The 57671-nt window shown below is 41.5% G+C and carries 59 protein-coding genes (1 of these 59 running past the window's edge); 47 read left to right on the top strand and 12 right to left on the bottom strand.

Annotation, left to right across the window (positions count from 1 at the left end; translation table 11 throughout):
• From J2T13_RS21765 to J2T13_RS21705, 13 genes are all read left to right on the top strand, one after another.
• Window positions 1-156, top strand: the 3' portion of a protein-coding gene (locus tag J2T13_RS21765) for a hypothetical protein (RefSeq protein ID WP_429374463.1). The gene continues 507 nt to the left of window position 1, outside the view; 156 of the gene's 663 nt are visible here — the last part of the coding sequence; its start codon lies beyond the left edge, outside the window; it ends in the stop codon at window positions 154-156.
• A 591-nt stretch (window positions 157-747) separates the two neighbouring features.
• Window positions 748-1341 carry an RNA polymerase sigma factor gene (locus J2T13_RS21760; protein WP_429374462.1) on the top strand — a complete coding sequence of 198 codons (594 nt, stop codon included), beginning with the start codon at window positions 748-750 and terminating at the stop codon, window positions 1339-1341.
• Window positions 1338-1937, top strand: coding sequence for an anti-sigma factor family protein (locus J2T13_RS21755; RefSeq protein WP_429374461.1), 600 nt, complete (start codon window positions 1338-1340; stop codon window positions 1935-1937). The genes J2T13_RS21760 and J2T13_RS21755 overlap by 4 nt, the downstream gene beginning before the upstream one ends.
• Window positions 1938-1972: 35 nt before the next feature.
• The gene (locus J2T13_RS21750; protein ID WP_429374460.1) at window positions 1973-2560 is read left to right on the top strand and encodes a histidine phosphatase family protein; all 588 of its coding nucleotides are present in this window, start codon (window positions 1973-1975) and stop codon (window positions 2558-2560) included.
• 90 nt (window positions 2561-2650) lie between these two features.
• Entirely contained in the window at window positions 2651-3778 is a 1128-nt protein-coding gene (locus tag J2T13_RS21745; RefSeq protein ID WP_429374459.1) for a hypothetical protein, read from the top strand.
• Window positions 3779-3847: 69 nt separating this feature from the next.
• A complete protein-coding gene (locus J2T13_RS21740) occupies window positions 3848-4354 on the top strand; it encodes a gamma carbonic anhydrase family protein (protein ID WP_429374458.1) in 507 nt (168 codons plus the stop codon).
• A gap of 24 nt (window positions 4355-4378) precedes the next feature.
• Window positions 4379-4558, top strand: a complete 180-nt coding sequence (locus tag J2T13_RS21735; RefSeq protein WP_429374457.1) for an IDEAL domain-containing protein — start codon at window positions 4379-4381, stop codon at window positions 4556-4558.
• A gap of 75 nt (window positions 4559-4633) precedes the next feature.
• On the top strand, window positions 4634-5080 hold the full coding sequence (locus tag J2T13_RS21730; protein ID WP_429374456.1) for a DUF2487 family protein: 447 nt from the start codon (window positions 4634-4636) through the stop codon (window positions 5078-5080).
• A gap of 169 nt (window positions 5081-5249) precedes the next feature.
• Window positions 5250-5792, top strand: coding sequence for a ubiquinol-cytochrome c reductase iron-sulfur subunit (locus J2T13_RS21725; RefSeq protein WP_429374455.1), 543 nt, complete (start codon window positions 5250-5252; stop codon window positions 5790-5792).
• A 13-nt stretch (window positions 5793-5805) separates the two neighbouring features.
• Complete coding sequence (qcrB, locus tag J2T13_RS21720) at window positions 5806-6477, top strand: menaquinol-cytochrome c reductase cytochrome b subunit (protein WP_429374454.1); 672 nt, start codon at window positions 5806-5808, stop codon at window positions 6475-6477.
• Window positions 6478-6493: 16 nt separating this feature from the next.
• Window positions 6494-7369 carry a c-type cytochrome gene (locus J2T13_RS21715; protein WP_429374453.1) on the top strand — a complete coding sequence of 292 codons (876 nt, stop codon included), beginning with the start codon at window positions 6494-6496 and terminating at the stop codon, window positions 7367-7369.
• Between the two features lie 199 nt (window positions 7370-7568).
• Complete coding sequence (locus J2T13_RS21710) at window positions 7569-8225, top strand: DUF1405 domain-containing protein (protein WP_429374452.1); 657 nt, start codon at window positions 7569-7571, stop codon at window positions 8223-8225.
• 113 nt (window positions 8226-8338) lie between these two features.
• Complete coding sequence (locus J2T13_RS21705) at window positions 8339-9208, top strand: sporulation protein YpjB (RefSeq protein ID WP_429374451.1); 870 nt, start codon at window positions 8339-8341, stop codon at window positions 9206-9208.
• A 71-nt stretch (window positions 9209-9279) separates the two neighbouring features.
• On the opposite strand, the gene J2T13_RS21700 is transcribed toward J2T13_RS21705, so the two are convergent.
• Window positions 9280-10152 carry a YitT family protein gene (locus J2T13_RS21700; RefSeq protein WP_429374450.1) on the bottom strand — a complete coding sequence of 291 codons (873 nt, stop codon included), beginning with the start codon at window positions 10150-10152 and terminating at the stop codon, window positions 9280-9282.
• A 195-nt stretch (window positions 10153-10347) separates the two neighbouring features.
• Here J2T13_RS21700 and J2T13_RS21695 point away from each other — a divergent pair, with 195 nt between their 5' ends.
• The 26 genes from J2T13_RS21695 to J2T13_RS21570 all read left to right on the top strand — a co-directional run bounded on the left by J2T13_RS21695 (window position 10348) and on the right by J2T13_RS21570 (window position 36337).
• The gene (locus J2T13_RS21695; protein ID WP_429374449.1) at window positions 10348-10683 is read left to right on the top strand and encodes a nucleotide pyrophosphohydrolase; all 336 of its coding nucleotides are present in this window, start codon (window positions 10348-10350) and stop codon (window positions 10681-10683) included.
• A gap of 146 nt (window positions 10684-10829) precedes the next feature.
• The gene (gene dapB, locus J2T13_RS21690; protein ID WP_429374448.1) at window positions 10830-11633 is read left to right on the top strand and encodes a 4-hydroxy-tetrahydrodipicolinate reductase; all 804 of its coding nucleotides are present in this window, start codon (window positions 10830-10832) and stop codon (window positions 11631-11633) included.
• Window positions 11634-11649: 16 nt separating this feature from the next.
• Entirely contained in the window at window positions 11650-12075 is a 426-nt protein-coding gene (locus J2T13_RS21685; RefSeq protein ID WP_429374447.1) for a methylglyoxal synthase, read from the top strand.
• Window positions 12072-12770, top strand: coding sequence for a bacillithiol biosynthesis deacetylase BshB1 (bshB1, locus tag J2T13_RS21680; RefSeq protein WP_429374446.1), 699 nt, complete (start codon window positions 12072-12074; stop codon window positions 12768-12770). Before J2T13_RS21685 ends, bshB1 begins: the two co-directional genes overlap by 4 nt.
• A gap of 161 nt (window positions 12771-12931) precedes the next feature.
• Window positions 12932-14095 (top strand): N-acetyl-alpha-D-glucosaminyl L-malate synthase BshA, encoded by a 1164-nt coding sequence (bshA, locus tag J2T13_RS21675; protein WP_429374445.1) that lies wholly within the window; start codon window positions 12932-12934, stop codon window positions 14093-14095.
• 6 nt (window positions 14096-14101) lie between these two features.
• Complete coding sequence (locus J2T13_RS21670) at window positions 14102-15400, top strand: CCA tRNA nucleotidyltransferase (protein ID WP_429374444.1); 1299 nt, start codon at window positions 14102-14104, stop codon at window positions 15398-15400.
• Window positions 15393-16370: a biotin--[acetyl-CoA-carboxylase] ligase gene (locus J2T13_RS21665; protein ID WP_429374443.1), complete on the top strand. Its 978-nt coding sequence runs from the start codon at window positions 15393-15395 to the stop codon at window positions 16368-16370. Before J2T13_RS21670 ends, J2T13_RS21665 begins: the two co-directional genes overlap by 8 nt.
• A 265-nt stretch (window positions 16371-16635) precedes the next feature.
• The gene (gene panB, locus J2T13_RS21660; RefSeq protein WP_429374442.1) at window positions 16636-17511 is read left to right on the top strand and encodes a 3-methyl-2-oxobutanoate hydroxymethyltransferase; all 876 of its coding nucleotides are present in this window, start codon (window positions 16636-16638) and stop codon (window positions 17509-17511) included.
• Window positions 17508-18404 carry a pantoate--beta-alanine ligase gene (gene panC, locus J2T13_RS21655; protein ID WP_429374441.1) on the top strand — a complete coding sequence of 299 codons (897 nt, stop codon included), beginning with the start codon at window positions 17508-17510 and terminating at the stop codon, window positions 18402-18404. The genes panB and panC overlap by 4 nt, the downstream gene beginning before the upstream one ends.
• On the top strand, window positions 18397-18780 hold the full coding sequence (gene panD, locus J2T13_RS21650) for an aspartate 1-decarboxylase (protein ID WP_429374440.1): 384 nt from the start codon (window positions 18397-18399) through the stop codon (window positions 18778-18780). Before panC ends, panD begins: the two co-directional genes overlap by 8 nt.
• A gap of 137 nt (window positions 18781-18917) precedes the next feature.
• Window positions 18918-19547 (top strand): tetratricopeptide repeat protein, encoded by a 630-nt coding sequence (locus J2T13_RS21645; RefSeq protein ID WP_429374439.1) that lies wholly within the window; start codon window positions 18918-18920, stop codon window positions 19545-19547.
• 337 nt (window positions 19548-19884) lie between these two features.
• A complete protein-coding gene (gene dinG / locus J2T13_RS21640) occupies window positions 19885-22746 on the top strand; it encodes an ATP-dependent DNA helicase DinG (RefSeq protein ID WP_429374438.1) in 2862 nt (953 codons plus the stop codon).
• A gap of 39 nt (window positions 22747-22785) precedes the next feature.
• On the top strand, window positions 22786-23457 hold the full coding sequence (locus J2T13_RS21635) for a redox-sensing transcriptional repressor Rex (RefSeq protein ID WP_429374437.1): 672 nt from the start codon (window positions 22786-22788) through the stop codon (window positions 23455-23457).
• Window positions 23426-24733 (top strand): amidohydrolase, encoded by a 1308-nt coding sequence (locus J2T13_RS21630; RefSeq protein WP_429374436.1) that lies wholly within the window; start codon window positions 23426-23428, stop codon window positions 24731-24733. The genes J2T13_RS21635 and J2T13_RS21630 overlap by 32 nt, the downstream gene beginning before the upstream one ends.
• A 36-nt stretch (window positions 24734-24769) precedes the next feature.
• Window positions 24770-25282: a DUF5590 domain-containing protein gene (locus tag J2T13_RS21625; RefSeq protein WP_429374435.1), complete on the top strand. Its 513-nt coding sequence runs from the start codon at window positions 24770-24772 to the stop codon at window positions 25280-25282.
• Between the two features lie 272 nt (window positions 25283-25554).
• On the top strand, window positions 25555-26097 hold the full coding sequence (locus J2T13_RS21620) for a hypothetical protein (protein ID WP_429374434.1): 543 nt from the start codon (window positions 25555-25557) through the stop codon (window positions 26095-26097).
• Window positions 26090-27589, top strand: a complete 1500-nt coding sequence (locus tag J2T13_RS21615; protein ID WP_429374433.1) for an AAA family ATPase — start codon at window positions 26090-26092, stop codon at window positions 27587-27589. Before J2T13_RS21620 ends, J2T13_RS21615 begins: the two co-directional genes overlap by 8 nt.
• 136 nt (window positions 27590-27725) lie before the next feature.
• On the top strand, window positions 27726-28598 hold the full coding sequence (locus J2T13_RS21610) for a 3-hydroxyacyl-CoA dehydrogenase family protein (protein ID WP_429374432.1): 873 nt from the start codon (window positions 27726-27728) through the stop codon (window positions 28596-28598).
• Window positions 28595-29800 (top strand): acetate/propionate family kinase, encoded by a 1206-nt coding sequence (locus J2T13_RS21605; RefSeq protein WP_429374431.1) that lies wholly within the window; start codon window positions 28595-28597, stop codon window positions 29798-29800. The genes J2T13_RS21610 and J2T13_RS21605 overlap by 4 nt, the downstream gene beginning before the upstream one ends.
• Window positions 29801-29860: 60 nt before the next feature.
• A complete protein-coding gene (gene asnS / locus J2T13_RS21600) occupies window positions 29861-31156 on the top strand; it encodes an asparagine--tRNA ligase (RefSeq protein WP_429374430.1) in 1296 nt (431 codons plus the stop codon).
• Between the two features lie 17 nt (window positions 31157-31173).
• Entirely contained in the window at window positions 31174-31866 is a 693-nt protein-coding gene (locus J2T13_RS21595; RefSeq protein ID WP_429374429.1) for a DnaD domain-containing protein, read from the top strand.
• 276 nt (window positions 31867-32142) lie between these two features.
• The gene (locus J2T13_RS21590) at window positions 32143-33075 is read left to right on the top strand and encodes an EamA family transporter (RefSeq protein ID WP_429374468.1); all 933 of its coding nucleotides are present in this window, start codon (window positions 32143-32145) and stop codon (window positions 33073-33075) included.
• Window positions 33076-33237: 162 nt separating this feature from the next.
• Window positions 33238-33831 (top strand): RNA polymerase sigma factor, encoded by a 594-nt coding sequence (locus J2T13_RS21585; protein ID WP_429374428.1) that lies wholly within the window; start codon window positions 33238-33240, stop codon window positions 33829-33831.
• Window positions 33828-34274, top strand: a complete 447-nt coding sequence (locus tag J2T13_RS21580) for a hypothetical protein (protein WP_429374427.1) — start codon at window positions 33828-33830, stop codon at window positions 34272-34274. Before J2T13_RS21585 ends, J2T13_RS21580 begins: the two co-directional genes overlap by 4 nt.
• A 33-nt stretch (window positions 34275-34307) precedes the next feature.
• Window positions 34308-35423 (top strand): hypothetical protein, encoded by a 1116-nt coding sequence (locus J2T13_RS21575; protein ID WP_429374426.1) that lies wholly within the window; start codon window positions 34308-34310, stop codon window positions 35421-35423.
• 38 nt (window positions 35424-35461) lie between these two features.
• The gene (locus tag J2T13_RS21570; protein ID WP_429374425.1) at window positions 35462-36337 is read left to right on the top strand and encodes an NAD-dependent epimerase/dehydratase family protein; all 876 of its coding nucleotides are present in this window, start codon (window positions 35462-35464) and stop codon (window positions 36335-36337) included.
• A gap of 97 nt (window positions 36338-36434) precedes the next feature.
• Here the strand turns inward: J2T13_RS21570 and mtnB are convergent, their stop codons facing one another.
• The 9 genes from mtnB to J2T13_RS21525 all read right to left on the bottom strand — a co-directional run bounded on the left by mtnB (window position 36435) and on the right by J2T13_RS21525 (window position 44719).
• Window positions 36435-37091: a methylthioribulose 1-phosphate dehydratase gene (gene mtnB / locus J2T13_RS21565; protein WP_429374424.1), complete on the bottom strand. Its 657-nt coding sequence runs from the start codon at window positions 37089-37091 to the stop codon at window positions 36435-36437.
• Window positions 37092-37769, bottom strand: a complete 678-nt coding sequence (locus tag J2T13_RS21560) for a 2-hydroxy-3-keto-5-methylthiopentenyl-1-phosphate phosphatase (RefSeq protein WP_429374423.1) — start codon at window positions 37767-37769, stop codon at window positions 37092-37094.
• Entirely contained in the window at window positions 37766-38986 is a 1221-nt protein-coding gene (locus J2T13_RS21555; RefSeq protein WP_429374422.1) for a 2,3-diketo-5-methylthiopentyl-1-phosphate enolase, read from the bottom strand. The genes J2T13_RS21560 and J2T13_RS21555 overlap by 4 nt, the downstream gene beginning before the upstream one ends.
• Window positions 38983-39843, bottom strand: coding sequence for a pyrroline-5-carboxylate reductase (gene proC / locus J2T13_RS21550; RefSeq protein WP_429374421.1), 861 nt, complete (start codon window positions 39841-39843; stop codon window positions 38983-38985). The genes J2T13_RS21555 and proC overlap by 4 nt, the downstream gene beginning before the upstream one ends.
• A 25-nt stretch (window positions 39844-39868) precedes the next feature.
• Window positions 39869-41143, bottom strand: coding sequence for a glutamate-5-semialdehyde dehydrogenase (locus J2T13_RS21545; protein ID WP_429374467.1), 1275 nt, complete (start codon window positions 41141-41143; stop codon window positions 39869-39871).
• Between the two features lie 27 nt (window positions 41144-41170).
• Window positions 41171-42274: a glutamate 5-kinase gene (proB, locus tag J2T13_RS21540; protein ID WP_429374420.1), complete on the bottom strand. Its 1104-nt coding sequence runs from the start codon at window positions 42272-42274 to the stop codon at window positions 41171-41173.
• A 100-nt stretch (window positions 42275-42374) separates the two neighbouring features.
• Window positions 42375-42599 carry a hypothetical protein gene (locus tag J2T13_RS21535; protein WP_429374419.1) on the bottom strand — a complete coding sequence of 75 codons (225 nt, stop codon included), beginning with the start codon at window positions 42597-42599 and terminating at the stop codon, window positions 42375-42377.
• Window positions 42600-42682: 83 nt separating this feature from the next.
• On the bottom strand, window positions 42683-43891 hold the full coding sequence (locus J2T13_RS21530) for a pyridoxal phosphate-dependent aminotransferase (protein WP_429374418.1): 1209 nt from the start codon (window positions 43889-43891) through the stop codon (window positions 42683-42685).
• A gap of 192 nt (window positions 43892-44083) precedes the next feature.
• Window positions 44084-44719 carry a LysE family transporter gene (locus J2T13_RS21525; RefSeq protein ID WP_429374466.1) on the bottom strand — a complete coding sequence of 212 codons (636 nt, stop codon included), beginning with the start codon at window positions 44717-44719 and terminating at the stop codon, window positions 44084-44086.
• Between the two features lie 196 nt (window positions 44720-44915).
• Between J2T13_RS21525 and J2T13_RS21520 the strand changes: the two genes are divergently transcribed.
• Window positions 44916-45731, top strand: coding sequence for a carbon-nitrogen family hydrolase (locus J2T13_RS21520; RefSeq protein ID WP_429374417.1), 816 nt, complete (start codon window positions 44916-44918; stop codon window positions 45729-45731).
• On the opposite strand, the gene J2T13_RS21515 is transcribed toward J2T13_RS21520, so the two are convergent.
• On the bottom strand, window positions 45720-46634 hold the full coding sequence (locus J2T13_RS21515) for a LysR family transcriptional regulator (protein WP_429374416.1): 915 nt from the start codon (window positions 46632-46634) through the stop codon (window positions 45720-45722). The two genes, J2T13_RS21520 and J2T13_RS21515, sit on opposite strands and share 12 nt — an antisense overlap.
• Before the next feature lie 318 nt (window positions 46635-46952).
• On the opposite strand from J2T13_RS21515, the gene J2T13_RS21510 reads away from it, so the two are divergent.
• Window positions 46953-47672: an AAA family ATPase gene (locus J2T13_RS21510; RefSeq protein WP_429374415.1), complete on the top strand. Its 720-nt coding sequence runs from the start codon at window positions 46953-46955 to the stop codon at window positions 47670-47672.
• 221 nt (window positions 47673-47893) lie between these two features.
• Here the strand turns inward: J2T13_RS21510 and thiD are convergent, their stop codons facing one another.
• Complete coding sequence (gene thiD, locus J2T13_RS21505; protein ID WP_429374414.1) at window positions 47894-48706, bottom strand: bifunctional hydroxymethylpyrimidine kinase/phosphomethylpyrimidine kinase; 813 nt, start codon at window positions 48704-48706, stop codon at window positions 47894-47896.
• A gap of 414 nt (window positions 48707-49120) precedes the next feature.
• On the opposite strand from thiD, the gene J2T13_RS21500 reads away from it, so the two are divergent.
• From J2T13_RS21500 to J2T13_RS21475, 6 genes are all read left to right on the top strand, one after another.
• Complete coding sequence (locus J2T13_RS21500) at window positions 49121-50920, top strand: sensor histidine kinase (RefSeq protein ID WP_429374413.1); 1800 nt, start codon at window positions 49121-49123, stop codon at window positions 50918-50920.
• Entirely contained in the window at window positions 50913-52502 is a 1590-nt protein-coding gene (locus J2T13_RS21495; RefSeq protein ID WP_429374412.1) for a response regulator, read from the top strand. Before J2T13_RS21500 ends, J2T13_RS21495 begins: the two co-directional genes overlap by 8 nt.
• 101 nt (window positions 52503-52603) lie before the next feature.
• Window positions 52604-53920: an ABC transporter substrate-binding protein gene (locus tag J2T13_RS21490; RefSeq protein WP_429374411.1), complete on the top strand. Its 1317-nt coding sequence runs from the start codon at window positions 52604-52606 to the stop codon at window positions 53918-53920.
• Window positions 53921-53983: 63 nt separating this feature from the next.
• Window positions 53984-54865 (top strand): carbohydrate ABC transporter permease, encoded by an 882-nt coding sequence (locus J2T13_RS21485; RefSeq protein WP_429374410.1) that lies wholly within the window; start codon window positions 53984-53986, stop codon window positions 54863-54865.
• A 13-nt stretch (window positions 54866-54878) separates the two neighbouring features.
• Window positions 54879-55712 (top strand): carbohydrate ABC transporter permease, encoded by an 834-nt coding sequence (locus J2T13_RS21480; RefSeq protein WP_429374409.1) that lies wholly within the window; start codon window positions 54879-54881, stop codon window positions 55710-55712.
• A 31-nt stretch (window positions 55713-55743) separates the two neighbouring features.
• Window positions 55744-57510, top strand: coding sequence for a glycoside hydrolase family 36 protein (locus J2T13_RS21475; RefSeq protein ID WP_429374408.1), 1767 nt, complete (start codon window positions 55744-55746; stop codon window positions 57508-57510).
• Window positions 57511-57671 lie beyond the last annotated feature (161 nt).

The following is a 57671-nucleotide window of genomic DNA, read 5'->3' as shown; positions in this document are numbered from 1 at the left end:
CTAATATCACAAAATCCTCGAATAGCGTTAACGGATATTTGTGAAATAGCAGGATCAAGCTCTAAGTTTATTCAGAACAAAATTAAGTCATTAATCGATATTAACTTAGTGAAAACAGAGCTAGTAAATGGTATTTTATTATACAGTACCTCTTAATGAGGATGTTGAAAAGTCAACTAATGATCTATTGATCACGTAATCACTCCTAAGCTTCATCAGTACGAAGTAATGAAACCATTCGCAAGAGTGGTTTTTTTACGTGATGGCGCATATATATAGAATTATCTAAAGTTGAAAGTATCTTTAGATAAATCTATGAATATAGAATTATCTAAAGCGAGTGTTGTCTTTATATAAATCTATATTATGTAAAATTGAGAGTGTCCTAGATAATTCTATTTATTATTATAGAAAGTTAGGTATTGTTTTTAGAAATATCTCTACCTACAAGTTCTAGCTAAAGTTGCATTTGTCTATGGTTTCATTCTATTATTAATGTTACGACTTAAATCTCTTACCCTATCATCCACTCTATCAGTTGAAATGAATATTTTTCTAGTTTATGATACACTAGTAAGGTATTTTTGTTGGTTGATTGGGAATTTTGTTAATACATAGAGTTACATTGTTGTTTTTTTAACATTTATAGCGGTTATACCGCAAATTTTGCAAACCTGTTTCAGTCTATTTACGATGTGTGAATGGAAACGGTATAAGCAAATGGATGGGCGAGGAGGGCGCACTCAAATGACGGATTCTGAACTGATCCGAGAAATTAAAGAGGGCAACGTCGAACTATTTTCAGAACTAATGAGTCGTTACCAACGAAAAATATTGGCTTTTGCATATCATATGTTGAAGAGTTCCAATATGGAGCTTATGGCAGAGGATTTGTGCTCGGAAACTTTCTATAAGGCATTCCGGAGCTTAAATACGTTCAGAGAAGTGGATGCTTCCTTCTCAACATGGTTATACACGATTGCTCGGAATACAGTACTTAGTGAACTTCGGAAACAGCGTAGCAGCAATATTTCATTGGATGAAAGTGGCTATGTTCCAGTTGCATCAAGTGAGGTTGCCCCAGAGCAGTCAATTCTGCGTAATGAAAAAGTGAATCTAGTGAGAAGTGCTATTAATAGTTTGCCGGAAAAACAACGTTCGGCATTGATTTTACGTGAATATGATCAATTAGACTATCAAGAGATAGCCAATATATTGGAGCAAAGTGTGAGTTCTGTTAAATCCTTGCTGTTTAGGGCAAGATCAAGTATAAAGATTCAAATGGAGCCGTATTTTTATGATCATATTTATGAAGAATATGAAGGGATGACAAGCAGATGAAATGCTGGGAGGCTCAGGAGTTATTCGGGTTAATGTGGGATCTGCCAGTAGACGACCCGAGACGACTGATGTTAGAGCAACATTTGTCGACCTGCAGCGATTGTAAGGCTGAATTTCAGTTATGGGAAGAAAGCTATCATCTGATCCAAATTCTGAATGATGAAGAAGTCACAGATACACAACTGGATGTTATGAACCGTAATGTTATGGAGCGAATATACAGTGAGTCACCTTGGCTTATTCAAGACCACAGCAAACCGTTTGCAGTATCTGGTATGACTCGAAGACATCTGTCATTGTGGATTGCAGGATGTTTAATGTTGTTCCTCATTAGCTTTTTGTTTTTTATGACGATGGGGAATTCTTCTAGTGAAGAAAAACCTGCTGCGAATGGTATTCTACCGACTGGAATAGCTGGAAGTTCAACGATGCAACTGCCCAATAAACTTAATATTCCGGATCTGAATAGCGGGATTATTGAACCTCTTGTCGTAACTATGGGACCATCACACCCACAATACTGGATGGTGTTGTCCATTCTAAGTATAGCGCTGGCACTGTTCTCTTTAAGAAGATTAAGTCGAATTCGAAGGTAAGTAGATATCTTTATTTATGTTAAGGAGTGACAACCATGAGAATTGGCCTGATCCGGCACGGTCTAACGGACTGGAATGTATCCGGTAAAATCCAAGGGCAAAGTGATATCCCTTTAAATGAAGAGGGTAAGAGACAGGCTGTAGCGCTAGGAGAGCGTCTTTTGCATGAATCGTACCATTGGGACTATGTCATCAGTAGTGGTCTGTCAAGAGCAGTTGAGACGGCCGCTATCATAGCTACCAAGCTATCTCTGCCTGTATTAGAGTCTGATATACGTCTGTTAGAACGATCTTTCGGACAAGTGGAAGGACTTACAGCAAAGCAACGGGAGAGCAAATGGGGTAAGGAGTGGGATCTTCAAGAACTGGGACAAGAGAAGAATGAAGCCATTCAAACACGAGGGTTGTCGTTTATGGAAGATATGTGGATACGTTATCCAGATAAGAACATACTTGTGATTAGCCATGGGGGTTTCTTAGCACAGCTCTATAACGCACTCTATAAGGATCAGTACGTGGAGAGAATTGGTAATTTATCGCTTACGATTTTGGAAAAGGATGATCTAGAATGGATACCTCTTCTATATAATTGTACTCGACATTTGCTGGAGAGTCGTCAATAACCCAAAGGTTTGGGTTATTTTTTTTGTGCAAATGGAATAAAAATTGTAATAAATCCCATAATGGTAGTAAAACGGCGAGGACGATCAACCATGAACCTAGCGGATATGCTCACGTTTGCTGATATTGGTCAGTTGACCACAATTGCAAGCCACTACCATTGCGAGTGCAGGCACAATTCGAAGCATGAATTGATTCAGAGCATCTTAGTAACTTTGAATCGGAATGACTTCATAGGGCAGCAGATTAAAAGCCTTCCAGTAGATGACTTGCGATTTCTTAACGCTATTTTATTTGAGAGTCGTAGTTATTTTAATGTGGAGGAATTAATAGCTATTATCAGGCAGACTTCTTTTACCGTTGTAGAAGGTAACAACATGAAGGAACGTCTGAAGGATCCGAGTCCACGTGAGGTCATTGCCCGTTTCAAGAAAAGTGGTTGGATATTTAATGGTATGACTCCCAGCACTAAATATTTGTTTCAAGTCCCTAAGGATCTGAAGGAGCGCTTTCGTAAAGAATTGGCAAGCTACTTGAGAGGTACGATTATAGTCGTGGGAGAGCCCGCTTTCTATCGAGAAGAACAGGGACTTCTGGCAGAAGATTTACTGCTTCTACAACGCTATGTCCATGAACAGTCGATTGAGTTGAATTCAGAGAGCGTGATGTATCGCAAATATCAACAGCAACTTATGGAATCTTTTCATATTGCTGAACCTCTGCTTAGTAAAGGGGGATGGCGATTTGGGTATGGAAGAACTTCACATATGTATCCAAGTAGATTAGCATTGATGTACGATTATTCACTTACTATGGGATACATGGAGGAGCAGGGAAGTAAGCTGCTGTTGACACCGAAGGGCATTGAAAGGTTAGCGCAAGGGAAATGCGAGGCTCTGGTGCATATATTTCGGTATTGGTTACGGCTTTATAAAGCTTCCATTCCGAATATTACGTCACTTGTGTATTGGATTGGACAATGTGCTGAGAGCTGGGTTACTTTGGGTTCACTCCATAATGCGTTAGGATGGTTAATTAAGCCCTATTATTACGATACTCCTGATTCTATACTGGAGCATCGTATTCTTCAGATGATGATGCATCTAGGGCTTATCAGAAGAGGTGAAAGTGAAGTGGATGGTACGGTATTTCGTATGACCGCTTGGGGGAAAAAGGTTGCTGACAATGGTCCATTTCTGGTAAATGACAATACGGTGTAGCCCATGAATTGACAATTGATCTTCCTGTTGTTACAATCACTTCCAAGTTGAGGAGTGGAGTGATTATTCATGTTAATTCCATACGGTAATAAGGTACCCCAGATTCATACTTCTGTGTACGTTGCTGAAGGTGTAAAGATTATAGGAGACGTCGAAATTGGTGAAGAATCAAGTGTCTGGTTTAATAGTGTGCTACGAGGAGATATGGCACCGATTATCATTGGTAAACGCTGTAATATTCAAGATGGTACTGTAGGGCATGTCAATACGGATCAACCCCTTATTCTCGCTGATGAAGTTTCTGTGGGACATTCCGCCATTATTCATGGATGTACAATTGGAAAAGGTACATTAATTGGAATGGGAGCAATTATTTTGAACGGAGTTGGAATTGGTGAATATGCTTTAATAGGTGCCGGTTCAGTCGTAACAGAGAATACAATAATTCCACCCTATACTCTTTCCTTTGGTACACCTGCAAAAGTAGTTCGGGAGTTGACAGAGAAAGATTTGAAAAGAATGTCAGTAACCATGCAGAACTATGTGGGAAAAGGAAAAGAATACAGGCTCTCTTAAACATTCGTTGGGAGGTGCATCCTATTGGATAACTTGAAAGTTACTTACGAGGTTATGTTAGGACTAGCGGCTGAAATGGTCTGGGACGATGCAGTGCGCAAATATCGAAGTGAAGAGCTGTATCGAGAGATTGATCAGGCACTTGCTTCAGGTGATGAGAGTGCTTTTCGTCACTTAACAGATGAACTTAAATCTTTGGGCTGAAGAAATGCGTGGTTGCATTTCTTCTTTTTTGCGTTAAAATGGAAAATTAGAATAATGATCGAAAGGATGACCCCAGTGAAATTTAGCGAGATAGATGAGAACTCATGGCCTGAACTGCAGCCATACTTTGATACATGCCTCATACCCTTTACAGGTCTAAGTGGGCTAGAATCTCCTATTGAAGCTACGGCTGCATTAGAAAGATTACGTGATTTTTTGGATTTAGTAGAGCAACGATACAAAGGTAGGATGGTTACATACCCTGCATTTCATTACGCTGATCAAGGAACTTATAAATGTTTAAATGAGCTTTGTCACTCTCTTATAAGAAATGGGTTCAAATATGTCATCATCATGACAGTAGATGTGGCTATGAAACAGATTAATTTAAATGAAAACGCTCTAGTCTTATCACGAATTGATATAGAGAACTTCGAATCTCATACAGATAAATCGGTCTCTGATAGGGTTCAAACTGAGATCGAGAATTTGTGGAAAAATAAAGGCGAAAAGCAAATGTGACAGAATATTGAATTCTAACATGAGGTAAAAGCTATGTATCTATAAATAAATGGGTAGATATTCTTGACGGTATTTGGACGCTCATATATTATTAATGTGATGTGGCGGTTCTGTGACAATAATCATTGAAATGTTAAAAGAGTTGGCTGACAAAGGGGGTTGAAGACATATGAACAACCAAAATGATCATCATGAGGCAGCGCATAAGCCAATTAGTCGAAAAGAAATGTCCCGTCGACAATTTCTTACTTATACACTAGGTGGTGCGACTGCGTACATGGCTGCTGGTGCAGTTCTACCCATGGTACGTTTTGCTGTAGATCCTATTCTACACAAGAAAACTGAAGGCAATTACGTAAAGGTCGTTGAAGTCGCTAAAATTACAGATGAACCACAAGAATTTTCCTATGAGTTGAAACAGCAAGATGGGTGGTATGCGGACACCGCAACAATGGTAGCTTGGATACGTAAGGACGAAGCGGGTAATATCTATGCGTTGTCCCCTATATGCAAACATTTAGGATGTACTGTAGGTTGGAACAATGATAAGAGTCATCCGGATGAATATCATTGTCCTTGTCATGGAGCTCGTTATACCAAGGTCGGTAAAAACTTATCTGTTGCGCCAAAACCATTGGACACGTACAAAATTAAAATTGATAAAGATTGGGTTTACCTGGGTGAAGTCGAACCAAATACAGAAGTGAAATAGGAGGCGTATTCCGATGTTTAAGAATATTTATAATTGGATTGACGAGCGTCTCGATATCACTCCGATATGGAGAGACGTAGCGGATCATGAAGTACCGGAACATGTAAACCCGGCCCACCACTTTTCCGCATTTGTTTATTGTTTCGGGGGATTGACTTTTTTCATAACTGTCATTCAAATTTTATCGGGAATGTTCCTGACAATGTACTATGTACCTGATATCATGAACGCTTATGCCAGCGTAGAATATTTACAAACCAAGGTAGCGTTTGGTCAAATCGTACGCGGTATGCATCACTGGGGAGCCAGTCTGGTTATCGTAATGATGTTCTTACATACAATGCGAGTCTTCTTCACGGGCTCATATAAAGCTCCTCGTGAAATGAACTGGATTGTCGGCATGTTGATATTCTTCGTAATGTTAGGATTAGGATTAACAGGTTATTTATTACCATGGGATAACAAAGCTTATTTTGCAACGAAAGTTACGATGGAAATAGCGAATTCTGTTCCTTATTTGGGGCCTGTTATGAAAGAGTTACTGCAAGGGGGTACAATCGTAGGAGCACAGACGCTTACACGCTTCTTTGCACTACATGTATTTTTCCTCCCGGCCGTGTTACTAACCTTATTGGTAGGACACTTTATTATGATTCGTAGACAGGGAATTTCCGGTCCACTATAAGAAGGGAGGAATATTGATGGCACACGGAAAAGATTCGAAGGAAAAAGTTGTGTTTGTAGGTGACTCGCGTGTGCGTAAAGGCAATGGCTTTATTACACCGCCTGACTATACGGCTTATCCTGGTAAATCAGAAGCATTCATTCCGAACTTTCTATTAAAAGAGTGGATGGTTGGAGTTGTTGTTCTTGTGGGTTTTCTAGTACTCACGATTGCAGAACCGGCACCACTAGGCTTTCCTGCTAACCCAAGCGCATCCGTTATTCCAATGCCTGACTGGTATTTCTTGTTTCTATATCAATATTTGAAATTGCCATATGCCTCTGGAGATTATGTTGTACTCGGAACACTTGGCGTATCGGGGATTCCGTTTATTGCATTATTGTTAGCACCATTCTTGGATACAGGCAAGGAACGTCGTTTCTATCGCAGACCTATTGCTTCTTCACTTATGATCTTAGGATTATTAGCCGTTACTTTCTTGACGAATACTGCATGGACTCACTATAAACATCAGCTTGCAGAAACAGGACAGATCCCTGAGGATATTCAGCGTGAAGAGAAAGCGGCGGAGAATCGTGCAAAGGGACTTCCAACGTCGAATGCTAAACAGGCGGCTGTTGTAGCGATTGTGGATAAAGAGGACAAAGCCATGGAATCATTCAAAAAGGCAGGTTGTATCTCTTGTCATGCTGCAGATATGAAAGGCGCGTCTGGACCTTCATTACGTGGTATTGGGGATGTACATGATAAAGATGCAATTCTAACCATTATTAAAGAAGGATATAATGGCAAAATGCCTGCCCAATATGACGCTGCGATTGCCGCAGGATTAACAGATCAAGATGTAGATCATCTTGCTGAGTGGCTTGCGAAACAAAAAGCAGCACAGTAGAATATAGTTATGCAGAGAAACCTGATCGTTTAATGCGATCAGGTTTTTGTTTAAATATAAGAATTTATATGCTGTACATAATAAATGATCCTTATATTTTTACGAGAAACGGATGCCGTCCCTTGAAAGGACGGCGCAGCCGTTTCTTCTTATGGAATGATGCTCGAATCTAAGTTGTTACAATATGGGAGGTACATAAGTGTCTATTTCTTATTTTTGGAGTCGCTCCTTTTTGATGAATCGGAATTTTCTGTGGCTCTTATTTATTTGTAACTTTGTGGGAACGATTTATGGTTACATATGGTATGAAGGGCAAATGGCTTATACTTTGGAGAATTACGTAGCATGGCTTATCGTATTTGTACCGGACAGTCCTACAGCTAGTTTATTTTTTAGTATCGCGATTTGGGGCTTATTATTTCCGCCGCGGATGAAAATGGCAAAGAGTGTTCTTCATCTTATTGAAGCTCTTGCCGTTGTTACGTCTGTGAAGTATGGATTGTGGGCAAGTACTATTATTTTTGCAGGGGTTGCCCAAGGGAATACCATGGTGTGGCAGGACTGGATGCTGGTGGTGTCTCATACGGCTATGGCTGTTGAAGCACTGTTGTATGTCAGATTCTTCGGTCTGAAGACATCTGCACTCATAGGAGCCGCTGCATGGACGTTATTAAATGATACTGTCGATTATACATACGGTGTGTTTCCATGGATACCTAGTGAACTGAATAATCATATCAACGCTGTACGTAACTTTACGGTAGCTTTGACTTGTTTTAGTGTGGTAGTTTCCTGGATAACTTTGAAGATTACACGTCGTAATACGTCGCGAATATCCTGGACAGATAGAAGATAGAAATAAATATAAGGATTCTATAACTCTCGAAAGAGTAACAACACATGGTTTATGACCTTATTAGTTCTACAACCATCCCTCTTGCCATAGATTTACGGTAGGAGGGATGTCCCATGTTATGTAGAAGGCTAACCACTCCAGCGTTATGGGTACTGGTAATCCTTTTATTGTCTGTTATTGTGAGTCCGGTGTTCGTGTATGGTGAGGGAAAGCTAGAATTGGAGAACGATAAGGATACTTCGGTATCTTTGAAGCAGGCGCTGATATTAAATACAGCTACGGAAAAATTGTACCGGCTAGTTCTCGAAGGGAATACGGATCAGGCACTACAGGAACTTACGCAGATTCAAATGGTATTTGAATCTTCATCTTTTCAAGGATTAACGAAAGTTGAAGGGGTTCATGTGCTTGCAGAATGTATCGTTGAACTGAAAGAGGCTACAGCTCAAGCCCAAGTTCATCCAGAGCAATGGTTGAATGCATCGGCGAAGTTACGCTTGGCTGTGGATAGTCTGAGTCATCCTCGTCAGCCTCTTTGGTTGCAGTATTACAAAGTTGTAAGTGAAGATTTGAATGCGATGAAGAAGACACTAATTGCAAATAATCGGCAAGCATTGAAACAAGCTTATGATAGTCTTCAAGGTCATTACGAGTTGATTCGACCTTCTGTAGTCATTCAGCGCGAGCCTTATGAGGTCCGTACAATAGACTCATGGTTATCCTATGCAGGAGGATTATCCTCCTCGGGGTCATCGGAGGCGGCTGACATACGAAGTATGCTTGGACAAGGTGAGGAGCTCCTGAATGAATTGTTTGGGAAGAAGAAGGATCAATCTGCATTTGCATCTTTGAGTGAATTTAATCTTCCCTGGAAGGGGATTATGCTTGGCGGAATATTTATCTTGTTCATCCTAATCTATGTAGGTTATCGGAAATATCGAGGGGAACAAGATAGAATTAGAAAGGTTCCACCTAGGTCCTAAATAAATAAGCATCCTCATTAGACCGCCTAATGAAGATGCTTATTTACTTGGTTAAAGTATGACTAGGTCCTTCATCCATCTTCTCGGAAACCTTCTCCATGCACATCATGTACATCACTGATGATGACGAATGCGCGCGGATCAATGGATTTAATGATGACGCTCATTCGCCGAATTTCTTGCCTTGAAACTACGCAATAGGCCATGTGTTTGGCTTGCTTGGAGTAAGCTCCGATGGCAGGAATCAAGGTGACTCCTCGATCCATTTCAATTGTGATCAAATCCGCTATTTCGGGAGCATGGTCACTGATAATTGTAAATGCTTTGGCTGCATATATCCCCTCCTGAATGAGGTCAATGATTTTGGAGGCAATGTAGACAGCAACGAATGTATATAGTATTTTTTCCTTCGGTATGTAAAATAGGGATAAACCAATAATGATAATATCTATAACTAGAATGACTTGACCCATTCTCCATCCGAACTTACGATTACATATCCTGGCTATAATATCAGATCCACCTGTCGTGCCACCAAACCGAAATACAATTCCGAGTCCAGCGCCTAGTGTTACTCCTGCATACAGAGAGGCAAGAATATAATCATATTGGGTCACAAAAGGATAGATTAGACCGGCCTCGATCATTTTCTCAAATAGCCATAAGAAGAATGTTAGTGAACCAATTCCGACCCCTGTATAGATCATCTGTTTACCGCCAAGGATTCTCCATCCTAATATGAATAGGGGGACATTCAGGATTAACGTAGATAGGGAGGGTGGAATTTGATAAGCATAATTAAGCAAGATGGTGATACCTGTAACGCCACCTTCCATTAATTGATTAGGAATAATGAAATAGAGTAGACCGAAGGCATAGATCGCTGTTCCAAGAATAATAGGTAACACTGTTTTGAACTGGGTAAATAATTTGGGTGAAGTCATAGAATCCCTCTCATGATCAGAATTAGTAGTAAACGTTCATTGTAACTGTTCTTTGTATACATTGTACCCTATTATTTAAAAAAGATTTGTTTTCAAAATAGCTTTAATATAACATATGGAGTAAAATAAATATCGGGAAAATGTGGTTAGTCATAACTAGTAACTGGATTGCCCTATATAAAGGAGTGACTCATCATGGATAAATCTTTGGCAGAAATGCAACGGGAAGTTGATCGTTACATTTCACAATTTGAAGAAGGCTACTTCAGTCCATTGTCCATGTTAGCACGGATGTCAGAAGAAGTCGGTGAATTAGCTCGTGAAGTCAATCACCAATTTGGTGAAAAGCCTAAAAAAGACAGTGAAGATGAGAATTCCATTGAACTTGAGCTAGGAGATATTCTATTTATTACATTGTGCTTCGCTAATTCATTGAATATTGACCTTAGTAAGGCACATGATGCTGTTATGCATAAATTTAGTACACGAGATGCGAATCGATGGACAAAAAAGAACACCGATCAGGCCTAATATACATATGCTGTACTAAAACCCATTTGAAAGGGTGGAAGAACAGGATGTGGATTATAAAGAGGAGCTTGTTAGGGCTAGTCAAGAATGAGATGATGTCTGAAATATAAGCTTCATTAAACATAGAGAGAAAGCAGGGGATGTAAATGTCAGTTCCAATCAAGGTGGCTGTTATAGGCGCTGGAGGTCGTATGGGTAAAGAGGTAGTTAAGTTGGTGTTGGAGGATCAAGAGCTAGAATTAGTGGCAGCGGTTGATCGCTCAGCGGGTGAAGTGGATGCGGGTAGTCTAGTGGGATTGCCTACATGTGGTGTTACCGTAACATCAGATTTAGAGCTTGCTTTCGTAGAAGGGAAGCCGGACGTGATGGTGGACTTTACGACACCACAATCGGCATTCATGAATACAGAGATGGCCATTAAACATCATGTTCGTCCCGTGATTGGAACGACAGGGTTTACACCTGAACAAATCAAGGAATTGGACAAGCAGTGTATTGAGAAAGGAATCGGGGGTCTTATTGCTCCCAATTTCTCAATCGGTGCAATCCTTATGATGAAGTTTGCTGCACAAGCAAGCAAGTACTTCCCTCATTTAGAGATTATTGAATATCATGGAGATCAAAAACTGGATGCGCCATCGGGTACGGCTATTAAAACGGCTGAAATGATCGTTGAGGGTCGCAAAGAACTACGTCAAGGAAATCCGAATGAAGAAGAGATCATTGAAGGATCACGTGGTGGATATTACGGTGGATTCCGAATTCATAGTGTGCGTCTGCCAGGTGTGTTTGCGCAACAGGAAGTCATCTTTGGAGGATTCGGTCAGACCCTAAAGATACGTCATGATTCATACGAACGTGCAGGCTACATGCCAGGCGTCAAGCTTGGAATACAGAAGGTGATGGAATATACAGGTATGATATACGGATTTGACAACTTCATTGACTAAACAGGGGGAGAATAGAATGATGAAAGTAGCATTTATTGCCCATGATCGTAAAAAAGACGAAATGGTTAATTTCGTAATTGCATACGAAAGTGTTTTTGATGGAATGAAGCTTTATTCGACGGGTACAACTGGGCTACGTATTATGGAACATACGAAATTGAACATTCATCGCTTTATGTCTGGTCCTCTCGGTGGGGATCAACAGATCGGCGCCATGGTAGCACAGAATGAAATGGACTTAATTATTTTCTTGCGGGATCCATTAATGGCTCAACCGCATGAACCAGATATTAATGCCCTCTTAAGACTATGTGATGTACAAGGTATTCCACTTGCAACGAACATTGCCACAGCAGAAATTCTGGTAAAAGCATTGGATCGCGGAGACTTCGCATGGCGGGAACTTGTACACAAATATAAACCAACCAGTGATGACCTATGAATGAGAAGCTAGACATACTCGTATTTGGTGCACATGCAGACGATGCAGAGATTGGAATGGGTGGAACCATTTATAAGCATGTTGAAGCAGGATTGCGTGTAGGCATATGTGATTTGACAGCTGCAGACATGTCTTCTAATGGCACGGTTGAGCGTCGGAAGATAGAGGCGGAAGAAGCGGGAAAGGTACTGGGATTAACTTCACGTACTAACTTAGGTCTTCCAGATCGCGGTCTTTATATTACACAACATCAGGTTGATTGTGTTACGGCAGAAATACGCCGTCATGCACCCTCGATTGTGTTTGCGCCTTATTGGGAAGACAGACATCCTGATCATGTAGCTTGTAGTAAGCTCGTGGAGGAAGCGGTATTTAATGCTAAATTGCGCCGCTATATGCCGGACAAGCCTGCAGTTACGGTGGATCAGTTGTATTTTTATTTCATTAATGATTGGGTGAAAGCTGATCTGCTTGTAGATGTCTCACAGCAGTATGCGAAGAAGGAAGCATCCATGTTATGCTATCGTTCCCAATTTGAGATAGAGGAAGAAGACCATGTGTTTACACCTCTGAATCAAGGATATGTAGAACGAGTGAAATACCGGGACAGATTGGTAGGACAACGTAGATTAGTACCTTATGCGGAAGGCTTTGCGGTTAAATCGCCGTATTTGCTTGATCACTTTAACATATAGATAGAATGAACTAGAGAGGAACTCTCATGATCTTGATTTTTATTGAAATCTATAGGGTTGGAAGAGTGGAAACTTTAGTTCAATCTATAATAGGTTATATAGGTCTCCTACCATACATAAATATGGGTGAGTTAGTGCGAGATGGAAAGGGGAGACTCTACATGAGTCAATCATTAAAAATTGGAATTACATGTTATCCTTCACTCGGCGGTTCTGGTGTCGTGGCGACTGAATTAGGTAAATTGTTGGCTGAAAAGGGTCATCAAGTCCATTTTATCGCGCACAGTATTCCATTTCGTTTGGGGACAACATTTCAGAAAAATATTTTTTATCATGAAGTAGAGGTTAGCGATTATTACGTATTTCGGTATCCTCCCTATGACTTATCTTTAGCCACCAAAATGGCACAAGTGGCCAAAATGCAACAGCTAGACATCTTACATGTTCATTATGCTGTTCCGCATGCTGTATGTGCTTTTCTGGCAAAACAAATGGTAGGCAATCAGTTGAAGGTGGTCACCACACTTCATGGAACGGATATTACGGTGTTAGCACAAGATGAATCGTTAAAGGATCTTATTCGGCTTGCCATCAATGAGAGTGACGGGGTAACAGCGGTATCTAATGACCTCATTCGGGAGACGAGGGAAGTTCTAGATATTAGTCGTGATATTGATTTGACATACAATTTTGTAGATAAAAGAGTATATTATCCACGGGATACATCCGCACTGCGTGGGGATTTCGCTAAACCTGAAGAGAAAATATTAATGCATATTTCTAATTTTCGTCCGGTTAAAAGAGTGTCTGATGTTGTGGATATTTTTGCTAAAGTAAATGAGCGGGTTCCCTCAAAGTTATTGTTTGTAGGAGAAGGACCAGAGTTACCGAAAATTCAAAGTAAAATTAATGAATTAGGTCTTCAGGATAAAGTTCATTTTCTTGGGAAACAGGATGAAATTGCTCAGGTGATTTCGCTCGCCGACGTACTCCTACTTCCATCTGCCAAAGAAAGCTTTGGACTTGTTGCATTAGAAGCGATGGCTTGTGGTGTGCCTACAGTGGGTTCTCAAGCAGGAGGTATCCCTGAGCTTGTCGTTCATGGTGAGACAGGCTTCCTTGCTCCGATTGGAGATGTGGATCAGATGGCTAAGTATGCGATTCGTCTGTTATCTGATGATGATTTAGCTCGCAAAGTAAGCGAAGCTTGTCTCAATCGAGCATGTATCAATTTCTGCGATAAGTTGATTACGAAACAATATGAAGATATCTATTACCGTGTATTGGGACGTGAAGTTCCTGATCTTGATCCGGTATGGAGGTAGTCAATAGTGGTGAAATGGAGTTATGCAGACCCCAAAATGGCGGAGCAGAGTGAACGAGTGCTTCAAATGTTACTTCATCATGGGTATGAGGCTTATTGGGTTGGAGGATGCGTAAGAGATGAACTGATTGGACGTCCCGTTCATGATATGGATCTGACGACATCCGCGCTCCCTGAGCAGATGGTTGAACTATTTGAACATACGGTTCCGACGGGAATCAGTCATGGGACGATAACAGTACTGTTACATGGATATGCATTTGAGGTGACTACTTTTCGGATAGATGGAACTTATGAGAATCATCGCCGTCCAGAAGAGGTAACTTTTGTTAAGAGTGTAGTGGAGGACCTTAGACGGCGTGACTTTACAATGAATGCTATTGCAAGGGATACAAGAGGGCGGTATTTAGACCCCTTTGCAGGACAACAGGATGTCGAACGAGGGATTATTCGCTGTGTTGGAGATCCAGAAGAACGTTTCGAGGAAGATGCATTGCGGATGGTTCGATGCATCCGTTTCGCATCTGTCTTTGATTATAGAGTAATGCATAATACATGGAAGGGCTTATTGAATAAGCGTGATAAGCTGTCGTTTGTAGCAATGGAACGTATACGTGTGGAGCTGGAGAAGGTCATCGCAGGGGCTCATCCACTTAAGGGTCTCGAACTACTAGGGCGGAGTAAACTGCTCACATATGCTAAAGCCGCTGTGGATTGCAGCCGATTTAATCGGATGCTGGTTCGACACATGGATCGTATTCCTAGTGTAGAGGTTCACTTGAGATGGACCCTTCTTCTTTATTCGGGTCACTTTTCTGTTGCCGAAGCAGAGCAGTGTTTACGAAACTGGACGTTTACGAAACAAGACAAAGAGCAAATATGTGACATTCTCAAATTAGATGAAGAGATCAAAGAGCTTATTAATATACTTGAAGCTAATGACATTGGAAATCCTGATTTAATGAAAAAGCAACGTGTGCAATGGATGTCGTTGGTGTTGAAATTTGGAATTGTGACGGCAAAACGTTGGATAGAACTTCATACCCTCATCTCGCAAGATGAGGGTCATGAAGTCAATGAATGGATGAAATTATGCTCACGATGGAATACGGAGATGAATGCTTTTCATCTGAAAGAATTAGATATAACAGGTCGAGAAGTTATGGCATTGAGCGGTCGAGCTGCGGGTCCTTGGCTCGGTCAAATGCTTAATCATCTTTTGCTGCAAGTAGCCGTGGGAGTTATTAGTAATCATAAAGAATCGTTGATTCGAGAAGTAGAGAGGGTGGATAACAATCATGGTTAATGAGTCATTGTTGGATATCCTACTTCAGAACCCTGATGAATTTATCTCAGGTGAAGAAATCAGCAGGAGATTAGAAATTAGCCGTACGGCCGTGTGGAAACAAGTGAACAAGCTACGAAATGCAGGCTACGAATTTGAGGCTGTATCTCACAAAGGCTACCGCATGATTAAGAAACCTGATCAATTGGACACGGCTACACTGATCCATCATCTGAACACAAAAGTGATGGGAAGTCGGATTAAGATAATGAAAAGCACCGTGTCGACTCAGAATGAAGCCCGGGCCTTGGCAGAGACAGGCGCATCTGAAGGCACACTTGTTGTTGCGGAAGAACAGACAGGGGGTAAGGGGAGGATTGGACGCAAATGGTTCTCTCCCTTCGGTAAAGGAATTTGGATGAGTCTGATTTTACGACCCCAGCAGCCGCTTCAATACACCCCACAGCTTACATTATTAACGGGTGTAGCCGTATGTAGGGCTATTCGTAAACTAACTCGGCTTGATGTAGGGATCAAGTGGCCCAATGATCTTTTACTAAATGATCGGAAAGTTTGTGGTATTCTGCTCGAATCTGCTGCGGAAGATGAGGTTGTGCGGTATTGTATTGCTGGAATTGGTATCAGTGCGAATCTAGATTGTGAAGATTTCCCAGACGATCTCCAGTCCATAGCTACCTCCTTGAAAATAGAAAGTGGTGTAGCGGTGGACAGGACTGTACTTATCGCAACCATTATGGAAGAATTGGAATTGTTGTATGAATTGTACTGTCTTAAAGGCTTTCAGCCGATTGCATCCTTATGGGAAGCATCTTCGGTTACACTTCATCACCAAGTGGCTGTAAATACCCTTCAGGGTCGTCTAGAGGGGATAGCTAGAGGCCTTGATCCAAGTGGGGCCTTACTTATAGAGACAAGCAACGGAGAAATCGTACCTGTGATTTCGGGAGATGTTAATCGGATAAATTTATAAGATGAAATCCGGTATGGATTTTGATATAATATTCGCGAGGCGACATCGATTTTAGTGATCGGGCTGCACTCCGGTTGTGTTAACCATTTGAATGAATAATCTTTCTAAGACACGTGATGTACCAGTTGGATTCTGCTCTGAGCCGAAAGGACCGAGACAGAAGGGACGAACGCAAGTGACTCTTTTTTGTGCTTTCGGACCTTTTTAGCGGAGATGCTAAAAGGTTTTTTTGTTGTTCACAAGAACGAAAGGGGTCAATAATGAAATGACAACCAAACAAGCGTTAAATATCGTGAAGATGAAAAAAATGAAAGAGGAAGCTGTTCCTCTTACGATGATTACGGCCTATGACTATCCTACAGGATTGTTAGCGGATGAAGCTGGAGTCGATATGATTCTGGTTGGAGATTCCCTTGGAAATGTTGTATTAGGTTATGAGTCCACGATACCTGTAACTATTGATGATATGGTCTATCATACGAGAGCCACCGCTAGGGGAGCGCGTCATACCTTTATCGTAGCGGACATGCCATTTATGACCTATCATGGAAGTATAGATGAAACACTTCGAAATGTGAGAAGATTAATGCAGGAAGGTCACGCTCATGCGGTCAAAATGGAAGGTGGGCTTGAAGTTTGCCCTGCTGTGGAGGCGATTGTGAAGTCGGGTGTTCCTGTACTTGGTCATATTGGTCTCACACCTCAATCTGTCAATCAGATTGGTGGTTACCGAATTCAAGGTAAGGATGCCGCGGATGCTCAGCGCCTTATGAATGAAGCTAAAGCACTTGAGGCAGCGGGTGCTTTTGGAATTGTATTGGAATTAGTAACGGAGCAGGTAGCCGATGCAATCTCCAAAGCATTAACGATCCCAACGATTGGCATCGGTGCTGGACGATATTGTGATGGACAAGTGTTGGTGTTCCACGATGTCTTTCAATATGCTTCCCCTTATCGGCCTAAACGTTTCGTCAAAACCTATGGTGATGTAGGTGCAATGATCCGTGAGGGTATTGGAAACTATGTTAAAGATGTGAAGGAGCGTGCATTTCCAGCTGAGAGCCATGTGTTCTTAGCAGATGATGACGTCTTGGATAACCTATATGGGGATACGAAATCAGAAAGGGTGGAGAGATCATGAAGGTAATCAGAACGATTAGTGGGCTTCGTCAAGAACTGAATTCACTTAAACAAACGCGTAAAGACGGCGGTTCGGTTGGTCTGGTACCTACGATGGGATTCCTACATGCGGGTCATGCTAGCTTAATGACACGCGCTCGTGAGATGAGCGATACAGTCGTTCTAAGTATATTTGTGAATCCGATCCAATTCGGTCCAGGAGAAGATTACGAAACGTACCCACGTGATGAAGAACGTGATTTGGCATTAGCTGAGCGCCACGGGATTGATATTGTATTTATTCCCACTGTACAGGAAATGTATCCAAAACAGGTCAAGACTAAAATTGTTGTCTCCGAACTAACAAGCTTGCTCTGTGGGGCATCTCGTCCTGGTCATTTCGACGGTGTGACTACAGTCGTCAGCAAATTAATAAACATCATTAAGCCGAATAGAGCATTCTTTGGTCTAAAAGATGCGCAGCAGGTAGCGGTGTTACAGCAGATGGTTACGGATTTGAATCTGGATGTAGAGATTATTCCTTGTCCCATTATTCGTGAAAAGGATGGGCTTGCACTAAGTTCGCGTAATGTATATCTTAGTCAGGAGGAACGTACACAGGCTCTAATCCTTTCACGCTCACTGAACGATGTTAGGGAGGCCATGAACTGCGGAAAGGCAACAACGGCTGCTGAAGCTCGCCTCATGCTTAATGAAATCATTCACAGTGCTCCGCTAGCCGTAATTGAATATGCAGAGGTGTTATCGTTCCCGGAATTATCACGTGTGGAAGATGATACGTTGTTAGTAGATCTTCAAGGTCAAGTGATCATGGCATTAGCTGTGAAGTTCGGTAAAACTCGACTGATCGATAACCTGTTATTTACGCCAAAGGAGGTACTTTCACTTGTATAGACATATGATGAAATCCAAAATTCACCGTGCTACCGTTACGGAAGCGAATTTGAATTATGTAGGAAGCATCACTATTGATGAGGATTTAATGGAAGATGCGGATTTGTTGGAGAATGAAAAAGTTCAGATCGTAAATAACAATAATGGTGCAAGGCTTGAGACATACGTCATTCCTGGCCCTCGAGGAACGGGTGTTATTTGTTTGAACGGGGCAGCGGCACGCCTAGTACAACCAGGGGACACAGTTATTATTATTTCATATGCTATGATGGCACAAGAAGAATTGGCAACACACAAACCAACCGTTGTGTTTGTAGATGAACATAATCGTTCAGTACAAAAAATGGACAAGGAAGTTCATGCAACCATCCTATAAGACGCATGAATTGCACATTTAATGCAATGTATGGTAGGTGGGGATATAAAGCAACACTTCAACAAAAAATGAACGTAGGGTGATCGAACTTTGAACCTTACTGATTTCATTTTTTGTTGAAGGGTGGGATGCAGGCTATGTTTCAACATGTATTCGCAGAAATGAACGACATGTTAGAGGAAATTGTCAAGCATTACCCTACTGCGCAGGATTCACATAAGCAGGTATTGCTCCAGAAATGGACGATGCTCAAATCCATGAGTGATGGAATTATGGAAGAATGGCTCTCGTTTGAAGAAAAGATGAGCGGCTTCAGGGAACATACGATGTTACCCCCAGTTTTTTCTTTAGGCGAGATTCCTGAAATGGGGATGGAATCATTCGTTCGTGGTCAAGGGTATTTCAAACTGCTAATGTATCGGCAGTCTATACAGCAATTTTCTCGCATTGTTTATGATTATCCGAATAGCCTTATTGCGCGATTATACCTTGCAATGGCACACCTTCATCTGGAGGAGATCACGGAGGCCATGATGCATCTGCAGTGGATTCTGCCATTAGCGGAGCACAAGAAACTGAAAGCTATGATATACAATGCGCTCGGGTGTATTCAGTTCAAATTATCAGATTTAGGAAAAGCGCAAGAGTATTTCACGATTGCATTGCAGCATGATCCGACGTTACCCGAACCTCTCCTTAATTTACAAGTCTGTCAAGGTAATCGTGGTCAACTACAGTATGGGAATCAATTGATTACGTTGATGTGAGAAGATGGATGTTATGAGGTGAACAAAAAGACGATACATGTTGCTCATTCGAGTAACGATGTATCGCCTTTTTGTTCAAAAATAAGAATGTATAAGTTTTCACTATCCTCTGCTGATATTGCAAAGATAATCATTTGGATCAATGAACACCTAAACCACTCTTCTTCTATAGATTAATTTTATTTGTTTACAAATATTTATCCTTCTTGATTAATTATTATTACAGAAATAGCTGCTGTTTATGAGTGAACGTCTGATGCTTCGTTCTACTTGGTGAATAAATTGTGATCTTCTGTTATGCTGGTATTGAGACTGGATTGAAAGGGATAACTTAATCATGAAATTTGCTGTACTGGACTTTGAAACAACAGGCAACCAGTCCGCCGATGAAATTATTCAAGTTGGACTTGCCATCATTGAGGAAGATCAAACCATATCCCGTGTATACGGGTCTTATGTTAATCCCGGGATACCCATCCCGCCTTTTATTACTAGCTTGACAGGTATTACTGAACAAGATGTAGCGGATGCTCCTTCTTTGGAAGAAATGATGATGGAACTCGTTCCACTTCTAGACGATGTCGTGCTGGTAGGTCACAATGTCGCTTTTGACTTTGGATTTCTCCAGAATGCACTGGATCGTTGTGGTTATCTGCCCTATGCTGGACGAATCCTTGATACTATGGATTTTCTCAAAATATGTTTCCCATCCTTGACGACTTATCAATTAGGATTGGTCTCTTCTCACTTTGAGATTCAGCATGAGCGGCCTCATCAAGCAGATAGCGATGCACTCGCGACGGCGCTCGTTCTATTGAAATGTCTTGATGAGTTGTGGAGCCTTCCACTCATCACATTACAGCGGCTTAGTGAGCTCTTTGCTAGCGAAGATAGTGACCTTGGTTGGTACTTTGATGGATTATGTCAAGAAAAGGAGAAACAGCCGGCTCAGGACCTTGAGAATCAAACCTATTATCGCCAGTTAGCACTAGCTGTGGAGGATTGGAATGAAATTGCACCCCCACGTGATAAGTTAGAAGATAACCCATTACGGACGATGGAATTCCCACAATATCTTGCTAGCATTGAAGAACGTTTGCGGGAAATTATGCCTCAGTACGAAGCGCGCGAATCACAGAGCATTATGTTCAGTGAGGTTATGACTGCCTTAGAGAACGAGAAACATCTTATTATTGAAGCGGGAACGGGTACGGGGAAATCACTTGGTTATTTGATTCCTGCCATATATCAGAGTGTCAAGAACGACCAAAAGGTGATGGTAAGCACCCATACCATTAATCTTCAGGATCAGCTTCGAGAACGTGATGTTCCTTTACTTACAGAAGTTGTCCCTTTTCCTTTTAAGGCTGCTGTATTTAAAGGTAGACAGCATTATTTGTGTTTGAGAAAATTTGAACATAAAATAAATAAAAAGGACTTTGCAAATCCCAAGGAAGACCTGCTTATAGCTGCCCAAATGTTAATATGGTTAACACAGACGTTGACAGGAGACGACGAGGAGCTGAACTTAGGTGGCCGAGGAGGCGACTTCTGGGAAACTGTAGCCAGTGATTCCGAATCTTGCTTAGGTCGTGCTTGTCCTTGGTTTCGTAAATGTTTCTATCATAGAGCGAAGCATGAGGCAGGAATTGCGGATGTCGTGATTACGAATCATTCTAAGCTTTTTACAGATATTAAGGCAGGGCATCAGCTATTACCAGCGTATGAACATTTGGTGATTGATGAGGCTCATCACTTAGAAGAAGTAGCTGGTAAGCATCTGGGACTTCAGATGAAATATTTCACGATCGTGCATACCTTAACACGACTGTACAAGGATAATCGTAGTGGGCAATTGCCTGCCTTACGCCAGCAAATTTCCTCTTCAGGGTATGAGCGGGCTTCTGAGTGGTCTTCACTTATTGATAGATTAAGTGGCGATTTGGTTGAAGTTAAGGAGCATTGGGATCGACTTAGTGATATGCTGTTTAGCCTTCTGCCTGAACGTAGTGATGCCGCACCGGGAGATACCGGTCAGTTCGTTCTACGTCTACAGCCTACGAAGAAACCACAAGATTGGGAAGCCTTATCTGCGCTTGAGCACCAGATACATGTGATCCTGAGCGATGTGGTTCGCAAAGGCGAGAAAATGATAAATGAACTTAGAGACGATCATGATGAGTACAACTCAGACAGCTTAGTGACAGATATCAGTGGGTTATTCAAGGACCTGAATGCAGAGAAAGAGGATCTTCGCTTCTTCATGTCACTCAAAGAAGAAGGAAATGTATATTGGATGGAAGCCAATGGTCATTTCAGAAGTAAGTCCTTACAATTGTTCGCAGTTCCTATAGATGTGAGTAAGCAGTTAAAGGAAGTATTCTTTGATAAGAAGAAAAGTATTATACTAACATCTGCTACACTTTCGATTGAAAAGTCATTTCAGTATATGATCGAGAACTTGGGCCTACAGGAAGCGGCAGATACTAACCGATTAATGACAGTCCAATTACCCTCGCCGTTCCGTTATCGTGACCAGGCACTGCTCGTGATTCCGCGTGACTTTCCGAGTGTGAAGGGGAGCATTGGCGATGTGCTCTTCGTAAATACATTGGTTAAATCTTTAGCAGATACAGCCGTGGTGACAAAGGGTAGAATGCTCGTATTATTTACATCATATCGAATGCTTCGTCAAGTGCACGAACCCTTGCGTCAAGCACTCTCTACTAGCGATATCACTGTCCTAGGTCAGGGAGTGGATACAGGGAGTCGAAGTAAGTTGATTCGCCGATTCCAAGATAGTAGTGCTTCTGTGTTGCTAGGTACGAGTAGCTTCTGGGAAGGTGTAGATATACCTGGGGAAGCGTTGACTTGTCTTGCTATCGTCCGCTTACCATTTCAACCGCCGAATCATCCACTTGTAGAGGCCAAAAGTGAGCTTTTGCAACAACAGAAGAAGAATCCTTTCATGAAATTATCGGTACCTCAAGCGGTGATTCGATTCAAGCAAGGGTTTGGCAGACTTGTACGTACAGCAAGTGATCGAGGCATTGTTATTGTGTATGATACACGCGTTATAGAATCTTATTACGGTAAATATTTCCTGTACTCGCTACCTGGCCCCAAAATGGAACACATGCCAATGAATCAGATGGTTCCGCGGATATCTGAATGGCTACATGAGGGTGGGGCATCTTGAATCGGCGAGATTCTATAGCAATAATTAGGAGGAGCAAGAATGAAATCCGAGAAAATATCAGAAGCTGTGGTCCGCAGATTACCTATCTATTTAAGGTATCTGTCGGAGCTTCAAAGCCGAGAAGTTGCTACTGTCTCTTCGCAGGAATTGGGTCAAAAGCTTGAACTAAATCCTGCACAAATCCGTAAGGATTTAGCCTATTTCGGTGATTTCGGTCGTAAAGGAATCGGATATGATGTTGCTTATCTTATTGAGAAAATTCGCCATATTCTGAATCTTGATCAGCGAATAAATGTGGTATTGGTGGGAGCCGGGAATTTGGGGCAAGCGTTGTCCAATTACAATACGTATCTCAAAGAAAATTTGAAAATTATTGCTGTGTTTGACTCTTACACACCTAAAATAGGCACAGAGATTAATACATTAAAAGTACAACCGATGGAAGAGCTTCATTCGACAATTGTTAATAACAACATTCGAATTGGGATCATTACAGTTCCGGCATATGAGGCACAAAGCGTAGCTGACCAACTGATTAAATCAGGCATCGAAGCGATATTGAATTTCGCACCGACAATTCTAAAAGCACCTCCTTATATTCGGATTCATGCTGCTGACTTTACAACAGATATGCTGAGTCTAGCTTATTATTTGAACAACGGAAAGGAAGAAGAAATGGATGACAAGCTCACCGACGAAGTGGATCATTAAGAACGGAACCTTTGCTGTTTCGAATAGTGTACAACCGGTTATTCGAGGATATATGGTTATTGAAGATGATCTCATTACGTACATTGGAGAACAAGCACCCCCTGTTGAACAAGATATTCCCGTGATTGATGGGACTCATTTGTTCTTTTTACCTGGATTAGTTAATACGCATGGGCACGCTGCAATGTCATTACTGAGAGGGTATGGAGATGATCTAGCACTTCAAGTGTGGCTTCAAGAAAAAATGTGGCCAATGGAAGCGAAATTCACTTCAGAAGACGTGTATTGGGGAACGTCCTTGTCTGTCATGGAAATGTTAAAGGGGGGGACTACAACCTTCTTAGATATGTACGACCATATGGGACAAGTGGCTAATGTTGTTGAAGCTTCTGGCATGAGAGCCGTATTAATGAGGGGGGTTATTGGTCTATGTTCTGAAGAAGTTCAGAATGAAAAGATCAAAGAAGCCATTGCCTTCGCTAAGGATTGGAATGGGCAAGCAGATGGAAGGATCACTACGATGATTTCCCCACATGCACCTTATACATGCCCTCCAGCTTTCTTTGAGAGATTTGTACAAGCGGCTCATGATTTAGATCTACCTATGCACACGCATATGTCTGAAACGTTGACTGAAGTCCAGCAGAATGTGAATGATTATGGCCTCAGACCCGTGGAGCATTTAGAGAAGTTAGGGATGTTTACACGACCTTCCTTGGTAGCACATGGTGTTCACTTAAACGATAAGGAAATTGACATATTGGCTAAAAATAATGTCGGTGTATCGCATAATCCAGGTAGCAATTTGAAGCTCGCAAGTGGTATCGCACGAGTGACAGATCTGTTGAAAGCAGGTGTTACTGTTTCTTTAGGGACCGATGGAGCGGCAAGTAATAACAACTTAGATATGTTTGAAGAAATGCGACTAGCTGCATTAATACACAAAGGGATCTCGGGAGATCCAACAGCCATTCCTGCGGCAGAGGCGCTACGTATGGGTACTGTGTATGGAGCTAATTCTCTATTCCTAGACCGTGTAGGAAGTCTTGCTCCTGGCATGAAAGCGGACTTCATTGCTGTAAATACAGATCAAGCTCATTTCTTACCTCATACTGACTTCATCTCTCATGTTGTATATTCAGCAAGTGCTAAAGATGTTGAACATGTATGGGTTGATGGTAAACAGGTTGTGAAACACGGAGCTTGTCTAACGCTCGATGAAGAACGCATTCGTCGTGAAGCACAGTTAGCATTCGAGGGCTTGTTGTCTCGTTAACAGCAGGGGTCTCACTCTCGGAGAAAGGAAGTTCAAGTGAAGAACAAAAAAAAGTGGTTTTTTTTTGGTGTTGTTATTTTTCTGCTGATATTGTTTGGACTTTATAGATATTACATATATATCATTCAAGATCAACACAGTCAGGAAGCGCTCGCGATCACTGCTGCCAAACAAAATACAGAGCTAGTAAAAGTAACGGATACACAGAAGTCAGTGTGGGACACTATTTCTTGGGTTATAGAAGGTAAAGATAACGAACAGAGAGATCTTATGGTCTGGGTTCAATTCACTGAAGATAATCAGCTCGCCTTGGAACAGGATGCAGTACACAGCGAGTTATTAGAGAATGGCGTATCCAAAGGTCAAATCCGATCAAAGATCATAAGTGAGTTACCGGGCATAGATGAAATCAGGATTCAAGCGGGAATGTATTATGGTGAATATGTATGGCAAGTGTATTATTTTGAAAAGGACCATTACTATTACCGTTTTTATAAGTTTAGAGATGGTTCACCCATAGGAGATCGCTATACTTTACCTAATCTATAAATAAGAGGTTTACAATAATATGACCGAGATATCCTTCGTGGAATCTCGGTCGTTTTTTATGGATGGAATGATAACGCTGAATGCGACTGGGTTCGACAATAACGACTATAATAAAACATAAAATTTTAAATATAGCCACACTTTACCTGCAAAATCTGATATACGATGTGATATACTTTATCATAGATTATTGATATACGATTTCGTATAAGAATAATATATCTATTTATAAAAATAAGTTTTCTGTCTATAAATGAAAGGAGAATGACTAGTTGAAACCACGTGTATTACCCATAATTATTACTGTCGTCCTCTCTGGTGCCCTTTTATTTGGTGGATGGTTTTTCTATCGGCAAATCACTTTGCAAAGTCCCTTACAGAGTATCGTGACCAAATATGAGGGAGTTAACAGCGCTCAAATGGACATCACGCATGACAAGATTGTTTTGAAACTTGATATTAAACCAAATACGCAGTTACCAGGACTTGTTCAACAACTAAAGACTGAAGGGAAGTCATCGATTGGAAGCCGTACTCTTCAATTTGTTGTTGTAGATTATTCCTCTGATATATTGAATGAGTTCTGGGAGAAAGCGATGTTTTCAGTAGCTGAAGCTATGGAGAATAAACGCTATACAGATATCCCTAAGACTCTAGAAGAAATGGCACAGGCTTCAGGCGATGTGAAAGTGACAACCCAAATGGATGATACAAATGTGTATGTGAATTTGATTAGTTCAACAGATGCTAAAGCTAGTAAATTCATTATTCTTCCTCGTGATCCAGGTAAATTGGAGGTGTTTAACAATGCCTAGATGGACTAAAGAAGTTTTGATTGGTTTCGTACCTGTGCTTCTTATTTTCCTTGCCTTTATTGGCGTGAATATTATTCCGGTACTCCTTGTAGTTGCGTTAGTAGGCGTTCTGACATTGATGAAGATGCGCGGTGGGATTGCGGTAGGTGCATCTGCTGATCGGAAACGGAAGAAGAAAGGTCCAGGCAAACTAACCTTCGATGAAATTGGAGGTCAGGACCATCCCAAAGAAGAATTGATGGAGGCTCTCACTTTTCTTATCCGACATGAGGAAATTCAGAAATTTGGCATTCGTCCATTGAAAGGGATTCTACTTACAGGGCCCCCAGGAACAGGGAAAACCTTGCTAGCAAAGGCAGCTAGTCAATATACGGACTCTGTGTTTGTAGCAGCATCAGGTAGTGAATTTGTTGAGATGTATGTGGGAGTTGGTGCTGGAAGAATCCGTGACTTATTCCATGATGCCCGTAATCAGGCAACGAAAGAGAATAAGAAAAGCGCAGTTATTTTCATAGATGAGATTGATGTTATTGGTGGTAAACGTGAAGGTGGGCAACAGCGAGAATATGATCAGACTTTAAATCAGTTATTAACGGAAATGGACGGTATATATAATTCCGATTGTCCACGTATTCTTCTTATTGCAGCAACAAATCGTAAAGAAATGTTGGATAGTGCCCTGCTTCGTCCAGGGCGGTTCGATCGACACATTCAAGTGGATCTTCCTGATAAAAAAGGTCGCAAGCATATTCTAGAGATTCATGCGAAGAATAAACCTCTCGCAGAGGCAGTTAATATGGATAAGATAGCTGAGGAATCTTTCGGATTCTCCGGAGCTCAGCTCGAAAGTGTGATGAATGAGGCTGCAATCTACATGATGCGAGAGGATAAACAAGAGATAGAGCAGCGCCATATTTCTATGGCCATTGATAAAGTGATGATGGGGGAAAAAACGGATCGAGAATCGACAACAGAAGAGAAAAGAAGAGTTGCGATTCATGAATTAGGACATGCCATTATGGCAGAGGTTGTTCGACCGGGGAGCGTAAGCCAAGTAGCCTTGAGTCCACGTGGACAAGCACTTGGTTATGTACGTCATAATCCACAGCAAGAGCAATATCTCTATACAAAGTCCTTCCTAGAAGAACAGATCATGATTGCACTAGGAGGAGCCGCATCTGAGGAAATATATTATGGTGGACGGAGTACGGGTTCAAGCAATGATTTCGAACAAGCATTGAATATTGTCCAAACGATGATGAAATCGGGTCTGACCTCACTTGGTATTATAAACATAGAGATGGTTACCACAGAAGAACTCATGAGAGAGAATAATGTGGTGCTAGAAGCATTAATGTCTCGAACTCGAGATGTTCTAGAACAGCATCATAACGTATTCGATCAGTCGCTTGAAATCCTACTTGGGGAAGAAACACTCTCTGGGGATCAATTTCGTTGTCTATTTCGTGAATCTTCACTTTTACCAGCATAAAACATGATGCTGGTTATTTTTTTTTACTTTTGTTCCGTGCTAAGATATTATTATATGTTGGAGTGAGAATAACGTATTTTTCGATAAGCAGGGTACAATACCGAATATACGACATAAAAAGGGAGTTGCATACCGCATGTTATTTAAAAAGATAGGTGTCATCGGCGGTGGTACGATGGGACAAGGAATCGCAGAAATGCTAGCTGCAAAGGGCATTGATGTATTGTTAGTTGAGAAATCTGCAGAGAAATTGGATTATTCTTATAATATGATTGAAATAAGTCTCGACAAACAACTCGAGAAATGGGGGATCACCCAAGCTGAGAAGAAGCTTATTCTCAGCAGAATCACTAAAGTGGTTCATTTCGCAGAGCTAGGTACATGTGACATGGTCATAGAGACGATTTCTGAAGATATTGAAGCAAAGAAACAAGTATTCTCTCAATTGGATCAGGTCTGTCCTAATAATATAATTCTTGCCAGCAATACATCTTCACTTAGTTTAACGGAGCTTGCAAGTTCTACAATGTATCCTGAACGTGTCATTGGAATGCACTTTATCCATCCCGTTGGTAAAGTTGATTTAGTTGAAATTATTCGTGGATTGAAGACATCAGATCTCACATTCGTAGAAACGAAAAACTTCGTAGAAGATGTGGTGAATAAAAAAGGAATCATGATCAATGAGTCTCCCGGGTTTGTATCTTCTCGATTAATCTGTTTATTAATTAATGAAGCCCTTCATATTCTTCAAGAAGGTGTTGCTTCAGCTGAAGATATCGATGACGCTATGCGTATAGGATACCAATTCCAGAATGGACCTCTAGAAATGGCGGATCGCTTCGGACTTGATTCCGTACTTGCTGCTCTTGAAAGAATGTTCCGTGAATTTGGTGAATTGAAATATCGTCCGTCCACCATACTTAAGAAGATGGTTCGTGCAGGGCATCTAGGCGTTAAAACAGGTGAGGGATTCTTCAAGTATGACAAGGATGGTGACCGGGTATGAATATTTTAGTTATTAATTCAGGAAGTTCTTCTTTGAAATATCAATTGTACGATATGACAGACGAGTCTGTTCTGGCAAAAGGTCTTGTAGAAAGAATCGGGATGGATTCTTCCATCATGACTCATAAACCTACTGGCGGCGAGGAAGTAACAGAAGTTAAAGAGATTCTGGAGCATAACACAGCCATTCGAAAAGTTTTATCGATGTTAACTGATGAAGAACATGGTGTTATTAAGTCCATTGATGAGATACAAGCTGTAGGTCATCGCGTTGTCCATGGCGGAGAATCATTTAAGGCATCTACGCTTGTTGATGGTCCAGTTAAATCGGAGATTCGTCGCTTATTCGATCTAGCACCTCTTCACAATCCTGCAGCTATGATGGGGATTAGTGCAGCTGAGACGAACATGCCAGGTGTTCCGCAAGTTGTAGCATTTGATACCGCGTTTCACCAAGCTATGCCGGAGAAGGCTTATTTGTATGCTATTCCTAAAGTGCTTTATAACAAGTACAAAGTACGTCGTTATGGAGCGCATGGTACATCGCATGAATATGTTAGCCAAGTTGCAGCTGAGTTCCTTGGACAACCGATTGAAGATCTAAAGATTATTACTTGTCATATCGGTAACGGAGGAAGTTTAACTGCCGTTCTAGGAGGCCATTCTATAGATACGTCTATGGGTATGACACCGTTAGAAGGCTTGATGATGGGAACTCGTAGTGGAGATCTTGATCCAGCGATTGTACCGTTTGTCATGAATAAAGAGGAATTGACTGTGAATGAAGTGAACTCTATGCTTAATAAACACAGTGGATTGTTGGCGATATCTGGTGTTAGTAGTGATATGAGAGAAATAACAGATGGTATGGCGGAAGGCGATGCGAATTGTACGCTTGCTTTTGAAATGTACGAATATCGTTTGCGTAAATATATTGGTTCTTATGCTGCAGCTATGAATGGTGTCGATGTGATTGTATTTACTGCTGGGATTGGTGAAAACTCCATTATTGTACGTGAAAAAGTATGCGAGAATTTAACTTATCTTGGAGTAGAAATTGACGATGCACTGAATGCTATTCGTTCTGGTGAGCCTCGGTTGATCTCAACTAATAATTCCAAAGTAAAAGTGATGGTCATTCCTACAAATGAAGAATTGGTCATTGCACGTGACACGTACCGTATCGTTAATGAAAATAAATAGACAAACTTTTATCTTGATTTCGTTATATTGAAGATGCGTTAAAAAGGGAGCGATTAAGACATGTCCACTAAAAGTGTGATTCGTGAAGTGAATCAGCATGTTGGCGAGACAGTGACCCTCGGGAGCTGGATTAACAACAAACGCTCAAGCGGAAAAATTCAATTTTTGCAATTGCGTGACGGTACCGGATATATTCAAGGTGTTGTTGTGAAGAGCGAGGTTTCAGAGGAAGTATGGGACGCTGCTAAGAGTCTAACACAAGAAAGTTCACTGTATGTGACGGGTATTATTCGTGAAGAACCAAGAAGTACATCTGGTTATGAGATGACGGTAACAGGAATCGAAGTGATACATATCACTGAGAACTACCCTATCACTCCGAAAGAACATGGTGTAGATTTCTTAATGGATCATCGTCATTTATGGCTACGTTCTAATAAACAACGTGCAATTCTTGTTATCCGTGCAGAAATTATTCGTTCAGTTCGGGCTTTTTTTGATAATAATGGATTTACGTTAGTAGACCCACCTATCCTTACACCAACATCTGCAGAGGGAACAACAAACCTGTTCCATACGAAATATTTTGATGAGGATGCTTATCTAACTCAGAGCGGTCAATTGTACATGGAAGCTGCTGCGATGGCGCTAGGTAAAGTCTATTCTTTCGGGCCGACGTTCCGTGCGGAGAAATCTAAAACACGTCGTCACTTGATTGAATTCTGGATGATCGAGCCCGAGATGGCTTTTACAGATCATGAAGAAAGCTTACGTGTACAAGAGAACTTTATCAGTTATGTTGTACAATCTGTTGTTAAGAATTGTCGTGTTGAATTGGAAGCGGTAGGCCGCGATATTTCGAAGTTAGAACAAATTCAGGCACCTTTCCCACGTATTACTTACGATGATGCCATTGAATTCCTACATGGAAAAGGGTTTGATATTCCTTGGGGAGACGATTTCGGCGCACCACATGAGACAGCTATTGCGGAGAGTTACGATAAGCCCGTATTTATCACACACTACCCTGTAGGTATCAAAGCTTTCTACATGAAGCCTGATCCATCCCGGCCTGAAGTTGTCCTGTGTGCTGATATGATTGCACCTGAAGGATATGGTGAGATTATCGGGGGATCGCAGCGTATTGATGATCAGGCGTTATTGGAAGAACGATTCAATGAACATGGATTGTCATTAGATGCATACCAGTGGTACATGGATTTACGCAAATATGGATCCGTTCCACATTCCGGTTTTGGTCTCGGTTTAGAGCGTACTGTGGCATGGATTTGCGGACTTGATCATGTTAGGGAGACGATTGCCTTCCCACGTACGTTATATCGTCTTTATCCTTAAGTTAAGAGGTGAGGCTCATGGATAGTACTGGATGGAGAACATGGGCAGAGGGAGCTTCATCAGGCATGGGAGCGGGCGTAGCTATATTCCCTTATGCTCTGTTCCGTTACTATCGTAGATTAAAGCTGGAAGATCACGAGCTTCTTTTATTGATGCATCTCATGTCGTTTAAGCAGGTGGAGATGAAAGAATTCCCTACGCTTGAAGATATGCAGGAGCTCATAGGAGGAACAACACATGCGATATCTTTGAGTTTACAAAAGCTGATGAAGGATGGTTTCTTAAGCATCGATGAAGAGGTGGATGAGGACCGAGGTATTCAGTATGAACGTTATAATGTTTCAGGTCTTTATGAGAAGCTTAGTATCTGTATGGCGAATGATGCCAAGAATAAGTTGAAGCAAACTCCTGTAGTACGTAATTCTTCTACAGAAGAACCTGAGGGTGAGCCTAACATCTTCAACATTGTTGAGAAGGAGTTTGGACGCCCTTTATCTCCAATGGAGTGTGAGACGATATCCGGATGGTTAGATCAGGACAAATATCCTCATGACCTTATTCTAATGGCACTCAAAGAGGCTGTATTTGCAGGTAAGGTACATTTCCGATATATTGATCGTATTTTACTGGAGTGGAGCCGCAACCGGGTCAAGAATGTGACGGATGCCAAAGCATATACTCAAAAATTCCGCAGTAGCGGAAGATCGTAATCATAGCAATTTCAAGAACGTTTCCTTTGTAAAGGGAACGTTCTTTTTTAATTGGTAGATCATTCTAGTTGACATCACATGTAATCTATCATATGATGAATCTCTGTTTCAAATATTCTTATAAATAAATAACTCAAACTCTACCCTTGGGTAGAGTGGCGGAAATTTGTCAGAGATATCATCTTTGGTTTAATCGCCCCTTGTCGTTATTAGACAGGGGGCTTTCTTACGTCATTTGTGGCTTTTAAAAAGAAAGGAAAGTGGTTTACGATGAATATCAGATTATTAAAATACTCATTATTAGTATTTATAGGGGCGTGTTGTTATGGCGTTCTATCAACTATCATGAAGCTTGGATTTAAGAGTGGATTTACAATGCAGGAGTTAGTTGGGGGTCAATTTTTCTTTGGATGGTGTATTTTGTTACTATTGGTTTTGTTGTTTTCTCGAAAAAGACTCGGGTTAAAACACGTGGCTTCACTGTTGGGAGCTGGAATTACGATCAGTTTAACGGGTATATTCTACGGTTTCGCCGTTGAACAGTTGCCTGCTTCGATCGCGGTTGTACTATTATTCCAATTTACTTGGATTGGTGTTATTTTAGAAGCTGTTGTAGAAAGAAAATTTCCTAGTCTAGAGAAGTGCGTATCGATGGTAATACTCCTTATCGGGACAGTATTAGCTGGGGGCGTTTTTGAGCCTAGTGAAGGTGAAATCACGACTAGTGGTATCCTTTTCGGGCTATTGGCAGCTGTGACATTTGCAATATATTTCTTTGTTAGCGGAAGAGTAGCCACACAAGTCCCTGTTGTTAATAAAAGTTTCTATATGATTACTAGTGCATTGATCGTTGTTATGGTCGTTTTTTCTCCTTCGTTTATTTACGACGGAACAATCTCAGATGGACTTTGGAAATTCGGTATCCCGTTAGCATTACTGGGCACAATTATTCCTGTTATTTTCTTTTCTATCGGTGTCCCCAAAATAGGTTCAGGTCTAGCAACGATTCTAGGTGCAGCAGAACTACCATCAGCTGTAGTGGCCTCCGTGTTAGTTCTACAAGAACATGTAACACCGCTTCGTTGGGTTGGAATTATTGTTGTCCTAATCGGAATTGCGGCCCCACAATTACTACCGATGTGGACAAGAAATTCTTCAACAAGAGCGCCAGACAATACAGCACCACAACTTCATAAGGTAGAGCTTTAAGCTACAAAGAAAGAACCAGTCTAACACTTCATTTTGTGTTTGACTGGTTCTTTCTTTAACAAACATGGACAATCCATCCGAGTAACGGTCATCTTTTAACACAATACAGTTTTCAAGCACGAGAATGGTGTTGAAACTTTTTTTTGATAAATATGCAGTGTAATGGAGATAGGGTACGTCTATTACTTTGGGAAGGAGAGGAGAACTATTGACGAGGATATCATTATAGAGAATATTCGCCAGGGCGATTCGGAAGCTTTTCGTGTCATCGTGGATCAATATAGTAGGCATATTTTTCAGATTACCTATTCCGTATTACATGACGTCAAGGATGCCGAGGATGCTGCGCAGGAAACTTTTATCCAGATCTATAGATCTCTTGCTCAGTATCGCTCCCAAGGCTTCAAATCTTGGATTTCTAGAATCGCCTTGAATAAAGCTATTGATCTTAAACGTAAGAAAACTAGGCATAGTGAGCACACGATCACATCAATGATTGAGATGGAGACCCTACCATCCAATGAGGAAGGTCCATTATCGCTCTCTGTTCGTAAAGAGAAACACCGATTGCTGAAGGATAAACTGAACGAATTACCTGACAATCATAAACAAGTCTTGACGGCTTATTACCTAGAAGAGAAAAGTTATGAGCAGATCGCCCAAGAGCTTCAGGTAACAAAGAATACAGTGGAGTCCAAGTTATATCGAGCGAAGCAGTGGATTCGTAAGAAATGGAAGGAGGAGGAATGGAAGTGAATCATATGACCACCAGTACCAAAAGAATATGGGCTGAGAATTATATAAGTGGAATATCTAGTGAAGAGGAGCAAGAAATCTGGGAAGCCCTTTTGATGGATGATCCAGAGTCACTGGAAATACATATGCAGTTGCTAACGTGTGAAGAATTGAAGCTTCCGGGGCTAGAATATCCCTCTCAATTCACGGATACGGTCATGAACGGGCTACCCGAAGAGTTGTATTCTAAAGCTCCAACATCATTGGAATCGAAGCGCCGCTGGTATGAACACTCCTTCGTCCATTATGCTGTGGCTGCATGTCTGACAGGGGTATTCCTGTCTACAGGTCTATTCGATAAGGTAATGAATTCTGGGTTAAGTACTGAGGATATCTATGAGGGTGTCTCTTATAGTAATCAGATGATGGATGTAACGATAAATTGGTTGGATCAATTTAAGTGATTATCTTGAAAATTAATGGAAAGGGTGGGTTATATGAAGCCTAATCACAATAAGATGTTAGCTTTAATGTTAAATGTAGTTCCGGGTCTAGGGCATTACTATCTGGGGAGAAAAGGGAGAGCTGTTATATACCCCTTCCTATTCATAGGAAGTATTGTACTGGGGTTTCTGATGTATTTTGCTAGTGGGGGTCAGGATGAGATATTTATTTTCTTTACAGCTATAGCCGCATTGTTCTTCTGGGGAATCAATATGCTTGATTTGCTGATTGTACTACTTAAACAGCCAGATTATACACCTGAGATGTCATCGGATTATGGTATACCCCCACATGATAAACGCAGTGTCCAGAGTGGAGAAAGTGAACGCTTCTATACGATCTTGTTGTCTTTTATTCCTGGTTTGGGACATTTACAATTGGGTCTCATGCAGAGGGGGCTATCTTTCTTAGTCGCTTTCTTCGGTCTTCTGACGATAATGCTGTTCGTGACGGGGTTAACAAGTCAGTCAATATTTCTACTGTTTCTAGGCGTGTTGCCGATTATATGGCTTTATTGTATGTTTGACGCGGTTCAACAGGTACATCGTAAGCAAGCTGGAGAGGTATTAGTAGATAGAACCTTATTTGAAGAATTTGAATCGAGCCGTGAGGAAGGTAAACGTAGTAAAATATTGGCTACATTGCTGTCGGCCTTTCCAGGTGCAGGACATATGTATATGGGGCTGCAGAAGAGAGGTTTGCAACTCATGATATTATTTCTGGGGTCCATATACATTCTAGATATTCTAAGACTCTCCGTGTTTCTATTTCTCATTCCTGTCATTTGGTTCTTCAGTTTCTTTGATGCCTTACAGCAATTAAGTCGTTATGGAAAAGAATTTTTACAGGATAAACCCCTGATTGAGGGGATAGAGAATCATCGGAAATGGATAGGCGTTGTATTGTTAGTATTTGGAATATATTATATAAGTAGCTCTTTAATTATTCCACTGTTAGAATCCAGATTTCCTAGCTGGCATATTGAGTACAGGGTACGAACCTATTTGAGAACATTTATTGTATCCCTACTACTCCTTGCAGGTGGAATTAAATTGCTACTCGACAACAACAAGACGAAGACGAAACAGGAAAGTAGAGGGCGACGCTAATCGCTAATATGGCATTATAGGATTAAAGGAGGAATTTCATGTACAGAGTATTGGTCATGGGTGGAACTCGTTTCTTTGGTAAAAGATTAGTTCAAGTCTTATTGGACGATGGAGCAGAAGTCACCATCGCAACGAGAGGTCATACGGATGATTCCTTTGGAGATACTGTAGAGCGGCTTATCGTGGATCGTGAAAACTATGAGTCGTTAGCCGGAGCAGTGAAAGATCGTGAATGGGACGTTATTTACGATAATATTTGTTACTCGCCGCAAGATGCTTTGAATGCCTGTGAGATTTTTGCGGGCAAGGTTAAGAAATATATCTATACGTCTACGATGTCCGTCTATGAGTCAACGTCTGCGGATAAGAAAGAAGAGGAATTTGATCCAACCAAGCTTCCGATTCGGCTGGGATCACGAAATGATTTCGACTATGGAACGGCTAAGGGATTGGCTGAGGCTGTATTTGCTCAACGAGCGCCTTTTCCTGTATGTAGTGTAAGATTCACATATGTATTAGGCGAAGATGACTACACACGGCGCCTGGAATTCCATATTAACCGAGTTAAGAAGGGCATCTTGATTGGAATCCCGGATGTGAACGCCAAGATTAACTTCATTAGCTCTGACGAGGCCGCTGACTTGTTATTGTGGCTCAAGGATCGCAATATAGAGGGTCCGTTGAACGCGTGTTCTACAGGTGCTATATCGTTAGCTGAGATGATATCCGCGATTGAACAAGAAGTGGGCAAAAAAGCTATTATTGTACAGCGTACTTCACAAGAAAATATGTCTCCTTATGGCGTAGAACGTACTTTTACGATGAATAATAAAAAAGCTACGCAAGCGGGATTTGCATTTCAACCTTTACATTCATGGTTTCCAGTATTATTGAGACATCTTGTGCGATCTTAAATGGATAACGATTACACTAAAAACCTCCAAGCCCACTTTTAAAGTGGTTGTGGAGGTTTTTAGTGTGTACTGGTTAAAAGTCCTTTTTAGGTATCTGTTATTGTTTAGATACATTCTGAAGAAGTAAAGCACGGTATAAATATTCGAAAATAAACTCAAAGGCTTCCAGATGCTTTTTGGCTTCAAAAGCATTCTTACCCCATGCATAAATCCCATGATTTCGTAAGAGGATACCTGGGATTGCTGGGTTAAGGACACCCTCAACTTCAGCAGCAATTAGTGGAATATCGGCATAGTTAGGGAGGACTGGGATAGAAATCTTAGCATCTTCTTCCCATATATTGAAGGCTTTAATAAGTTCAATGCCTTGAGCTGTAACATAACCACTATTACCCATCCATTCGCTAATAAGGTTATTGAAGACAGTATGTACATGGAACACTGCGCCGCAGCCCGTTAAACGGTAGATTTCACAGTGAATAAGTGTCTCGGCACTTGGTTTCAATTGCGTATTCTCGCATGGGCGACCTTCATGATCAACGAATAAAAAGTCCTCAGGGGTATCTTTAGATTTGTCTTTGCCACTTGAAGTGACAGCGAAATAAAATCGTTCTGGACTATAATCACCAACACGTAAGGATAAATTGCCGCTAGTTCCAGGGAAAAGCATCCGTCCGGCTAGTTGATTCTTAACTGTACGTAGATGCTTAAGAACCGCTTGTTTCTCTTCTAAAGTGATATTTACAAAGCTCATTTATAGCACTCCTTGTTCTTGTTTCTGTTGTAAGTCGTTAATGATATCATGGAACGTTTCAAAGGGGACATGATTGACTCCAAGTTCTTCACATTTCGTGGTGAGCCACGAGCGAGAATAGACGAGATCGGCAATCTTGGCACCTTCGAAGTCCGTTAGGCTGTCTCCGATGAGGATCCGTAAATAAGTGTCTTCCGGAAAATTACGGATCACGGTTGTCTTGCACATGCCACAGCCATTCTCACAAGGTGGAAGACAAGGATTTGGCCAAGTAATCTTAATATATTCGCCAGAAAAATCAGCCCCGTTACAATAAATATGGTCTTGGGGGATTTCAAAAGGCTGGAGCAAGGGATTAATAAAGAAGTCCATACCACCACTGGTCACATAGAATTCAATATCTTCTTTATTGAGGTAGTGAAGGAATTGTTGGAATCCTGCTCTGATTCCAGCGTAGTCCAGTACGAAAGAGATAATCTCTTCTCTCTGGCTGGAAGGGATGAGTGCGAACATGGCACCTACACCTTCCCGAAGGCTGATTCTCTGCTTGATCGTATCCTCCATGATTTCTTCATAACCTTGCGGCTTGAAGTGCTTCATGATCGCAACGATATTGTCAGTTATCGTGATCGTTCCATCGAAATCACAGAAGATGACTGGTTTTCTAATAGATGTCATCGCTCTCCACCCCAGGTATGAATAGCAGATTGTAATTCAGGATGGGTTGCAGCATATTCTGCGAGCGGGATAGAGCTCATTGCGGCATCAATAGCCTGTACAAAGGCACGTCCACCGGCTGTTGTTCCCATAGGATGTCCATGAATACCTCCACCTGCATTGATGACAACATCGGTTCCGAAATCTTTCAGTATTAACGGTACTAGACCGGGATGAATACCGGCAGAAGGAACAGGCATGCTAGTTGGAATATTCAGATTAGAGGTGATGAGTTCATGATGAATAGCTAAATTCTCTTCTCTTGGCATCGTAACCGAGCCATAAGGTGAAGGGAAGAGTACTAAATCGGCACCCGCTAGTCTCATGAGTTGCCCTAAAAGAACAGATGGTGCAATGCCATAGTGTTGTGCTGGATACATTGCGCCTGCTAAAGCAGGGTGTGCTGCAATCGGCACGGTGATTTCAGGATCACTAGACAGTTCATGAAGAACGTCGTAGCCATAAGCTAGCACATTAAACAATAGCGCGTTAGCTCCCGCATCGATAGCCTTTATAGCTTGTTGTTTAAGTTGGGAAGTACGTCCAGTTAGATTGGCTGCGTAGAGTAGCTTTTTACCTGTGTCCTTACTTGCCAATTCTGCAGCTTTCATACAGATTTCAACTCGTTTTTCTATAGGGGTCAATTCATTCTCGAATAAAATTTCATCATCCTTGATGAGATCGACGCCACCGAGTGCTTGGTGATAGAACTGTTCACGTAATTCCTCAAGGTTAAGACCAATAACCGACTTGAAGATACTCATAAGCAGTGGACGATGATAGACACCAAGCTGTTGTCTGATTCCTGCTATACCAAATTTAGGACCTGGGAATGCTGAAAGGAAAGATTCAGAAAATCCGAGGTTGATTAGTTTAATTTGACCATCCATCGATATCTTTCCAAATACAGTAACGAGTAGGGCAGGAATATCGTGACTGAAATTCACATCTGGGTAAGCAATCGTGATATCTGCATATCTAGTACCGGTGGAAGTACCCACGGTTTCATATATATCTACATTAAGGACCTGCCCTAAATGTTTCTGCATAGAATCTCGTTTCGCTTGGGGTAACTCTGTCCAGCTACCGACAGTCATACCTATTGCGATAGATTCTGCCTTTTTACGAAAATCTACTTTGTCATCATAAATGCGATAAGTTGCTGTACATTGATTCATGAGCCTTCCTCCTCTAGCGCTGCGCCCATCTCAGAAGAGCGTTCCGCGCAACGGTTGACAGCAGCAATAACATCTTCGAAGAAATCACCTTGATCAAGCATCATAATAGCAGCTTGTGTTGAACCATTCGGAGAGGTTACTTTAGCTCTGAGCGCACTTGGCTCTTCTCCCGTCTGTTGTACCATACGTGCAGCTCCAAGAACGGTCTGTACTGTCAGTTCTTTACACTGCTTGGGTGATAATCCACCACGAATCCCTGCTTCCATCATCGCTTCCATCATGTAATAAATATAGGCAGGACCACTGCCAGAAATCCCCGTAAGGACGTCCATATGCTCTTCAGGAATGACAGTCACTATTCCAACGGCTTCAAACAAAGTCGTGACGGTCTGGCGTTGATCCTCCGTGATTTCTTTCGAGAAAGATAAACCGGTAGCACCAAGACCAATGGAACTAGAAGTGTTTGGCATCGTTCTTGCAATAGGCTGTTTACGTCCTAGCAGACGTTGCATGGTCTTAATTGATAATCCGGCTATGACAGAGACGATTAATTGTCCATCTGAGAGGAGTGGACCTAATTGTTGTAGTGAGGCAGCCGCGTCTTTGGGTTTCATCGCGAGCACAATGATTGGAGAATTCTGCAGAATTCTTACTTTAGCTGTCTCATCATTATTTGTAATCACATTATAACGTTGCTTCAGTTCTTCAAGTCGTTCAGTATTACTTCGATTAAGCATTGTAATGGACGTAGATAGTACAACAGATCGAGCGATAATACCACGGACGATCGCCTCAGCCATCGAACCCGCTCCATAGAATGTAATCTGATCTTTAATTAAAGCACGCGGTTGGCTCATAGTTTACGAATCCTCCTTGCCGATTTTAACGGCGAATTTGTCCATTTCCATAGATGCGATATTTCGTTGAAGTTAGCGAAGGAAGTCCCATAGGGCCTCTTGCATGTAGCTTTTGAGTACTAATTCCAATCTCTGCTCCATAACCGAATTCGAAACCATCAGTAAAGCGGGTGGAGGCATTGTGATATACTGCAGCAGCATCTACTTCTTGTATAAAGTAATCTGCCTGAGTCTTATCCTCTGTTACGATGCACTCAGAATGTTGCGTACCATACTGTGCAATATGGCTTAAGGCCTCTTGGATATTGTTCACTATTTTAACATTTAGAATGTAATCGTTATATTCTGTGCCATAATCTTCTGACGTAGCTGCCGTTGCCCATGGAACAATTGCAAGTGTAGGCTCGCAACCCCGTAGCTCGACATTTGCTTTGCGGAATTGTTCAGCAAGATGAGGTAAGTGTAATGCAGCAAATGCTTCATGAATGATCAAGGTCTCCATTGAATTACAGACCGAAGGACGTTGGACCTTGGCATTCAGGCTTATCTCTGTAGCCATAGTAAGCTCTGCTGTTTCATCGATATACGTGTGGCACACACCTGCACCGGTCTCAATGACAGGTACCGTAGCATTGGTAACGACATTCTGAATAAGTGAACGACCACCACGCGGGATGACAACATCGAGTAGCCCGTTCAATTTCAACATTTCGTCTACGGATGAACGGTTTGGATCTTCAATGATCTGCAAGGCATCTACAGGGATATCGGTGGAAGCGAGTGCACGGTGGAGGACTTCGATAATTTGGCGGTTAGATGAGAGGGCAGCAGAACCTCCACGCAAGACCACGGCATTCCCTGTCTTAAGGCATAAACCAGCGGCATCTACGGTTACATTCGGTCGTGCCTCGTAAATAATACCGATGACCCCTAATGGAACACGGATTTTATCAATCCGTAAACCGTTTGGACGATCAATGGTTTCTAACACATCCCCAACAGGATCAGGTAGACTAATGATTTGCTCTAGCCCCTCAGCCATAGCCTCGATACGCTCAGGATTCAAAGCGAGTCGGTCGAGTAGAGAAGAGGGTGTTCCTTGTTGACGCCCACGTTCTAGATCTTCTGCATTGGCAGTGATAATACTCTGTTGCTCTTGTCTTAGGGCATTGGCCATAGTTCCTAAAGCAATGTTCTTTTGTGCTGTCGTTAATCGATTCAGCACCGTCGAGGCTGATTTAGCCAGTTCTGCTTTGGATCTCACTTCGCTTCCATTCATTGATATTACCTCCCATAAAATATTGGCTTAAGATGTGACGTTACCTTGCTATTTCAATGTAATCCATTCATCTCTATGGATGACTTCTAACCTGTGGATGTGATTCAGTTCCTGAATGACCTTGGAGCTCGATAGCCCACGAATGAGTCGTAATTGTGCATCATCATAATTAATGATACCACGTCCTAGCACTATGGCTTCGGAGTTAAGAACTTCAACGACATCTCCAGCATTGAAATGACCAATCACTTGCTGTACGCCTACGGGAAGCAGACTATGACCGCCATGTATCAGAGCTTGCTCTGCGCCTGCATCTACGGTAAGTGAGCCGAGTGGTGTAGACATGAATCCTAACCATTGCTTCTTCATCGAAAGCGACGAGAGCTCAGTATCGAAGTACGTCCCTTGTCCATGACCGTCAACAGCATCTTTCAAGTCACCGGGTAAACTAACTTTACCTACAAAGACAGGAACACCACCACGGGTGGCAATTTTGGCAGCATCAATTTTGGAACGCATTCCGCCAGTGCCTAGGGACGAACCGGCGCCACCTGCAGTGGCATATATTTCTTCTGTTATCTCCTGGACATGCTCGAAACGAGTAGCATCCGGATGTTTGCGAGGGTCACCTGTGTATAACCCATCCATATCCGTTAGGATTAATAGATGCTTAGCCCTGACTAGATTAGCCACCAGAGCAGATAAGGTGTCGTTATCCCCAAATTTGAGTTCATCCACCGATACGGTGTCATTTTCGTTGAATATTGGCACAACACCTTGCTTCAACAACTCTTCAATCGTAAGACTTGCGTTATTCATTCGTTTACGGCTGCAAAAATCGGTACGTGTAAGGAGAATTTGAGCATTAATGATACCATGTGCCGCAAAGGCAGCTTGGTATGCTTGCATTAACAAGGCTTGCCCAACGGCAGCAGCAGCTTGTTTCTCATGTAGAAGGTGTGGTCGAGTCACATATCCGATCTCACGGAATCCAGCGGCAACGGCACCAGAAGTGACTAGAAGTACTTCATACCCAGTCGCTTTCAAGGATGCTATTTCTGTAGCAAAAAAATGAATGGCTTCTCGATTTAACTCACCTTCAGTAGAGGCTAGGGAGCTACTCCCGATTTTGACAACAATACGAGATGACATCAGAGTCACGTCCCTTAATTAATTATAGTGCAAGTTGAAAAAGTTGACTATTTAGACACCTGTTAAACAGCTTCTTATAGACTATACAACAAAAAAACTTTCATCCTTGACGAGCAAAGGACGAAAGTTTAGCTTCCGCGGTACCACCTTTATTGATGAATAAATCATCCAACTTGGGACCTTGTAACAGAAGGCACTGTCCTGCTAATATGAGCAGGCCGCTCAGGGGTAGGATTCCGTAAGGATTCACGGTAAATTCTCTCAGCCAATGGAATTTACTCTCTGCTAATCGTGAAATGGACTTACGTTTAGGTCCCTTCAACACGTTTTCTTATGTTCAGTTCATTATAAAAAATTAGGATGTATATTTCACATAGAATAACATGGAAACCTAGTGTTTGCCAAGGTTTATGCGAATAGACCTAGCTTCCCAATACGTTCTGCGGCTTCTTGTAATCGTTCTTCAGGACTTAATAGTCCAAGTCTCACATAACCTTCACCGTATTCCCCAAATCCAATGCCAGGCGCTACAGCGACTTTGGCTTCTTTAAGCAGAAGGTCTGATAATGAGACTGAAGTGTGACCTTTAGGTACAGGCAACCAACTAAAGAAAGAACCGCTAGGCTTAGAAGCTTGCCAGCCTATATGGTCCAAAGCATCATATAGAGCATTGCGTCGGGATTCATAGCGCCCTACCAATTGCTCAACACATACCTGTGATGAGGTCAGAGCGACGGCAGCGGCAGATTGAATTCCTCCAAACAAGCTAACATACATATGATCTTGTAGCGTATTGATAAGCGATATTACTTTAGAGTTACCTAGCGCGAAGCCAACCCGCCAACCCGCCATATTGTAGGTTTTGGAAAGCGTATATAACTCAATACCTACTTCCTTTGCGCCAGGCGCTTGTAAGAAACTAACGGGGCGATGTCCATCGAATCCGATAGCACCGTAGGCGAAGTCGCTAGCAACGACGATGCCATGTTTCGCTGCGAATTCTACCGTATCCTCATAGAAAGAGAGGGGGGCGGTAGCAGATGTTGGGTTATTAGGATAATTTAAGAACATAAGCTTCGCTCGTGCTTTATCTTGCTCACTAATACTACTATAATCAGGCAGATAGCCATGATCTTGAAGCAGCGGCATGAAAGACATCTCTGCACGTGCAAGTGCTACTCCTGACCAATAATCAGGATAACCTGGGTCTGGAACTAGACAGAGGTCACCGGGATTAAGCAAAATTTGGGGTAACTCCACAAGTCCTGTTTTACCACCAAATAGAATTGCAACTTCGGTCTCAGGATCTAGAACAACCCCATAGTCATCTAAATAACGCTTAGCGATCGCTTCTTTGAGAAAGGAATGTCCAGTAAAAGGTGAATATTTATGATACAGCGGATTCGTAGCCGCGTTCTGAAGTTCTTTAACGATATGTTCGGGTGTCGGTGTGTCAGGATTGCCTTGTCCTAAATTGATGACATCATGACCCGCAGCAATTTCACGGTTGACCTTCTGGACTAAGGTTGCAAAAAATTGTGTCGGTAGTCCTTTGAAGATTTCAGCAGGCTCGATATGAAAAGCTGAGTTCAGGGTCTTGTTGTTTGTTGTATTCATCGTTCATCACTCTACTCTCATCTGAATATAATAGTTACAATTTATCATTATTTAACAGGGCTGTATAGAGGGGATTACCATGGGAGGAGTTGCAGAAAGTTACGTTTATCCACTAGTCTTATAGACCGGGGGATTTCAGTTATCAATCAAACCCATGATATCTGTCAGTCCATAGGGACGAAAGAAAAAGTATTAGTGGAGAAATAGTAACTGAAATGCCTGTACGCCAAAATATAAGCCAAACCCTATAAGGGACAGCCCTGATAGCATAGAAATAATTTTTAAGACACGGAGCGTGAGAAATTCCCGGAATAGGCTGGACACAGTGGCCATGGTTACATCCCAAAGGAGAATGCCGAGTACGATAGCGCCACTATAAATTAAAAGTTGCTGCATCGGAAATTCATTGACCGCCTTAGCCAATATAGATCCATAAATACCGAGCCAGAACAAGATAGACAACGGATTCAATATAGCCAACAGGAATCCGGAGATAAACGTCCTCCCCAGCGAAGCATCGCTTCCTCGCATTTCTACTGAAGATGAAATTGCACCTGCATCTTTGATGCTCTCGATACCTATATATACCAAGACAAAAAAGCCGAAAAGCCATAGAAAAGCTTTTATAAATGGAGCATCAAGCAGATGAATGACGCCAAAATACACAAGTAACATATAGATAATATCTGCGCTTAACGCGCCAAGACCGATTACATAGGCGTGCCAAAACCCTCCTTGAATACCCTTGTTTAGCTGTGCTGCGTTGATGGGGCCAATAGGTGCGGAAAGTGACAGCCCAAGAAAAATATAGCTAAAAAATGTACTGATCTTGTACTTCCCCCTTTAGCTTGTTTATATAAGCATATTATGTAATTAGGCTATTCGGACAAACCTATGTATACGACAAGTTTTTAATTTCAATAAAACGTCTCGAGTAGAAATATTAGGATCAATTTGCGGATTGTAGATGCAAGTATATAATGATTATAGAAAAATAACATATTCTGCAGAGGGGGAACTTAAGTTGAAAGTGAGCCATAATAATTTACGTGTAGCCTTGATCCAGACACCCATTCAACTAGGTCAACCCGAAGTAAATAAGGCACATATTCTGGGGTTAATGGAGAAAGCAGCACTTATGTTACCTAAGCCTGATCTGATCGTACTTCCTGAAATGTGGAATACGGGCTATGCCCTGGAGCAAATTCATGAGCTCGCAGATACTGCCGGTAAACAAAGTAAAGAGTGGCTTAGTGCATTTGCTAAGCGGCATGAGATGATCGTGGTAGGGGGTTCCATCGCTGAGAAGAATGGGGACAACATTACGAATTCGATGTATGTGTTTGATCGCCAAGGTGAGCAGGTAGCCAAGTATTCCAAAATCCATTTATTTTGTTTGATGGACGAAGAAAAATACCTACAGTCAGGCGACCAGAAGGTTACATTTAATCTTGATCACAATTTTACCGCAGGAGCATCAATCTGTTATGATATACGGTTTCCAGAATTAGCCCGTAGTTTAGCTCTAGATGGTGCTAAAGCATTGTTTGTGCCGGCCGAATGGCCACACCCTCGTCTGCATCATTGGCGCACATTGCTCATGGCCCGGGCTATCGAGAATCAAATGTACGTTATTGCTTGTAATACGGTGGGTGTAAGTGGAGAGACATCATTCTTTGGACATTCTATGATCATTGACCCATGGGGTGAAGTGATCGCTGAAGGTGGAGAAGGAGAAGAGATCGTCGTAGGCGAGATCTCCTCAGCATTGGTAGATGAAGTGCGAGGACGAATTCCAGTGTTTAGTGATCGTCGCCCAGATCTGTACTCAATCATTTAATTCGTTCATTGATTTCTTGAAGGAGTCGATGAAAGCTTCTGCTGCTTTAGATAAATAACGACCACGTCTATAGGCTACGACCAATGTGCGGCTTGGGACAGGCTCAGCAAGTGGCAAATAGATGGGCACGAAGTCTGTTCTAGGTGCCCGGGAGATGAAACGCGGGACTAGGGTTATACCCATGCCTGCGGCAACTAACGATTGAATGGTTTCCATATTACTGCTCTCAAAGACGACCTTGGGTTCAAATCCAGCTTGCTGGCAAAGATCAAGGGTCATCTTGCGGAAACCCTGTCCTTTCTTGAGTACGATAAAGGATTCGTCTTTGAGTTCTTCTATTTGAATGGGTTCAAGTGTATGGTTAGCATACTTCAGAGCGAAAGGATGATCTGGTGGGACAGCCAAATCAATCTTTTCTTCTCCAATGACTTCATAAGCGAGTGATGGTTCTAGGAGAGGGAGCGAGAGCAGGCTTAAATCTGTTTTGCCATTGGCTGTTAGCTTTTCTAGATTCATAGAGGAATCCTCAAGAAGTGCGATTTCAATATCAGGATAGGTCCGTCTAAAAACGGGTAATACATAGGGAAGTAAGTGAGAGCCTGTAATAGGCATACTTCCGATAACAACCTTTCCTCCGCGCAGCTGGGATATATCGGTCATTTCTTGATGAAGTAGTTCCACAGCATCTACTATTTTTTGTGCTTGTTCCATAAAGGCTGCACCCGCATGTGTAAGCTCGACACTACTTGTATTCCGTTGAAAGAGCTTTACACCGATCTCTTTCTCTAACTTAGAAAGTTGCTGACTTAGCGAGGGTTGGGCAATGTGTAGTTTTTCAGCAGCTCGTGAGAAGTTACGTTCTGTGGCAATTTGCAGTGCATATTGTAGTTGGCGTAGTTCCATATTCAATCGACCTCATTTACGTTTATGAATTAATCTTATAGCGTTCACCTATAGTATATCCGTAATCATTGTAGCAAAAGATGAACAAAAAAGAAGCTTCTCATAATAGTTCAGCGAACCATGAACTTTTGGAGAGGTATTTTCAATAGGATAAGATTCGTATGGAAGTTAAATTTGCAACAAAGGAAGGGTTATACCCGTCATTCATTGTAAACGTATGTAAGTTATGAGCTGATGATTTAAATGAATACATCGTTAACACACAATAAGAACCGCTAGAAAATGGAACAAAATAACGAGTAAGTATAAGGAGAAACTATGTTCCTTCGTAGTGTTACATTATTAAGAGAGAAGATAGAACAAGACAATCAATATCCATTCTCCATTCCTACGATTCAGTCCATGGATGTCATGAAATTTACGAGTAACGTAACTTTTTTTGTTGGAGAAAATGGTTCCGGAAAGTCTACATTACTAGAGGCTATCGCCTATCAATGTGGATTCAATACGGCGGGTGGGGGGAGGAATAACAACTATAATCTTGAAGCTTCGGGATCGGCGTTGGGTGATCATATCCGATTGGCTTGGTTGCCCAAAATCACGAATGGTTTTTTTATGAGGGCAGAATCATATTATAATTTCGCTACGCACATAGACGACGTCAATGCACAGAGTTCCTATGGAGGACGCTCTTTACATGAACAATCGCATGGCGAGTCTTTCTTGAGTCTATTTGTAAATCGATTCAGTGGCAAAGGAATATATCTACTTGATGAACCCGAAGCCGCCTTGTCTCCATCAAGACAACTCGCGTTCCTTAGAGTGTTGTACGATCTCCAAGATACATCACAGTTTATTATTGCAACACACTCGCCCATTATTCTCGGATTTCCCGATGCACAAATTCTTAGCTTTGATCATTCGCCAATCTGTGGAATTCAATATGAGGAGACAGAGCATTATCAGATCACTAGAAGATTTCTTGAGAATAAGAAACGATATCTGAATGAATTATTTGATGATACCGAAGGGGAATAGAACATCCAAGTTAAAAGGGTATACGAGAAAGAAAAGTAGAATACATGAGGACGCTTATTGAAGTCTAGACATTCATTATGGATGAAGCAGAAATATATCAAGAAAAAGAAAATGGCAGTCTAGAGAGAAAAGCATACCCTCTAGACTGCCATTCGTTCCTAAATTACAGTTATACGATGTTTTTCTGTGAAGGCTCATTCGACAACCTGCACAGGCTTGACCTAACGATTTAAGCGGTAGCCGCCATGGAAGACAGGTCCTACATATTCATTGAAGGTATAGCCTGCCCGAATGGCAGCCAAGACAAAATCCTTGGCTTTCGCAACAGCCTCATGGATCGGAAGACCGTTAGCTAGACCGCCGGTGATGGCTGCGGCAAAGGTACAACCGGCACCATGATTCGTTGCAGGCTCAATTTTGTCCGCTGTAAAGACTGTATAATCTGAACCGTCGAAGAAGACGTCTACTGCTTGCTCTCCTCCTAAAGCTTTGCCACCTTTCACGACGACATTACGTGCTCCAAGATCATGAATAAGGCGAGCGGCTTCCTTCATATCTTCAATAGAGGAGAGTTTACCAAGGCCCGAAAGAACACCGGCTTCGAATAGATTTGGTGTTACCACAGTTGCTAATGGCAACAGCAAATCGCGAATGGCATCCGCGCTCTCTGGATTTAGAACCTCATCTTCACCTTTACATACCATGACTGGATCAATAACTACGTTAGTCTGGCTATTATTCTTAATGGCTTGTTCCACTACACGTACGATGTCCACACTACCCAGCATACCGGTTTTCATGGCATCGACCGGTCCGCCTGCAAAGATAGTCTTCAGTTGTTCAGCGACAATAGCTGCATCGATCGGATATACATTGTGGTGCCAGCCGTTGTCAGGGTCCATGGTTACAATCGTAGTTAAGGCGCTGAAGCCATACGTACCATATTCCTCAAAAGTTTTTAAATCCGCTTGAATGCCTGCGCCTCCACTGGAGTCACTTCCGGCAATAGTTAATGTTTTAATGATTTTTGTCAATGCTAACGTCCCCTTCGTCTATATCTGAATTCAAAAAATGTGAATTGAGTTGATTATAACAAAAATTCACACAAGTTTAACCCTTGTAAATTCCTATATGTCTATTTTTTGAGTTGTTTATGTATAATTTATGTGATTTTCATGAATAAATTGAAAAAATGACTGGAATTATGTCTATTGGCTATGGAGAATATAGGATTCCCCTTATTAGGAGATGTTATTCTGCAAGTACTTAAGCATTAATCTACAGCTTGTTTGATATCTTTGAAATGGTATTCTTGCACTATACTACTATATAACTTATTGTGAAAGCTGATATTGAAGTCAAATATTGTCGAAATATGGTATGTTTAACGTACTCAAATTGATATCATTATGGGAATAATTGTTATACGAAAGGTTGGCAAAGTCAACATGAGCATGATTACCTGGTTTAGAGGACAACGAATTCGATATAAAATTATTATTATTTATTTTCCTCTTATATTTATCCCGCTCTTAGTACTTAGTATTTTTTCTTATACGATTAATACGGAGGCCGTTATTAAGAAGACTAAAAAAAATATGCTTGATGAGTCATTACTCATTACGACGCGAATTGATACGATATTAGAGAACGCAGAAAGCTTTGCAAACATTGCAATGTTAGATCTCAATAAGGAAATAGAGTTAAAAACCTTAGAACGAAAGGGAATACTAACGGATCAAGTTCCAATAAATGAGGACTATATATTGCGTAATCACATTGAAAATAAGCTTGATATTGCTAAACTTATATTCCCTGATGTTGAATCGGCTGTGTTCATTGATCGTAATTATAATATATATACGACGGATGACAGGTTAATTGAAGGTACATTATTGGCGTATTCCAGCACTATGTTTCATGAGGTAGAGAAGAGTAATGGTATAAATGTATGGTTTCCTATGCAACGCCGGGATTTTTGGGTGATAGACCAAGATAAGGTCGTGCTATCGGTCGGGAAAAAAATATTAGATACCGAGACAATGGATACGCTCGGATATTTGTTTTTGAACATAAATGAGAAAACGCTATCATCTGTTTATGCTCCAGTAGGACCCATCCAATCCAACGGATACTATATTGTGGACAACCGTGGTATTGTGATCTCTTCATCGGATGAGAATCGGATATTGCAGTCGCCTGAGCCAGATCGAAAAAGGGATATCCTTGCCCAAGAACGCTTGTTTAAGGAAACAAGAAATGCTAGTGGTGATAAATCTTTACTGACTGCAATGCGGTTTGGTAAGCCAAATTGGAAATTGGTGAATGAAATCTCTCTTAAGGAGTTGACGAAAGAAACAAGACAGGTCACAAACGTTATACTCATCGTGGGTAGTATATGCTTGTTATTTGCCTTATTCGGGGCTGTCATTCTATCCCAGTCGATCGTAAATCCAATAATATTTCTTGCTAAACACATGAATCGAATCCGTGAGGAGAATATAGATCGTCCTGTTCAAGTGAAAAGTCGCGATGAGATTGGCATTCTCGGGGCGGGTCTGAACATGATGTTAGCTAGGGTGAATGATTTACTAGTTAAAGTGAAAGAGGAACAACAACAGAAACGGGAGTATGAGCTCGCACTTATTCAGGAACAGATCAAGCCCCATTTTTTTTACAATAGTCTCGATCTGATCTATGTCTTGTGTAAATCAGGAGAAAGTGAAGATGCTGGTAAAGCTACTAAAGCGCTTGCGGATTATTATCGGGTAGGTCTAAGTAATGGTAAGGAAATTATTACTGTTCGTGAAGAAATTCGTAATGTAGAAAATTATCTTTACATTCAAAGTACTCGTTATTCCGATCTATTTGACTTCAAGATACAGGTTCAGAACGAACTACTTAACTATTTGATTCCAAAGCTTACCCTGCAACCCTTAGTAGAAAACGCGATTTATCATGGTTTAAAAGAAAAAGGTAGATTTGGTCATATAACAATTGATGGATTCAGACATGAGGATATTATGCGCTTGAAGGTAACAGATGATGGAGTTGGATTATCGAGGGAGCAAGTATCTGGATTACTAGAAAGGAAGTCTGAACGAATATCGTTCGGTTTGAGAAGTGTAGACGAACGAATTAAACTCTATTTTGGAGAAGAATATGGTATTGATATTCACAGCATTGAGGGAGAAGGTACGGATGTATTGGTTGAAATACCTATGATAGGAGACATACAAGATGTATAAGGTTATATTTGCTGATGATGAGGCGGTATTTCGAAAATATATTAGGAATATAATCGACTGGGAAGCGCACGGGTTGCAACTATGTGGAGAAGCTAAAAATGGTTTGGAAGCGCTTGAATTAGTTGAACGGGAGCATCCTGATATTGCTTTTATAGATATTAATATGCCTTTTATGAACGGAATGGATCTTGTGATTCAGATAAAGGAGCGTTATCCACTAACTTCTGTACTACTTGTGACAGGCCATAGTGAGTTCGAATACGCTAGACAAGCGGTTAAGATTGGTGTGGATGATTACATTCTCAAGCCCTTTGATGAAGAAGAGTTGCTGATGGCACTTGCCAAAGTGAAGAGTACTAGAGAAAAGTCAAGAATTGAACAAGACAACACGCAGAAGGAACGGTTTGTGTGGAAGGAGAGCTTTCTGAATCTGCTAATTAGTAATGAGTATATCGAGGATAATGAGACCATTAAAGTGCAGATCAATAGGCTGCTGCAGATAGATAGCATGCACTTTCAGGTCATATCGATTGAAATTGATGGTCTTCATGAGCATTGGCCAGGATCAAACGATGTAAGACTGTACAAATACATTATTGCCAACCTCTTAAATGATCTGATAAAAATTGCAGGTCAACACTATACTTTTAACGGACCGGAGAATCGCATAATATCGCTACAGCAGTATGAAGAAGGTGGCGAAAAGAGCTTAAACACGGAGTGCTTATTTAAGTTGTGTGCATTGATCAAACGGCATTTTGGATTTAGTGTAACTGTTGGTGTAGGTTCATCTGGATACGGAATTGCTTACATCCGTCAATCTTACAAGGAATCCATTATCGCTTTAGGAAACAAGATTGCTCTGAATCTGACAGATGTTTTGCATTTTGAGGACATCCAATCGAGATCTAGAAATATCGGCTTCTATCCTAGTGAGATGAATGAGAACTTACTTATACAATTGAGACTTCAAGATAAGAGTGGAATTGTTGAAAATTTACATGCTATTCGTGATTATATTCTGATCCAGAAGCTTTCAAGTGATTATATTCATATGATCATGGCGGGGTTAGTGTCTTTATGTCTGACTTATATCTATGAGATAGGCAAGCGGGTTGAGGACATTCTCCCAAGTGAGTTCTCTCCATTTCATGAAATGATGAATAAATCTTCTCTTGAAGCAGCATTTGAGTGGATAACCGAATTATATGTAACTGTAGCAGATCATTCCAAGGGAATGAAACACTCTAAGTCAAGCAAGATATTATCACTTGCCCGAGATTACATTGAAGCCCATTTTTCTGACAGCCAACTTAAAGTGGAGAATGTGTCGAAACATCTCTATATTCAGCCGCGCTACTTATTGAGAATTTTCAAGCAGGAGCTGGGCATGAGTGTTAGCGATTATATTGTCGAAAGACGAATGCAGAGAGCAAAGGAGCTTCTTACATCAGGGAAAAATTTACGCTTGACGGATATTTCGGAGATGATTGGTTATAGTGATGCAAGTCATTTTAGTAAGAGTTTCAAAAAATTTACAGGTCGTTCCCCTAGTGAGTATGAAGTTTTACGATCGAAATGAGCTGAAATGAGTCAAATTACACAAATGTGTTCCGAATTATCCCTTACTAGTGAGCATTCGATTCATTACAATAACACATATACACTAAAGGGGGATTATTAATGAAGATGACTAAACCAATGTTGATGCTTGTTTCACTTATGCTTTCTTTGACAACGCTTTCTGCATGCGGTTCCACCAATCAAGCAACGAATGAAGATGGAAACAAGAATGAGACAAGCAGTAAGGTTGAAACCGTGAAATTGAAATTCTATGCACAGTATAGTGGGCAAGAGAAAGCCGTCTATGATGCAGCCCGAGATTCAATGAAGAAAATAATGCCTGAAGTTGAAGTTGAATTTGAAGTTGCGGCACAAGATGATGAGCAAAAAATAAAGACGTATGCAGCGGCGGGTACCTTGCCTGACATCTTCTTCGCATCTAGTGGTCTTATTGAGACGCTTAAGAAATCAGATAACCTGATGCTATTGGATGATGCTATTAAAGAAAACAATATCGAAGGATTACTGAATGAAACTTCTAAACCGATGCTGTGGAATAAAGATGGACATTCCTATTCTGTTCCTAACGTAGGACAGTGGGCTGGGGTTATGTATTATAACAAGGAACTATTCGAACAGCATAATGTTAAAGTACCTACTAATTACACAGAATATCTCGAAGCTGTAAAGGTTTTCGCAGCGACGGATATCGTTCCACTAGCTTTGTTTGCAAAGGAGAAATGGCCAGGTTTGTTGTTGCTTGATATGGCGATCGTCGGATCTGAACCTGCGGGTCTGCAAAAACTGGATCAAGGTGAAGGATCATTCTCTGATATGGCGTATGAACAAGGGGCACGTAAATTATCTGAGTTGACGGCAGCAGGGTTGTTGTCCAAGAATACATTTAACACAACATATGATGACGGGGTTGCACAATTCACTTCTGGAAAAGCGGCAATGTTCTTGAATGGCGCATGGACCATGGGAAGCATTGAGAGTGAGATGGGTGATAAACTAGGGCTTCTATACACTCCGCTTGTTGATGCAGATAAAGTTGAGGAAGCGAAATGGAATATAAGCGGTGGAGGTTTTAACCAAGGTTTCGCTGTATCCGCAAATTCCAAACATAAAGAGATTACTGCGAAATATGCTGCACTGTTCTCCTTAGAATTTGCAAAGCAACGTATTATTCAAATCGGCGATCCAAATCCAATTCTGGTGGAGGAAATAACACCGACAGCTGGTTTCACTGCGATTCAAAAACAGTACGCGCAAGATTCGACGAACTTCAAAACGATGACAACATTTGCTTGGGGATATGAGAACGCGAAGTTTAAGACAGCACTTGAAGACAACGCACAAAAATTACTTGCAGGGCAATCTGCAGACGAGTTTATTAAAGAAACAAACAAAGCACTCGTGCAAGCTAGAAAATAATAAATTCAAAACAAATAGGTTGTCCAGTCTCTTAGGGACAACCTATTTAATCTAGGAGGACTTATGACTTCAAAACAGAAATACAAATTGGCTGTACTCGTATTTACTGTTCCGACTTTGTTTTTTTTCACCGTCATGGTCGTCTATCCAATAATGCAGACGTTTCAGAAGAGCTTCTTTGATTGGAATGGTCTAACAACGCCGAGTTTTATCGGATTTGATAATTATTTGCGTTTATTAGACGATGATGATTTTTGGGTTTCGTTGAAAAATGGCTTAATATTTGCCTTTGTTTTGGTGGTTTACCAGATCGGTCTTGGAACCATATTAGCGATTGCGATGAGTACCAAGTCGTTACGAGGGCGGAAATTTTTCAAGACAAGTTTCTTTATTCCTGTTGTTCTATCTGGTGTAGTCGTATCTCAATTATGGATTGCCATCTACAATACAGACGGTGGTTTAATAAACAGTTTATTTGCTAAATTAGGTATAAATTATGAGCAATCTTGGCTTAGTGGGGAACATTCCTCCATATGGGCGATTGCACTTTCGAATGCATGGCAGAATATGGGTGTTCATCTTGTGCTTATTTATGCAGCAATTAAATCTATCCCTGAGCACCTTTATGAGGCTGCGAAGATTGATGGTGCATCCTTCTTGCACACGCACAGGAAGATTACGATTCCACTCTTGGGTGAAACGTACAAATTCTGTCTCATTATTGCCATAACAGGCGGATTGAATGCATTTCAGAACATGTTTGTTATGACGAACGGCGGTCCTGGTAACATCTCCTATACTTTCACCTTTATGATGTATAAAGCTGCTTTCCGATCTGGAGAATACGGTTACGGCTCAGCAGCTGCGGCGGTCTTAGTTATCCAATGCTTGTTGATCACCATCCTGATTAACAAATTTGTATCGCGTGAAAAAATTAGTTATTAGATGGGAGGATCCTATGTTATTGCGAGTATCAAAAAAAGCGCTGACCTACGGTCCATTATTATTGTACGTATTAATCAGCATATATCCGTTATTGTGGTTGTTGTTCTATTCTTTTAAAAACAATGAAGAGATATTCTCCACTAATGTATTTGGTATACCGGAGAACTGGCGCATTGAGAACTACATAAATGCATTTGAAGCGTTCGATCTCTTACATTACTTTAAGAATAGTATCATTGTATCGATTGGAACCGTCGCTATTACTGTATTCCTTTCACTTATGTTTTCTTATGCAACAGCTAGAATGAAATGGAAGTTATCTAATATAAGTAGAATCTATATGACGGCTGGCATGTTCATACCGATGCAGATCATCTTAATTCCGCTGCTTATTCTTAGCAGAGACCTTCACTTGCAGAATAGTTATTTTGCGGTTATTGCACCTTATGTGGCATTTCAGCTTTCGTTTTCATCGATTATATTTTATGCCTTCTTCCGGTCACTGCCCTTTGAACTTGAAGAATCAGCGTCTATTGACGGTGCTAATGTGTATACAACCTTCTTTCGTATAATGTTACCCTTAGTGACCCCTGCGGTTGCTTCGGTTAGTATCTTCGTCTTCTTGTTCGCTTGGAACGAATTTCTAGTGGCGCTTGTTATGATTAGCGATGATGCTCTAAAAACATTGCCGTTGGGATTGTTATATTTCCAAAGTCAGTTCAGTTCGGACTGGGGTGCCATGGGAGCTGTTATGGTGTTATCGACTCTACCGACAATTGCGGTCTATCTGATATTCTCTGAACAGGTTGAGAAAGCAATGACGGTCAGCTCGGCTGTGAAAGGATAGTAGCGAATCAAAGTGAGGGAGGACGACATAAATGTTGTATCAAGCAGGCAACAGAGAGTTATTCGTTGTAGGCGGAGCAGATTCCTTTCGCATATCGGTTGAGCTTATGCAAGAATCAGAAGGAATTGAGATGATTCGTTTTATAATGAATACGGATAGTCCTCAAATTCCTGAGGGGATTCACATATCGTGGTTACAGCCCGCGATTGATATTGCGGGTTACTGGGATCCAGGTGCGAACCGAGAGAAGGGAATTCGGACTGATTTTAGCAAACCTTTTCAATCTAAGGCGACTTCGCTTGCGCCTGTATGTACGCTCTATAATTTAGCTGGTCAGAATCGCTTGACGGTAGCATTGTCGGATGCGTTGCTTCCTATCCAGGTGCGCGCGGGAATTCATGAGGAATCTGCCGAATTTACTATATCGCTGGAGTTGTTTACCGAGGCTTGTCCTCCAATTACACATTATGAAGCCGTAATTCGAATCGACACGAGAGATCAATTCTATGCAGATTGCTTGCAGGAAGTAGGCGACTGGTGGGCTTCTTTACCGGGTTATGAACCTGCCATAGTGCCTGAGATGGCACGTTTGCCGATGTATTCGACGTGGTATAGCTTCCATCAGCAGCTCGTGCCTGAAGAAGTTGTCAAGCAATGCATGCTCGCGAAACAGCTGGGTTGCGAGGCCGTCATCGTCGATGACGGCTGGCAAACAGCCAATGATGAGCGTGGATACGCCTATTGTGGTGATTGGGAGGCTTCTCCAGATCGAATACCGAATATGAGAGTCTTTGTTGATCAGGTACATGACATTGGGATGAAGTTCATCCTATGGTATTCTGTTCCATTCGTAGGACGCCATTCGAAGGCGTGGAATCTATTCGAAGGTAAGTTTATAAATACGTATGATGGTCCCGATACGGCTGTGTTGGATCCGCGTTTCCCTGAAGTAAGGGATTATTTGATTGGAATTTATGAGAAAGCACTGATGGAGTGGGATATTGATGGCTTCAAGTTAGACTTTGTTGATTCATTCAATCTATCGGAAGAAATGAAATACTCGCTAGGTGAAGGCAGAGATTATGATTCGGTTCCAGAAGCAGTGGATCGTTTGTTATCAGACGTGTTGAAGCGACTTCAAGTGATTAAGCCTGATGTGATGATCGAGTTCAGACAAAACTATATCGGTCCCCTAATGCGCAAATATGGCAATATGTTTAGAGTTGCGGATTGCCCGAATAATTTCAGTCAGAATCGGATCGGTTCTTTGGACATACGTTTGCTGAGCGGTAACACGGCAGTTCATTCCGACATGATGATGTGGAATTGGAAAGATTCGGTGGAGAATGTGGCTCTGCAGTTCATTCATTCCATCTTTTCCGTACCCCAACTTTCTGTGCTCATTGATCGCATTCCGAAAGAGCATCACCTCGTTGTGAGTTTCTGGTTAAGCTTCTGGAGGAAACATCGCGATCTGCTATTAGAGGGTAGTTTAAGACCAGAGTCACCAGACTTCATGTATCCTATTGTGTACGCCTATAACGATCATCAGTCATTGGCGGCTGTTTATAGCGAAGGTATTGTAAGACTCGGAACCCACAAGGAGAAAGGTCATTTGTTCGTAAATGGTACCTCGCGAGAAACAATAATTGTGGATTTGGACGAGAACATACAGGCTAGATTGACCGTGACGAATTGTACAGGAACCATTTTGTCAGATCTGTACGTCCGATTAGATAAGGGCATTCATAAGCTGAAGGTTCCTCCTTCAGGCATAATACAGCTGCTTAGGCAATAAGAGTGAGCATCTAGGAAAGTGTATGATCACAGATCGTAGGTCGCGTTAATCGCGGCCTTTTCTTTGTGTGGCGTGCCCAGAGGCACGCATTATCTAGTTGGTGAAAGTCCAACCGAAGGAGGGACCAAGCCACCTTCGTAGCTAGGATACCTGCGTATGGC

This window comes from Paenibacillus sp. DS2015, from assembly GCF_050433705.1.
GTDB lineage: Bacteria > Bacillota > Bacilli > Paenibacillales > Paenibacillaceae > Paenibacillus_AQ.
Note: the sequence above shows the minus strand (reverse complement) of the source record. Positions and strands in the feature narration are given on the sequence as shown.

Coding starts and splice junctions, on each gene's coding strand:
- panC (WP_429374441.1), top strand. CDS start 17,508: ATGAAGGTAATCAGAACGATTAGTGGGCTTCGTCAAGAACTGAATTCA.
- bshA (WP_429374445.1), top strand. CDS start 12,932: ATGAGTCAATCATTAAAAATTGGAATTACATGTTATCCTTCACTCGGC.
- panB (WP_429374442.1), top strand. CDS start 16,636: ATGACAACCAAACAAGCGTTAAATATCGTGAAGATGAAAAAAATGAAA.
- J2T13_RS21605 (WP_429374431.1), top strand. CDS start 28,595: ATGAATATTTTAGTTATTAATTCAGGAAGTTCTTCTTTGAAATATCAA.
- proB (WP_429374420.1), bottom strand. CDS start 42,274: ATGTCATCTCGTATTGTTGTCAAAATCGGGAGTAGCTCCCTAGCCTCT.
- dapB (WP_429374448.1), top strand. CDS start 10,830: ATGTCAGTTCCAATCAAGGTGGCTGTTATAGGCGCTGGAGGTCGTATG.
- J2T13_RS21570 (WP_429374425.1), top strand. CDS start 35,462: ATGTACAGAGTATTGGTCATGGGTGGAACTCGTTTCTTTGGTAAAAGA.
- J2T13_RS21715 (WP_429374453.1), top strand. CDS start 6,494: ATGGCACACGGAAAAGATTCGAAGGAAAAAGTTGTGTTTGTAGGTGAC.
- J2T13_RS21500 (WP_429374413.1), top strand. CDS start 49,121: ATGAGCATGATTACCTGGTTTAGAGGACAACGAATTCGATATAAAATT.
- J2T13_RS21755 (WP_429374461.1), top strand. CDS start 1,338: ATGAAATGCTGGGAGGCTCAGGAGTTATTCGGGTTAATGTGGGATCTG.
- J2T13_RS21750 (WP_429374460.1), top strand. CDS start 1,973: ATGAGAATTGGCCTGATCCGGCACGGTCTAACGGACTGGAATGTATCC.
- proC (WP_429374421.1), bottom strand. CDS start 39,843: ATGAGCCAACCGCGTGCTTTAATTAAAGATCAGATTACATTCTATGGA.
- J2T13_RS21575 (WP_429374426.1), top strand. CDS start 34,308: ATGAAGCCTAATCACAATAAGATGTTAGCTTTAATGTTAAATGTAGTT.
- J2T13_RS21595 (WP_429374429.1), top strand. CDS start 31,174: ATGGATAGTACTGGATGGAGAACATGGGCAGAGGGAGCTTCATCAGGC.
- J2T13_RS21485 (WP_429374410.1), top strand. CDS start 53,984: ATGACTTCAAAACAGAAATACAAATTGGCTGTACTCGTATTTACTGTT.
- J2T13_RS21685 (WP_429374447.1), top strand. CDS start 11,650: ATGATGAAAGTAGCATTTATTGCCCATGATCGTAAAAAAGACGAAATG.
- J2T13_RS21745 (WP_429374459.1), top strand. CDS start 2,651: ATGAACCTAGCGGATATGCTCACGTTTGCTGATATTGGTCAGTTGACC.
- J2T13_RS21760 (WP_429374462.1), top strand. CDS start 748: ATGACGGATTCTGAACTGATCCGAGAAATTAAAGAGGGCAACGTCGAA.
- J2T13_RS21475 (WP_429374408.1), top strand. CDS start 55,744: ATGTTGTATCAAGCAGGCAACAGAGAGTTATTCGTTGTAGGCGGAGCA.
- J2T13_RS21560 (WP_429374423.1), bottom strand. CDS start 37,769: ATGACATCTATTAGAAAACCAGTCATCTTCTGTGATTTCGATGGAACG.
- J2T13_RS21630 (WP_429374436.1), top strand. CDS start 23,426: ATGACAAGCTCACCGACGAAGTGGATCATTAAGAACGGAACCTTTGCT.
- J2T13_RS21725 (WP_429374455.1), top strand. CDS start 5,250: ATGAACAACCAAAATGATCATCATGAGGCAGCGCATAAGCCAATTAGT.
- J2T13_RS21495 (WP_429374412.1), top strand. CDS start 50,913: ATGTATAAGGTTATATTTGCTGATGATGAGGCGGTATTTCGAAAATAT.
- J2T13_RS21515 (WP_429374416.1), bottom strand. CDS start 46,634: ATGGAACTACGCCAACTACAATATGCACTGCAAATTGCCACAGAACGT.
- J2T13_RS21610 (WP_429374432.1), top strand. CDS start 27,726: ATGTTATTTAAAAAGATAGGTGTCATCGGCGGTGGTACGATGGGACAA.
- J2T13_RS21555 (WP_429374422.1), bottom strand. CDS start 38,986: ATGAATCAATGTACAGCAACTTATCGCATTTATGATGACAAAGTAGAT.
- qcrB (WP_429374454.1), top strand. CDS start 5,806: ATGTTTAAGAATATTTATAATTGGATTGACGAGCGTCTCGATATCACT.
- J2T13_RS21700 (WP_429374450.1), bottom strand. CDS start 10,152: ATGACTTCACCCAAATTATTTACCCAGTTCAAAACAGTGTTACCTATT.
- J2T13_RS21530 (WP_429374418.1), bottom strand. CDS start 43,891: ATGAATACAACAAACAACAAGACCCTGAACTCAGCTTTTCATATCGAG.
- J2T13_RS21705 (WP_429374451.1), top strand. CDS start 8,339: ATGTTATGTAGAAGGCTAACCACTCCAGCGTTATGGGTACTGGTAATC.
- J2T13_RS21740 (WP_429374458.1), top strand. CDS start 3,848: ATGTTAATTCCATACGGTAATAAGGTACCCCAGATTCATACTTCTGTG.
- J2T13_RS21585 (WP_429374428.1), top strand. CDS start 33,238: ATGGAGATAGGGTACGTCTATTACTTTGGGAAGGAGAGGAGAACTATT.
- asnS (WP_429374430.1), top strand. CDS start 29,861: ATGTCCACTAAAAGTGTGATTCGTGAAGTGAATCAGCATGTTGGCGAG.
- J2T13_RS21480 (WP_429374409.1), top strand. CDS start 54,879: ATGTTATTGCGAGTATCAAAAAAAGCGCTGACCTACGGTCCATTATTA.
- J2T13_RS21665 (WP_429374443.1), top strand. CDS start 15,393: ATGGTTAATGAGTCATTGTTGGATATCCTACTTCAGAACCCTGATGAA.
- mtnB (WP_429374424.1), bottom strand. CDS start 37,091: ATGAGCTTTGTAAATATCACTTTAGAAGAGAAACAAGCGGTTCTTAAG.
- J2T13_RS21645 (WP_429374439.1), top strand. CDS start 18,918: ATGTTTCAACATGTATTCGCAGAAATGAACGACATGTTAGAGGAAATT.
- bshB1 (WP_429374446.1), top strand. CDS start 12,072: ATGAATGAGAAGCTAGACATACTCGTATTTGGTGCACATGCAGACGAT.
- dinG (WP_429374438.1), top strand. CDS start 19,885: ATGAAATTTGCTGTACTGGACTTTGAAACAACAGGCAACCAGTCCGCC.
- J2T13_RS21615 (WP_429374433.1), top strand. CDS start 26,090: ATGCCTAGATGGACTAAAGAAGTTTTGATTGGTTTCGTACCTGTGCTT.
- J2T13_RS21695 (WP_429374449.1), top strand. CDS start 10,348: ATGGATAAATCTTTGGCAGAAATGCAACGGGAAGTTGATCGTTACATT.
- J2T13_RS21490 (WP_429374411.1), top strand. CDS start 52,604: ATGAAGATGACTAAACCAATGTTGATGCTTGTTTCACTTATGCTTTCT.
- J2T13_RS21510 (WP_429374415.1), top strand. CDS start 46,953: ATGTTCCTTCGTAGTGTTACATTATTAAGAGAGAAGATAGAACAAGAC.
- J2T13_RS21635 (WP_429374437.1), top strand. CDS start 22,786: ATGAAATCCGAGAAAATATCAGAAGCTGTGGTCCGCAGATTACCTATC.